Source organism: Micromonospora sp. NPDC049497 (assembly GCF_044465805.1).
GTDB lineage: Bacteria > Actinomycetota > Actinomycetes > Mycobacteriales > Micromonosporaceae > Micromonospora.
In genome coordinates, this window is sequence record NZ_JBITMC010000004.1 from 104,893 (window position 1) to 160,717 (window position 55,825).

Annotated in this window: 55 protein-coding genes and 1 pseudogene; 26 read left to right on the forward strand and 30 right to left on the reverse strand. The window is 73.6% G+C overall.

From position 1 onward, the window contains the following. Positions 1-152 precede the first annotated feature (152 nt). Entirely contained in the window at positions 153-1,073 is a 921-nt protein-coding gene (locus ACIBR0_RS08195; protein WP_396713448.1) for a DNA-3-methyladenine glycosylase family protein, read from the forward strand. Between the two features lie 48 nt (positions 1,074-1,121). Here the strand turns inward: ACIBR0_RS08195 and ACIBR0_RS08200 are convergent, their stop codons facing one another. Further along, complete coding sequence (locus ACIBR0_RS08200) at positions 1,122-1,628, reverse strand: DUF1990 family protein (RefSeq protein ID WP_396713450.1); 507 nt, start codon at positions 1,626-1,628, stop codon at positions 1,122-1,124. Positions 1,629-1,717: 89 nt separating this feature from the next. On the opposite strand from ACIBR0_RS08200, the gene ACIBR0_RS08205 reads away from it, so the two are divergent. Beyond that, positions 1,718-2,212, forward strand: coding sequence for a GNAT family N-acetyltransferase (locus ACIBR0_RS08205; RefSeq protein ID WP_357033920.1), 495 nt, complete (start codon positions 1,718-1,720; stop codon positions 2,210-2,212). 343 nt (positions 2,213-2,555) lie between these two features. Here the strand turns inward: ACIBR0_RS08205 and ACIBR0_RS08210 are convergent, their stop codons facing one another. Continuing rightward, positions 2,556-2,768 carry a hypothetical protein gene (locus tag ACIBR0_RS08210; protein ID WP_357033918.1) on the reverse strand — a complete coding sequence of 71 codons (213 nt, stop codon included), beginning with the start codon at positions 2,766-2,768 and terminating at the stop codon, positions 2,556-2,558. Between the two features lie 136 nt (positions 2,769-2,904). Here ACIBR0_RS08210 and ACIBR0_RS08215 point away from each other — a divergent pair, with 136 nt between their 5' ends. Next, a complete protein-coding gene (locus tag ACIBR0_RS08215) occupies positions 2,905-4,017 on the forward strand; it encodes an ATP-dependent DNA ligase (RefSeq protein ID WP_396713453.1) in 1,113 nt (370 codons plus the stop codon). A gap of 66 nt (positions 4,018-4,083) precedes the next feature. Continuing rightward, entirely contained in the window at positions 4,084-5,631 is a 1,548-nt protein-coding gene (locus tag ACIBR0_RS08220; RefSeq protein WP_396713807.1) for an alpha/beta hydrolase, read from the forward strand. Here ACIBR0_RS08220 and ACIBR0_RS08225 read toward each other — a convergent pair. After that, entirely contained in the window at positions 5,558-6,067 is a 510-nt protein-coding gene (locus ACIBR0_RS08225) for a potassium channel family protein (protein WP_396713455.1), read from the reverse strand. The genes ACIBR0_RS08220 and ACIBR0_RS08225 overlap by 74 nt on opposite strands. 74 nt (positions 6,068-6,141) lie before the next feature. On the opposite strand from ACIBR0_RS08225, the gene ACIBR0_RS08230 reads away from it, so the two are divergent. After that, complete coding sequence (locus ACIBR0_RS08230) at positions 6,142-6,594, forward strand: GNAT family N-acetyltransferase (RefSeq protein ID WP_396713457.1); 453 nt, start codon at positions 6,142-6,144, stop codon at positions 6,592-6,594. A 60-nt stretch (positions 6,595-6,654) separates the two neighbouring features. Here the strand turns inward: ACIBR0_RS08230 and ACIBR0_RS08235 are convergent, their stop codons facing one another. Next, positions 6,655-7,083, reverse strand: a complete 429-nt coding sequence (locus tag ACIBR0_RS08235) for a hypothetical protein (protein ID WP_396713459.1) — start codon at positions 7,081-7,083, stop codon at positions 6,655-6,657. Between the two features lie 252 nt (positions 7,084-7,335). On the opposite strand from ACIBR0_RS08235, the gene ACIBR0_RS08240 reads away from it, so the two are divergent. After that, positions 7,336-7,911: a DinB family protein gene (locus tag ACIBR0_RS08240; protein WP_396713461.1), complete on the forward strand. Its 576-nt coding sequence runs from the start codon at positions 7,336-7,338 to the stop codon at positions 7,909-7,911. A 91-nt stretch (positions 7,912-8,002) separates the two neighbouring features. On the opposite strand, the pseudogene ACIBR0_RS08245 reads toward ACIBR0_RS08240, so the two are convergent. Then, a pseudogene (locus ACIBR0_RS08245) lies at positions 8,003-8,611 on the reverse strand (IS5 family transposase); the annotation flags it as partial. Between the two features lie 50 nt (positions 8,612-8,661). After that, positions 8,662-9,405 carry a GntR family transcriptional regulator gene (locus ACIBR0_RS08250; protein WP_396713463.1) on the reverse strand — a complete coding sequence of 248 codons (744 nt, stop codon included), beginning with the start codon at positions 9,403-9,405 and terminating at the stop codon, positions 8,662-8,664. A gap of 388 nt (positions 9,406-9,793) precedes the next feature. Here ACIBR0_RS08250 and ACIBR0_RS08255 point away from each other — a divergent pair, with 388 nt between their 5' ends. Then, complete coding sequence (locus ACIBR0_RS08255) at positions 9,794-9,988, forward strand: hypothetical protein (protein WP_396713465.1); 195 nt, start codon at positions 9,794-9,796, stop codon at positions 9,986-9,988. A gap of 173 nt (positions 9,989-10,161) precedes the next feature. Here ACIBR0_RS08255 and ligD read toward each other — a convergent pair whose 3' ends face one another. Beyond that, positions 10,162-11,199 (reverse strand): non-homologous end-joining DNA ligase, encoded by a 1,038-nt coding sequence (gene ligD / locus ACIBR0_RS08260; protein ID WP_396713467.1) that lies wholly within the window; start codon positions 11,197-11,199, stop codon positions 10,162-10,164. Between the two features lie 47 nt (positions 11,200-11,246). Here ligD and msrB point away from each other — a divergent pair, with 47 nt between their 5' ends. After that, entirely contained in the window at positions 11,247-11,657 is a 411-nt protein-coding gene (gene msrB / locus ACIBR0_RS08265) for a peptide-methionine (R)-S-oxide reductase MsrB (RefSeq protein ID WP_396713469.1), read from the forward strand. A 20-nt stretch (positions 11,658-11,677) separates the two neighbouring features. Here msrB and ACIBR0_RS08270 read toward each other — a convergent pair whose 3' ends face one another. The 3 genes from ACIBR0_RS08270 to ACIBR0_RS08280 all read right to left on the reverse strand — a co-directional run bounded on the left by ACIBR0_RS08270 (position 11,678) and on the right by ACIBR0_RS08280 (position 13,426). Continuing rightward, positions 11,678-12,319: a DUF305 domain-containing protein gene (locus ACIBR0_RS08270; protein WP_396713809.1), complete on the reverse strand. Its 642-nt coding sequence runs from the start codon at positions 12,317-12,319 to the stop codon at positions 11,678-11,680. After that, a complete protein-coding gene (locus ACIBR0_RS08275; RefSeq protein WP_396713471.1) occupies positions 12,304-13,044 on the reverse strand; it encodes a lytic polysaccharide monooxygenase in 741 nt (246 codons plus the stop codon). The genes ACIBR0_RS08270 and ACIBR0_RS08275 overlap by 16 nt, the downstream gene beginning before the upstream one ends. Before the next feature lie 106 nt (positions 13,045-13,150). Then, positions 13,151-13,426 carry an isoamylase early set domain-containing protein gene (locus ACIBR0_RS08280; RefSeq protein WP_357033902.1) on the reverse strand — a complete coding sequence of 92 codons (276 nt, stop codon included), beginning with the start codon at positions 13,424-13,426 and terminating at the stop codon, positions 13,151-13,153. Positions 13,427-13,580: 154 nt separating this feature from the next. Here ACIBR0_RS08280 and ACIBR0_RS08285 point away from each other — a divergent pair, with 154 nt between their 5' ends. The 7 genes from ACIBR0_RS08285 (at position 13,581) to ACIBR0_RS08315 (ending at position 18,864) form a co-directional block, all read left to right on the forward strand. Then, complete coding sequence (locus ACIBR0_RS08285; protein WP_396713473.1) at positions 13,581-13,841, forward strand: Prokaryotic metallothionein; 261 nt, start codon at positions 13,581-13,583, stop codon at positions 13,839-13,841. 152 nt (positions 13,842-13,993) lie between these two features. Then, entirely contained in the window at positions 13,994-14,608 is a 615-nt protein-coding gene (locus ACIBR0_RS08290) for a redoxin domain-containing protein (protein ID WP_396713475.1), read from the forward strand. Positions 14,609-14,619: 11 nt separating this feature from the next. Beyond that, a complete protein-coding gene (locus ACIBR0_RS08295) occupies positions 14,620-15,519 on the forward strand; it encodes a cytochrome c biogenesis CcdA family protein (RefSeq protein WP_396713477.1) in 900 nt (299 codons plus the stop codon). 52 nt (positions 15,520-15,571) lie between these two features. Then, a complete protein-coding gene (locus ACIBR0_RS08300; RefSeq protein ID WP_396713479.1) occupies positions 15,572-16,021 on the forward strand; it encodes a GNAT family N-acetyltransferase in 450 nt (149 codons plus the stop codon). A gap of 120 nt (positions 16,022-16,141) precedes the next feature. After that, positions 16,142-17,239, forward strand: a complete 1,098-nt coding sequence (locus ACIBR0_RS08305) for a lytic polysaccharide monooxygenase (RefSeq protein WP_396713481.1) — start codon at positions 16,142-16,144, stop codon at positions 17,237-17,239. A gap of 156 nt (positions 17,240-17,395) precedes the next feature. Then, on the forward strand, positions 17,396-17,719 hold the full coding sequence (locus tag ACIBR0_RS08310) for a CU044_2847 family protein (protein WP_396713483.1): 324 nt from the start codon (positions 17,396-17,398) through the stop codon (positions 17,717-17,719). After that, entirely contained in the window at positions 17,716-18,864 is a 1,149-nt protein-coding gene (locus ACIBR0_RS08315; protein ID WP_396713485.1) for a trypsin-like serine peptidase, read from the forward strand. The genes ACIBR0_RS08310 and ACIBR0_RS08315 overlap by 4 nt, the downstream gene beginning before the upstream one ends. Here ACIBR0_RS08315 and ACIBR0_RS08320 read toward each other — a convergent pair. The 4 genes from ACIBR0_RS08320 to hemE form a co-directional block, all read right to left on the reverse strand. Beyond that, on the reverse strand, positions 18,824-19,567 hold the full coding sequence (locus tag ACIBR0_RS08320) for an HAD family hydrolase (RefSeq protein WP_396713487.1): 744 nt from the start codon (positions 19,565-19,567) through the stop codon (positions 18,824-18,826). The genes ACIBR0_RS08315 and ACIBR0_RS08320 overlap by 41 nt on opposite strands. Before the next feature lie 83 nt (positions 19,568-19,650). Continuing rightward, positions 19,651-20,352, reverse strand: a complete 702-nt coding sequence (gene hemQ / locus ACIBR0_RS08325; RefSeq protein ID WP_357040552.1) for a hydrogen peroxide-dependent heme synthase — start codon at positions 20,350-20,352, stop codon at positions 19,651-19,653. After that, positions 20,349-21,758 carry a protoporphyrinogen oxidase gene (gene hemG / locus ACIBR0_RS08330; RefSeq protein WP_396713490.1) on the reverse strand — a complete coding sequence of 470 codons (1,410 nt, stop codon included), beginning with the start codon at positions 21,756-21,758 and terminating at the stop codon, positions 20,349-20,351. Before hemG ends, hemQ begins: the two co-directional genes overlap by 4 nt. Positions 21,759-21,763: 5 nt before the next feature. Beyond that, positions 21,764-22,861: a uroporphyrinogen decarboxylase gene (gene hemE / locus ACIBR0_RS08335; RefSeq protein ID WP_396713492.1), complete on the reverse strand. Its 1,098-nt coding sequence runs from the start codon at positions 22,859-22,861 to the stop codon at positions 21,764-21,766. A gap of 209 nt (positions 22,862-23,070) precedes the next feature. Here hemE and ACIBR0_RS08340 point away from each other — a divergent pair, with 209 nt between their 5' ends. The 6 genes from ACIBR0_RS08340 (at position 23,071) to ACIBR0_RS08365 (ending at position 31,105) form a co-directional block, all read left to right on the forward strand. Then, positions 23,071-23,643, forward strand: a complete 573-nt coding sequence (locus tag ACIBR0_RS08340) for a DUF3000 domain-containing protein (RefSeq protein ID WP_396713494.1) — start codon at positions 23,071-23,073, stop codon at positions 23,641-23,643. 90 nt (positions 23,644-23,733) lie between these two features. Further along, positions 23,734-25,080, forward strand: a complete 1,347-nt coding sequence (locus ACIBR0_RS08345; RefSeq protein WP_396713496.1) for a ribonuclease D — start codon at positions 23,734-23,736, stop codon at positions 25,078-25,080. A gap of 229 nt (positions 25,081-25,309) precedes the next feature. Beyond that, complete coding sequence (locus ACIBR0_RS08350; RefSeq protein ID WP_396713498.1) at positions 25,310-26,506, forward strand: thiolase family protein; 1,197 nt, start codon at positions 25,310-25,312, stop codon at positions 26,504-26,506. Then, positions 26,503-28,569 carry a 3-hydroxyacyl-CoA dehydrogenase NAD-binding domain-containing protein gene (locus ACIBR0_RS08355; RefSeq protein WP_396713500.1) on the forward strand — a complete coding sequence of 689 codons (2,067 nt, stop codon included), beginning with the start codon at positions 26,503-26,505 and terminating at the stop codon, positions 28,567-28,569. The genes ACIBR0_RS08350 and ACIBR0_RS08355 overlap by 4 nt, the downstream gene beginning before the upstream one ends. A gap of 472 nt (positions 28,570-29,041) precedes the next feature. Then, a complete protein-coding gene (locus ACIBR0_RS08360) occupies positions 29,042-29,869 on the forward strand; it encodes a hypothetical protein (RefSeq protein ID WP_396713811.1) in 828 nt (275 codons plus the stop codon). Positions 29,870-29,944: 75 nt separating this feature from the next. Next, positions 29,945-31,105, forward strand: coding sequence for a hypothetical protein (locus ACIBR0_RS08365; RefSeq protein WP_396713502.1), 1,161 nt, complete (start codon positions 29,945-29,947; stop codon positions 31,103-31,105). A gap of 52 nt (positions 31,106-31,157) precedes the next feature. Here ACIBR0_RS08365 and ACIBR0_RS08370 read toward each other — a convergent pair whose 3' ends face one another. The 4 genes from ACIBR0_RS08370 to ACIBR0_RS08385 form a co-directional block, all read right to left on the reverse strand. Beyond that, positions 31,158-31,544: a VOC family protein gene (locus ACIBR0_RS08370; RefSeq protein ID WP_357034615.1), complete on the reverse strand. Its 387-nt coding sequence runs from the start codon at positions 31,542-31,544 to the stop codon at positions 31,158-31,160. Further along, the gene (locus ACIBR0_RS08375) at positions 31,541-31,942 is read right to left on the reverse strand and encodes a VOC family protein (RefSeq protein WP_396713504.1); all 402 of its coding nucleotides are present in this window, start codon (positions 31,940-31,942) and stop codon (positions 31,541-31,543) included. The genes ACIBR0_RS08370 and ACIBR0_RS08375 overlap by 4 nt, the downstream gene beginning before the upstream one ends. A 165-nt stretch (positions 31,943-32,107) precedes the next feature. Continuing rightward, entirely contained in the window at positions 32,108-33,280 is a 1,173-nt protein-coding gene (locus ACIBR0_RS08380; RefSeq protein ID WP_396713812.1) for a sensor histidine kinase, read from the reverse strand. A 23-nt stretch (positions 33,281-33,303) separates the two neighbouring features. After that, positions 33,304-33,972, reverse strand: a complete 669-nt coding sequence (locus tag ACIBR0_RS08385; RefSeq protein WP_396713506.1) for a response regulator transcription factor — start codon at positions 33,970-33,972, stop codon at positions 33,304-33,306. A gap of 143 nt (positions 33,973-34,115) precedes the next feature. Here ACIBR0_RS08385 and ACIBR0_RS08390 point away from each other — a divergent pair, with 143 nt between their 5' ends. After that, on the forward strand, positions 34,116-35,312 hold the full coding sequence (locus tag ACIBR0_RS08390; RefSeq protein WP_396713508.1) for a peptidase C39 family protein: 1,197 nt from the start codon (positions 34,116-34,118) through the stop codon (positions 35,310-35,312). A 9-nt stretch (positions 35,313-35,321) separates the two neighbouring features. Here ACIBR0_RS08390 and ACIBR0_RS08395 read toward each other — a convergent pair whose 3' ends face one another. Continuing rightward, the gene (locus ACIBR0_RS08395) at positions 35,322-36,605 is read right to left on the reverse strand and encodes a PQQ-binding-like beta-propeller repeat protein (protein ID WP_396713510.1); all 1,284 of its coding nucleotides are present in this window, start codon (positions 36,603-36,605) and stop codon (positions 35,322-35,324) included. Between the two features lie 15 nt (positions 36,606-36,620). After that, entirely contained in the window at positions 36,621-37,907 is a 1,287-nt protein-coding gene (locus ACIBR0_RS08400) for a PQQ-binding-like beta-propeller repeat protein (protein ID WP_396713512.1), read from the reverse strand. A gap of 75 nt (positions 37,908-37,982) precedes the next feature. On the opposite strand from ACIBR0_RS08400, the gene ACIBR0_RS08405 reads away from it, so the two are divergent. Further along, positions 37,983-39,848 (forward strand): hypothetical protein, encoded by a 1,866-nt coding sequence (locus ACIBR0_RS08405; protein WP_396713514.1) that lies wholly within the window; start codon positions 37,983-37,985, stop codon positions 39,846-39,848. Positions 39,849-39,853: 5 nt separating this feature from the next. Here the strand turns inward: ACIBR0_RS08405 and ACIBR0_RS08410 are convergent, their stop codons facing one another. Both ACIBR0_RS08410 and ACIBR0_RS08415 read right to left on the reverse strand, forming a co-directional pair. Continuing rightward, complete coding sequence (locus tag ACIBR0_RS08410; RefSeq protein ID WP_396713516.1) at positions 39,854-41,725, reverse strand: hypothetical protein; 1,872 nt, start codon at positions 41,723-41,725, stop codon at positions 39,854-39,856. Beyond that, positions 41,725-43,494 carry a hypothetical protein gene (locus tag ACIBR0_RS08415; protein ID WP_396713814.1) on the reverse strand — a complete coding sequence of 590 codons (1,770 nt, stop codon included), beginning with the start codon at positions 43,492-43,494 and terminating at the stop codon, positions 41,725-41,727. Before ACIBR0_RS08415 ends, ACIBR0_RS08410 begins: the two co-directional genes overlap by 1 nt. Positions 43,495-43,881: 387 nt before the next feature. On the opposite strand from ACIBR0_RS08415, the gene ACIBR0_RS08420 reads away from it, so the two are divergent. Continuing rightward, positions 43,882-45,072, forward strand: a complete 1,191-nt coding sequence (locus ACIBR0_RS08420; RefSeq protein WP_396713518.1) for a hypothetical protein — start codon at positions 43,882-43,884, stop codon at positions 45,070-45,072. A 152-nt stretch (positions 45,073-45,224) separates the two neighbouring features. Here ACIBR0_RS08420 and dxs read toward each other — a convergent pair whose 3' ends face one another. The 4 genes from dxs to ACIBR0_RS08440 form a co-directional block, all read right to left on the reverse strand. Beyond that, complete coding sequence (dxs, locus tag ACIBR0_RS08425; protein WP_396713520.1) at positions 45,225-47,177, reverse strand: 1-deoxy-D-xylulose-5-phosphate synthase; 1,953 nt, start codon at positions 47,175-47,177, stop codon at positions 45,225-45,227. A gap of 70 nt (positions 47,178-47,247) precedes the next feature. Continuing rightward, complete coding sequence (locus ACIBR0_RS08430) at positions 47,248-48,420, reverse strand: anhydro-N-acetylmuramic acid kinase (RefSeq protein ID WP_396713522.1); 1,173 nt, start codon at positions 48,418-48,420, stop codon at positions 47,248-47,250. A 77-nt stretch (positions 48,421-48,497) separates the two neighbouring features. Continuing rightward, positions 48,498-49,733, reverse strand: coding sequence for a class I SAM-dependent RNA methyltransferase (locus tag ACIBR0_RS08435; protein ID WP_396713524.1), 1,236 nt, complete (start codon positions 49,731-49,733; stop codon positions 48,498-48,500). Beyond that, positions 49,730-51,787 carry an APC family permease gene (locus ACIBR0_RS08440; protein ID WP_396713526.1) on the reverse strand — a complete coding sequence of 686 codons (2,058 nt, stop codon included), beginning with the start codon at positions 51,785-51,787 and terminating at the stop codon, positions 49,730-49,732. Before ACIBR0_RS08440 ends, ACIBR0_RS08435 begins: the two co-directional genes overlap by 4 nt. 160 nt (positions 51,788-51,947) lie before the next feature. Between ACIBR0_RS08440 and ACIBR0_RS08445 the strand changes: the two genes are divergently transcribed. Then, positions 51,948-52,613 (forward strand): TrkA family potassium uptake protein, encoded by a 666-nt coding sequence (locus ACIBR0_RS08445; protein ID WP_357034095.1) that lies wholly within the window; start codon positions 51,948-51,950, stop codon positions 52,611-52,613. Further along, positions 52,610-53,305 (forward strand): potassium channel family protein, encoded by a 696-nt coding sequence (locus ACIBR0_RS08450; protein WP_396713816.1) that lies wholly within the window; start codon positions 52,610-52,612, stop codon positions 53,303-53,305. Before ACIBR0_RS08445 ends, ACIBR0_RS08450 begins: the two co-directional genes overlap by 4 nt. Before the next feature lie 51 nt (positions 53,306-53,356). Here the strand turns inward: ACIBR0_RS08450 and ACIBR0_RS08455 are convergent, their stop codons facing one another. The 4 genes from ACIBR0_RS08455 to dut form a co-directional block, all read right to left on the reverse strand. Beyond that, the gene (locus tag ACIBR0_RS08455) at positions 53,357-54,034 is read right to left on the reverse strand and encodes a DUF3159 domain-containing protein (RefSeq protein ID WP_396713528.1); all 678 of its coding nucleotides are present in this window, start codon (positions 54,032-54,034) and stop codon (positions 53,357-53,359) included. 32 nt (positions 54,035-54,066) lie between these two features. Further along, positions 54,067-54,447 carry an OB-fold nucleic acid binding domain-containing protein gene (locus ACIBR0_RS08460; RefSeq protein ID WP_396713530.1) on the reverse strand — a complete coding sequence of 127 codons (381 nt, stop codon included), beginning with the start codon at positions 54,445-54,447 and terminating at the stop codon, positions 54,067-54,069. 130 nt (positions 54,448-54,577) lie between these two features. Next, positions 54,578-55,234 (reverse strand): DUF3710 domain-containing protein, encoded by a 657-nt coding sequence (locus tag ACIBR0_RS08465; protein WP_396713532.1) that lies wholly within the window; start codon positions 55,232-55,234, stop codon positions 54,578-54,580. Beyond that, positions 55,231-55,776, reverse strand: coding sequence for a dUTP diphosphatase (dut, locus tag ACIBR0_RS08470; protein WP_396713534.1), 546 nt, complete (start codon positions 55,774-55,776; stop codon positions 55,231-55,233). The genes ACIBR0_RS08465 and dut overlap by 4 nt, the downstream gene beginning before the upstream one ends. Positions 55,777-55,825 lie beyond the last annotated feature (49 nt).

The window sequence follows — 55,825 nt, forward strand, 5'->3', positions numbered from 1 at the left end:
GCCGGGGGGGGGGGGGGGGGGGGGGGGGCGGGCCCCCCCCCCGGGGGGGGGGGGGGCGGGGGGGGGCCGGGGGGGGGCCCCCCCGGCCCGGGGGGCCGCCCGGCCCGGGGGCCCGGCCCCGCGACCGTTTCATCCCGTGGCAGCATGGCGGGGTGACCGGGACCGAAGCCGACGCCCGCCGGGTGCTGCGCCCACCGGCCGGCTACCGCCTGGCCGCGTCGGTGCGGTCACTGACGTTCAGCCCGTACGACCCGTGCGCGCGGGTCGCGGCGGGCACCTTCTGGTGGGCCACCCGCACCCCGGACGGGCCGGCCACCCTGGCGCTGCGCCCGTCCGCCGGTGACCTCCTCGCCGAGGGGTACGGCCCGGGAGCCGACTGGGTCGTCGAGCGCGCCGACGCGGTCGCCGGCCTCCGCGACGACCTGACCGGGTTCGCCGATCTGGCCGCCGCCCACCCGCTGGTGGCCGAGCTGGCCGCGCGGTACGTCGGGATGCGGATGCCGACCACGGGTCAGGTCTTCCCCCGGCTGCTGCGGGCGGTCTTCGAGCAGAAGGTGACCGGCAAGGAGGCCTACCGGGCGTACGCCGCCACGGTCCGGCACTTCCGCGCGGCGGCACCCGGCCCGATGCAGCCGCTCCTGCTGCCGCCGGAGGCCTCGGCGGTGGCGGCCACCCCGTACTGGGTCTTCCACCCGTTCGGCGTGGAGCAGCGGCGGGCGGAGACGCTGCGCCGGGTCGCCGCCGTGGCCGACCGGCTGGAGCGCTGCGCCGACTCGACCGAGGCGACCCGCCGGCTCACCGCGATCCCCGGCATCGGCCCCTGGACGGCGGCGGAGGTGGTCCGCGTCGCGTACGGCGACCCGGACGCGGTCAGCGTCGGCGACTACCACGTGCCGAACACGGTGGCCTGGGCCCTGGCCGGGGAGGCGCGCGGCGACGACGCGCGGATGCTGGAGCTGCTGGAGCCGTTCCGGGGGCACCGGGGCCGGGTGTGCGGGCTGCTGGAGGCCGCCGGCATCCAGGCGCCGAAGTTCGGCCCCCGGGCGCCGATCCGCTCCTTCGCCCGGTTCTGACGATCGCACCGGTCCGCCGGGGGTCGCCCCGGCGGGTGGGATCGGCGGTCAGCCCCGCCGGGCGCAGAGCCGGCGCAGGGTCCGTCCGAGCCACCACGCGTACGCGTGCTGGAAGACCCGACCGGCGGGCCCGGCGGCGCGCATGAACCAGCGGTCGGGCCGGCTGAACGCGCGTACCTCGAACCAGACCTCGCCGGATCCGTCGCGGCCGACGAGGAACGCCTCCTCGCCGCGGGCGGGGTGGCCGGGCAGGGTGCCGTAGCCGAAGCCGGCCCGGGAGCCGTCGTCGACCGCCCAGACCACCTCGCAGGGCGCGGCCAGCCGCAGCGGGCCGACACCGAGCCCGGAGACGACGCGCACGCCGGGCGCGGCCCGGTCGGCCGAGGCGTCGATCCGGATGCCCGCGGCCCGGTGCAGGTGCCACGAGAGCACGGCCTCGCCTGCCGCGTCGAACGCGCCCTCGGGCAGCCGGACCCGGTGCCGCACGTGCCGCCAGCCGGCCGGCAGGTCCCCGGCCCGGGTGGCGCCGACGTGCGGATAGGTCAGTGCCGGCACGGGAGGCACCCCTTTCGGGTCGACGGACACCGCCCAGCGTACGGGGTCGGGGGCACCGCGCCCGCGGTCGACTGTGGTTGGCTGGGCGCGTGAGAACACCCCCGTTGATCGCGCCGGCCACCCTCCTCGACGCCGGCGAGATCCTCACCGTGCAGCGCGCCGCCTACCTCACCGAGGCGCAGCGCTACGGCGACCCGTTCCTGCCGCCGCTGACCGAGACGTTGGAGGAGGTGCGCGCCGCCGTCGCCGGGGCACGCACCGTGCTGACCGCCCGGGTCGGCCCACGGCTGGTGGGTTCGGTGCGTGCCCACGTCGAGGCCGGCGTCGCCCACGTCGGGCGGCTCGCCGTCGCCCCGGACCAGCAGGGTTGCGGCATCGGCGGGCGCCTGCTGCGGGCCGTCGAGGCGATGTACGCCTCCCGGGTCGACCGGTTCGCGCTGTTCACCGGCGCGGACAGCGAGCAGAACCTCCGGTTGTACCAGCGGCACGGGTACCGGGTGGTCGGGCACCGGGCCGACGCGAACGGCGTGCGGCTCGCCCTGCTGGAGAAGCCGTCGGTCAGCGCCGTCCGCGCCGGCGCCTGAGCCACACGGATTCTCCGCCGCCCCACCGGGCTGTCGGACACCAGAGCGTCGCTCGCGCACCGTGATCCTCGCGCGGCCGGCCCCAAGACGTGCGCGCCGCTTTGCTCTGCACCCTGATACGCACCGGTTGCGCCGCGTGACCACGGCTGGGGAGAAGCCCGCCGAGAAACAGCAGGTGGGCAGGCTGGTGCGTCCCGGGGTGCAGAGCAAAGCGGCGAAGGCATCGCGTCGGCAGCCATCGGAACGTCACCAACAGTGACGAGATCCCAGCTGTGACTCACTGTGATGGCTTCGGCGCGGAGCCACGGCGCGGAAAGGCTTGACCCGCCCGACCGGCCGATGCTCAGGCGGCCTCGCGCAGATCGGCCAGGTCCAGCGGCGTACGGGCGCGGAGCAGTTCCGCCAACTCGGTGACCGAGCCGACCTCGCCGAGCACGTTCTTGCCGCCGCCGTACGACCGCGGGTAGCGGTGCACGAGCCGGTAGCGGTAGCGCCCACGGATCAGCTCGATGGTCACCCGCCACCGCCCGCAACACCCGCAGACCCACTCCGACACCCCGCGAAAGTAGCTCTGAGCTGCGGTTATCTGATTCCGGCCGGAGGGACGCCGGGGGACGCGCGGGTACACACCGCCCGCGAGCCGCCGGTGATCTGCCTCACGGCTGTCGGTGCCGTCTGATTGACTGGTCGCCGTGGAGCTGCCGATCAACCCCCCGGTCGAGCCGATGCTGGCCAAGAGCGTGCCCCGGGTGCCGACCGCCCCCGGCATGACCTACGAGCCGAAGTGGGACGGCTTCCGGTGCATCGTCTTCCGCGACGGCGACGAGGTCGAGCTGGCCAGCCGGGGCGGCAAGCTGATGACGCGCTACTTCCCGGAGGTCGTCGAGCAGGCCCGCCGCCAGCTGCCGGAGCGGTGCGCGGTCGACGGCGAGCTGATCGTCATCCGACGGGACGGGCCGGACGGCCAGCCCCGCCTCGACTTCGAGCTGCTCGCCCAGCGCATCCACCCGGCGGCCTCGCGGGTGACGATGCTGGCCGAGACCACCCCCGCCGACTTCGTCGCCTTCGACCTGCTCGCCCTCGGCGACGAGTCGCTGCTGGAGCAGCCCTACCCGCGACGGCGGGCCCGGCTGGAGGAGGCGCTGGGTGGCGTACGGCCGCCGGTGCACGTCACCCAGGTCACCACCGACCCGGAGACCGCGCACCGCTGGTTCGACGTCTTCGAGGGCGCCGGCCTGGACGGTCTCATCGCCAAGCCGGCCGACCTGCCGTACGAGCCGGGCAAGCGGCTCATGTTCAAGGTCAAGCACGCGCGCACCGCCGACGTGGTGGTGGCCGGCTTCCGGTGGCACAAGTCCGGTCCGGTGGTCGGCTCGCTCCTGCTCGGTCTCTACGACGACGACGGGGTCCTGCACCACGTCGGGGTGAGCGCGTCGTTCACCATGGCCCGTCGGCAGGAGCTGCTGGAGGAGCTGGCCCCCTACCGGGACACCGACGGCACGCACCCGTGGGTGCACGGCGACCACGAGCGCGGGCAGCGCATCCCCGGTGGGGTGAGCCGGTGGACCGGCACGAAGAACCTGGAGTGGGAGCCGCTGCGCCCCGAGCTGGTGGTCGAGGTGGGTTACGACGCGATGGAGGGCGAACGGTTCCGGCACACGGCGCGCTTCGTCCGCTGGCGGCCCGACCGTGATCCCCGCTCCTGCCGCTACGACCAGCTCGACCGGCCGGTCCGGGTCGACGTGGACCAGGTGCTGCGCGGTGACCCGACGGCGACCGTGGGGTCGCCCGACGGCCCGGCGTAGCCTGGCGCTCGACCCGATCAGGGAGGTTTCCTCGTGACCCGCACCTCCGACCGCCCCCGGTTCCGGCTGGCTCTCGCCGGTCTGGCCGCCGCCGCGCTGGTCACCGCCGGCTGCACCCTGCCTGCGTTCGCGCCCAGCACGGACGTCGAGGGTGAGGCTGCCGCACCCGGCACCGCGCCGGCCTGGCGCGCGTGCCCCGAGGTGCCTGAGGAGCTGGTCGGGCGCAGTGCGCCGGACATGCGCTACGAGTGCGCCCGCATCCGGGTTCCCCGCGACTGGGGCACCGGTTCGGGCGCCACCGCCGGTCCGGGCAGCGGTGAAACGTTCGAGATCGCCCTGCTGCGAGCCCGCTCGACCAAACAGCGTGACCGCATCGGGTCGCTGGTCATCAACCCCGGCGGTCCCGGCGGCTCGGGTGTGGACACCGCCGTCTACCTCTCCTTCGGGCCGACCTTCGGCGGGCTGCCCACCTCGGTCACCGAGCGTTTCGACATCGTCGGTTTCGACCCACGCGGGGTGGCCCGGTCCAGCCCGGTGAAGTGCATCCCGGACGCCGACCTCGACGCGACCTTCGGCTACGACCCCGACCCGGAGAGCCAGCGGTCGTTCGACGGCTTCGTCGCGCTCAGCCAGCGGATCGGTCGGGGCTGCGGCGACAAGTACGGCGACCAGCTTCCGCTCTACGGCACCGAGCAGGCCGCGCGGGACATGGACGCGGTGCGCACCGCTGTCGGCGACGAGAAGCTCACCTACCTGGGCTACTCCTACGGGACGCTGCTCGGCGCCACGTACGCGCAGCTCTACCCGCAGCGGGTCCGGGCGCTGGTGCTCGACGGCGCGGTCGATCCGCGGCAGGGGCTCGTCGCCTCCTCGGAGAGCCAGGCCAAGGGCTTCGAGCGCGCGTTCGGCAACTTCACCCGGTGGTGTGCGGCCAACGCCGGCCGGTGTCCGATCGCGCCGGACGCCCGGGCCGCGGTGACCTCGGCGATCGAGAAGGCCCAGGTCTCGCCGGTCCGGGGCGACGGCGGGCGGGAGGCGACCCCCGGCTGGGTGTTCTACGCGGTGATCTCCTCCCTCTACACCGAGGCGGGTTGGGAGGAACTGGGCGGGGCGATCGACGAGTTGGAGGGCGGCGACCCGACGGAGGTCTTCCGCCTCGCTGACGCGTACGCCGACCGTGACGAGGACGGCCGCTACTCGAACCTGTTCGACGCGAACCTGGCGGTCAACTGCGCCGACGAGGACGAGAAGCCCAGTCGGGAGCAGATCCGCCAGCTCCAGTCGCAGTGGCGGCAGAAGTACCCGCTGTTCGGCCCCGCCCTGGCCGTGGGCATGCTCTCCTGCACGGAGTGGCCGGGCGGGCGGGACCCGTACCCGACCGGCCGGGCCGACGGTGCGCCGCCGATCCTCGTGATCGGCACCACCGGCGACCCCGCCACCCCGTACGAGCAGACCCCCGCCCTGGCCTCGATGCTCGGGGTGGGCCGGGTGCTCACCTGGGAGGGCGAGGGGCACACCGCCTATCCGCAGACGGGTTGCATCACTGCTGCAGTCGACGCCTACCTGATCTCGTTGACCGTTCCCAGGGAGGGGCTGCGCTGCCCGGCCCGCTGACCGGGGGCTCCGGCTGCAGTTCGGGTATCTCGATGTCGTACCGCCGGGCGATCTCCTCCAGCAGCAGTCGCATCCGGTGCACGTCCGCCTTGAGCTGTTCCTGCTCCTCGTGCTCGAAGGCGTCGTCGTCGACGATCAGCCGGCTGGCGAAGTGCGCCGTGATCAGCGGGATGACCAGCAGGACCATGGTCGAGATGAGCAGCGCGGCAAGCGTCCGGCCGGCCCAGGTGGTCGGTGAGATGTCGCCGTAGCCGACGGTGGAGGCGGTCACCACCGCCCACCAGACCGCGTCGGCGGCGGTGCGGTTCTCCACCTGGCCGTAGATGACCCCCGCGACGACGATCATCAGCAGGTACGACGTGATCAGCGTTCGCGGCGAGTTCGCGAACCACACCAGCCCCCGGTAGATCCACCGGAACGGCGCCAGGATGTCCATGGGGCACCATGCTGCCCGGTGACCGCAACCACCGCCCGCACATCCGCCGGTGTCGCTGTGCCAGGCTCGGCGCCATGAGCGATGTGATCTTCCGCGCGGCCGTCCGTTCCGACCTGCCCGCCGTCCTGGCGCTCCTCGCCGACGACGCGCTCGGCCGGTCCCGGGAGGTCGGAGAGGTCGACGCCGCGTACGAGCGGGCGTTCGACGACATCACCGCCGACCCGCGCAACGACCTGGTGGTCACGGAGGCCGGCGGTGCGGTGGTGGGGTGTATGCAGCTCACCTACATCCCGGGGCTGAGCCGGCACGGCGCCGAGCGGCAGTTGATCGAGGCGGTCCGCGTCCGGTCCGACCAGCGGGGCCGGGGCCTGGGCCGAGAGATGATCACCTGGGCGGTCGACCGGGCGCGGGAGCGGGGATGCGGGCTGGTCCAGCTGACCACCGACAAGTCCCGCCACGACGCGCACCGCTTCTACCTGGGCCTCGGCTTCGTGGCCAGCCACGAGGGCATGAAGCTCCACCTCTGACAGTGGCCCGGCCGACCCGGTGTCACCGACGTCGGAGTGTCCCGGCCGCCGGACCCACCGTCAGGCCGTCGGTGCCGGCCGGCCCCCGTGCGACGCCGCCCAGCGCAGGCCGGCGGCGTCGACGGCGGCGTGCAGCCGTTCGGCGAACCGGGCCACGCTGCCTTCCAGCGCATCCAGATCGGCGGGACCGAGCAGCGGTACCGGGCCGTCGTCGGTCATCGCGAGCACGCACGGCGTACGCCCCTCGCTGGCGGCGCGGACCTCCGGGGAGCGCTCGTTCAGGTGCACGAGGTCGACCGGGACGGCCAGCTCGGGCACGAGATGCCGCCACTCGCGCTTGCGGCCCAACGCCCCGTGCGTGATGTCGCAGAGGGCGCACTCGGCGGTGCCCCGGACCTTGCCGACGACGTACGCCAGCTCGCCGCGCAGGCCGCCGTCGGCGTGGTAGACGCCGACCAGCCGCCGGATCACATCGCTCGGGGAGGTCATGCGGAACAGTGTGCCCCGCCCGGCTGAACGGACGCTGGACGCGGAGGAACCGCCCCCGGCGTTGTCCGGTTCTGCACCCGGCCGGCGACCTTGTTTGGCGCCTGCCTACGCAACCTGGAGCGCACCCCGGTCCACAGGATCGGCATGGCGGATGCCATGGGGATCTCGGTGGCTAGGGCGTGTCCTGCCGATCATGAGCTCTGGGGATCGTCGGAGGCAGCGTGACATCCAACCGGATGCCATAGTGCCGCCATGAAGGCAGACCTGCACAGCTACTTGAAGGGCGGCCGCGACGCGCTGCTGTGGAAGCTCGACGGGCTCAGCGAATACGACATTCGGCGTCCGTTGACCCGGACCGGCACCAACTTGCTCGGTCTGGTGAAGCACTCGGCGGCCATGGAGACCCTCTACTTCGGAGTCGTGTTCGGCCGGCCGTTCGAGCAGGAGCTGCCGTACGTCGGCGACGGAGCGGAGCCCAATGCCGACATGTGGGCGACCGCGGATGAGGCCCGCGAGGAGATCGTCGCACTGTACCGTCGCGCGATCGCCCACGCCGACACCACCATTGAAGCCCTTGCACTGGATGAGGTCGGCCGCGTGCCGTGGTGGGGCGACGCAGCGGTCACGTTGCACCACGTCCTGGTTCACGTCACCGCGGAAACACAACGGCACGCCGGTCACGCTGACATCGTGCGCGAACTCATCGACGGCGCGGCCGGGCTGCTACCCAGGAACGACAACCTGCCCCCCGCCGACGAGTCATGGTGGCTGGACTACCGCCAGCGAGTGGAGCAGGCCGCCCTCGACGCCAGCAGACGCAGCAACTAGGTCATCTGTCGATCATGGAAGCCAGATGATGGCGGCGATGTTCCACGATGTTGCGCTTGCGGTAGACAGCCTTGTCGAAGGCCGGTGGTCACCCACCGTTGCTGCCCTTGGCTGCCCGGCGGGCGACCTGGGTCCGAGCGTTCCGGGATGACGTGCCGGATGCCGCGCTGGCGCAGGGCTCGGCGGGTGGAGTCGTGGGCTTAACCCTTGTCGGCGATCAGCACGTCGGGATGTTTTGCGAGGCCCTCCGGGCCAGGCTACGCGTCCATCGACGGCGAGGTGAATCTTCGAGCTCAGTCCGCCGCGGGATCGGCCGATGGCCTCGCCATCTTGCGCACCAGGCGTCGCCGCACTTGTCGGGGAGCCCCCTCTTTGCGGGCGCCAGCGGCATGCTGGTGCACCCGCACGATCGACCAGTCGATGCTGATCCTCCACTGCACCGGTGTCCCGTCGTCATGCACCTGCGCCGCCCCGAGAATCCGATCCCAAGTCCCATCCGCGGTCCACCGGCGCAGCCGCTCGTGGCAGGTCTTCCATGGCCCATACCGTTCCGGCAGGTCACGCCACGGCGCACCCCGTACGCAGCTTCCACAAAATCCCGTTGATCACCTGCCGGTGATCCCGCCACCGCCCCCGCCAGACTCCGGTAGCAGCGGCGCGATCACCGCCACGCCTCATCGGTCAACTCACCACGACGCACCACCGGCACATCGTCAACGATCAACCGCTACAAGATCGGCAGGTCACGCCCTAGTCCACCGGCACCCGGTACACCACGTCGTAATCCGGCCCTAGGACGATGTCGGCGGTCTCGACGGCCAGGTCTCCGGCGTAGTAGGTCCGTTCGATCGTCAGGACATGCGACCCGGTCGCCTTCAGGTTCAAGGCTTGGATCTCTTCCGGGCTCGCGGGCCTGAAGGCGACCTTTTCGGTGAACGAGTCGATGCGGACGCCGATCGTGTCCATGCGGGCGACGACTCCGACCGCCGGGCCGTCTTCGGGCCACTCGATGGCGGTACCGCCGGTCACTGCCAACGGTTCGTGGCTGGCGGACAGTTGGATCGGTTCGCCGTCGGCAACGAACCGGTACCGGGTGGTCACGGTCGGGTCGCCGGGTGCGATCCCGAGTCGGGCAGCGACATCCGGGCCAGCAGTGGTGTGGGCCGACTCGTGTTCCCAGGTGCCCCATTGACCGACGGCCTCGGCGTCACGGGCGAACGGGCTTGTCGGCCCGGTGGCGGTACGCACGTCCCGGCCGTGGGCCCGGCGGGTGAGTCTGCGTCGCTGCCGGACGTAGTTGCCGGAGCCTCGCCGACCTTCGATCAAACCTTCGCGTTGCAGGATCGACAGGGCAGCTTTCACGACGGTTGTCGACACGACGTACTGCTGGCGTAGCTGCGCCTCGGTGGGCAGCTTGTCACCGGGCCCATAGGTGCCGGTGGTGATGGCGTTGCGCAACTCGTTGACGATGCGCAGGTATGCGGGTTCGGGCATGGTGAACCGCCCCCTTTCCGGTCTGCCCGGCCAGTCGACCACACCTGAGTTAGTGCGACAAATCTTGGCGGAATCGTTGCCCGCCGAATGTTAGTGCACTAACTTTCGAAGTGGCTCCGTCACCGGTTGCTTCCGGTCTGCAACCACCGCGACCGGTGACGGAGTCCCCGCCCCGTCACCGAGCCTCGGAGGCTCCCCGTGAACCTGTGGCCATTCCGTCGCCGCCGAACCCCGCCCGCCGAACCAGTCGCCAGGGCAGCCACGGCGTACCCGAACCGGTCCGGCGCTTACGGCCCTCACGTCCCGTCATGGAACCAGCGAACCGACGTCCACCCGACCACCGGGCCCCTGCTGACGCGAGGCCAGGAACACCGATCGCGGGGGCGTCGTGGCTGAACAACGCCTGACCCGAGTGCCGTTCTACGTCGAACAGGCGTCGTACTGCGTGGGCCTGCACGAACGCGCCACGTGCCCGCACTGCGTCGCCGAGGGGTGCCCGACGCTGGAAGAAGCACGGGAAGTTCTGGCCGTGTACCGGGCAGATCGGGCCCGCCGCTACGGCCTCGACAAGCGCCCCACCTAACCCGCGCAAGCAACCGCCCGGATCTATCTAAGGCTCCGGGAGTGGTTGCTTGCATCCGGGCCGGAGGTGGTCACGCCCAAGGGGCGTTCCACGCATCTGGAGAATGCGGATCAGTCCACGGGTCTGGAGGTTGTCCGGCGAGACAGCGTGGTGCTAGTCGCCAGGTTCGCCGCTCAGTCGGTGTTTCCCCTGTTCAGGTCCCGATCTCGGGAGGGCTGCACCCGCTTCGGCTCGCCGGGCATCTTCGGATGGTCCGGCGGGTACGGCATGTCGCCCTGGCCGGCCGCGGCGTCCCGGTCGGCCCACTCCAGCAGCGGGGTGATGTCCCATGCGGCGTCGTCGATCCCGGCGTGCGGGTCGCCGCGCTCCGCCAACCGGGTGGGGACGGTGCGCAGGTCGAAGTCGTCCGGGTCGACGTCGGGCAGCTCGTCCCAGGTGACCGGGGTGGAGACGGTGGCGCGGGCGTTGGCGCGCAGCGAGTACGCGCAGGCGATCGTCCGGTCACGGGCCATCTGGTTGAAGTCGACGAAGACGCGCGTGCCCCGCTCCTCCTTCCACCAGGCGGTGGTGACCAGCTCGGGCCGGCGTCGCTCCAGCTCGCGGGCCAGCGCGATGGTGGCCCGGCGGACCTCGGTGAAGGTCCATCGGGGTGCGATGCGCAGGTAGACGTGGACGCCCCGACCGCCGGAGGTCTTGGGCCAGCCGGTCGCACCCAGCTCGTCGAGGATGCCGCGCAGCTCGGCCGCCGCGGCGGCGGCGTCGGCGAAGTCGGTGCCCGGCTGCGGGTCGAGGTCGACGCGCAGCTCGTCGGGACGGTCGGTGTCGGCGGCGCGGACCGGCCAGGGGTGGAACACCACGGTGCCCATCTGGGCGGCCCAGGCCACGTGGGCGAGGTCGGCGGGGCACAGCTCGTCAGCCGTACGACCGCTCGGGAAGGCGATCCGCGCGGTCTCGACCCACGGGGGCACGCCCCGGGTCGGCACCCGCTTCTGGAAGAACATCTCCCCCTCGACGCCCTCGGGGAAGCGCTGCAGGGTGGTCGGCCGGCCGCGCAGGGCGCGCGTGATGCCGTCACCGACCGCCAGGTAGTAGTGGAACACGTCGGCCTTGGTGTAGCCGCGCTGCGGAAAGATCACCCGGTCGGGGCTGCTCAGCCGGACGGTGCGCCCGGCCACCTCGATCTCCTCGGCTGCGCTCTTCGTGCCACCCATTGCGCGACCATATGCGACGGGTGCGACGTCCGACGTACCGTTGAGGGGTGAGTCTTGACGACAGCGAACTGCCCCGCACCGAGGAAGAGTGGCGGGTCCGGCTGAGCCCCGAGGAGTTCCGGGTGCTCCGCGAGGCCGGCACCGAGCGCCCGTGGACCGGCGAGTACGTGGACACGAAGACGACGGGCGTCTACCACTGCCGGGCGTGCGGGCTGGAACTCTTCACCAGCGACACGAAGTTCGACTCGCACTGCGGGTGGCCGAGCTTCGACGACGCCATCCCCGGCCGGGTCAAGGAGATCGAGGACCGCACCCTCGGCATGACGCGCACCGAGATCCGCTGCGCCCGGTGCGACAGCCACCTCGGGCACGTCTTCCACGGTGAGGGCTTCACCCCGAAGGATACCCGGCACTGCGTCAACTCGGTCTCCATCCGTCTGGAGCCGCGCGGCGCCTGACGCTGGCTCGCCGCTCGCGATCATCGCACTCGGTCGCCGGCCGGCAGCGTCGCCAGCAACTCGACCTGGGCGTCCCGGGAACGGGCCACCCGCTCGGCGAACTCACGGACCGCCGCGCTGCCCCCGACCCTGAGGTGGGCCCGGGCGAGGTCCGCCGCCGCCGCCTGGTGCGCGCTCAGCACCGTACCGAGGACCCGATCCACCTCGGCGGGGCCGGCCCGGCGCAGCCGCTCCAGGTCGTCGGCGTCGGCGTGCCCGGTGTGGTCGTGCCGGCCCCCGGCGGTGGGGCGGCCGGCGTCCCGCAGCCAGACACGCATCGTGCCCAACTCGTCGGTCTCGGTGGCCTCGACGGCCGCGACCAGGGTCCTCAGGTGCGGATCGGTCAGCCGGCCGCGGACCGTGCGGGTCATCTCCAGGGTGCGTTCGCTGTGCGCGACGAGCGCCTCGAGGAACGGCGCGTCGACGCCCTGAAGGCTGACCGGGGTCGCGGCGGGGGCCGGTGCGGTGTCACCGTCGCCGCCAGCACAGCCGGCGACGAGGAGCAGGACGACGAGCAGGGTGTACGCGAGCCGGCGGGTCATGCCGAGCCTCCGATCGACGGTCGGCGGGTGCGGCGCGCTCTGGGTACGGGCCGCACCCGTTTCGATCAGACCTGGGTCCAGAGCGCCGGGGTGTACGGCGGCTCCCAACCGGCGAGCGCGGTGTGCGCCTGGCGGCACTGGTAGCTCGATCCGCCATAGGTGACCTGGTCTCCGACCTGGTAGGCGCGACCCGCCGTCCACGTGCCACCCGGGGCGGGCGGCGGGGTGGTGGGTGCGGCGGTCGGCGTCGGGCTGGGGCTGGTCGGTGGCGGCGTGGTCGGCGTGGGCCCGCCGCCACCGGAGACCTGAAGGTCGACGCAGGAGTAGAACGCGTTGGGGGTGTCGGCGATGTTCCACACCGCGAGGACCTTCTGCCGCCCCGCGTACCCGCCGAGGTTGACCGTGTGCGACACGGTCGCGCCCGGCTGCTGGCCCCCGCCGTTGAACACCGCGATCCGGGTGCCGCCGATGAAGTACTCCCAGTTGCTGGTGGCGTGGCGGGCGGTGTTCGTCCAGGTGAAGGTGACCGAGGTGCCGACCGAGGTGGCGGGCCACCCGCGGCCGTCGTCGTTGAGGACGGCGAACTGGGCGATGCCGGCGTGGCAACTAGGCAGCCCCTTGGGCCCCTCGACGCTCTGCGGTTCCCATCTGATCTGGCCGCAGTCGGGCACCCGGCCCTGCGCGCAGAGCGCCTGCCGGCTCGGCGGCCCGGAGACGTACCCGTGGGCCTGGGCGGGCACGGCGACCGCCAGCGAGGCGACGACCGCGCCGGTCGCCGCGAGCGGAAGGGTGAGTCGTCTTCGCATGGTGGCATCTCCTTCGGAATCCGACCTGCTGAGATGCCACCCAACATAAATTAAACCTTGTTAACAGTAAAGACTCCTGTCGATAGAAGCAGCGCTGGGCGCCAGCTCAGAGCTTCAGGAGACTCCCCCGCTCGTCCACCCGGTCGGCCGACTCGTCGTCCAGCCACACGCCGCCCGTGGCGAGGTAGCGGAAGCGGTACTCCCCCGGCCCGAGCCGCACGGTGACGGTCCGGGTACCGTCCCGGCGGGCGACGAGTTCGTGCCGGCCCGGCTCCCAGTCGTTGAAACAGCCGACGACGCTGACCGGGCCGGGCGGAGCGTCCCGGGGAAGGCAGAAGGTCACCCGGGTCTGGTTGCCGAAGAGCTTGTTGCGCTTGATCACGTGTTCCTCCGGTATCGAGGCCTGCTCCGGGTCCAACGGCCGACACGCCGGGGACGACTCGCCGCAGGCCGGATCAGGTTTGCCGGTTCCGGTTGCCGTCCTGCTGCTGTTCGTTGACGCTGAGGTGACTTGTCCATTTCACGGGGGTTTCATCATGGCGACCTGCGAGGTCTGCGGTAACGACTACTGGATGGCGTTCGAGGTGCGTACGGTCAGCGGCGACGTGCACACCTTCGACTGCTTCGAGTGCGCCATCCACAAGATGGCCCCGATCTGCGAGCACTGCCAGATCAAAATCGTCGGGCACGGCGTGGAGGTGTCCGGCCGCTTCTTCTGCTGCGCGCACTGCGCCCGCGCCGAGGAGGGCGAACAGGGAGCCCAGGTCCGCGACGCCGTCGGCTCCCGCCCCGCCTGACGAGCCGCGCGGCCCACTCGCCGCCGGGCCTTGCGGGGGGAGGCGCGGCGGGCGCGGGGCGCGGGCGGGGGCGCTCACCGAGCGAAGTGGACGGGGCGACCGTAAGCGAGCGGTAAGGACGACAGGCCGGCCCGGACGGCTAGCATCCGGACATGCCCGTCACCACCATCCGGCTGATCGCCGCCACGCTGGCCACCGCCGCCCTGGCGCTGAGCGCGTGCGGCGGCGCCGACGACCGGTCCTCCGGCGACGCGCCGGCCACCACCACCGCCGCCGCCGGCACGCCCGCCCCGGGCGGCGCCACCGCGAGCCCGGACGGTGCCAGCGGCACCCCGTCGGGCACCGACCCCACGGCCCCTGCCGTGCCGAAGACGCTCGACTTCACCGCCCGCACCGTCGACGGCGGCAGCTTCGCCGGGAGCAGCCTCGCCGGGAAGCCGGCGGTGCTGTGGTTCTGGGCGGCGTGGTGTACGCGTTGCCGGGGTGTCGCCGACTCGGTCGCCGCCGTGCAGCGGGACAACGCCGACCGCGTAAGCGTGGTCGGTGTGGCCGGCCTCGGCAGCGGCGACGACGCGATGAAGCGGTTCGCCCGGGACACCGGCATCACCGGCTTCCCGAGCCTGGCGGACGACGACGGCGTGGTCTGGCGCCGGTTCGGCGTCACCAGCCAGGAGCACTACGTGCTGCTGGACTCCGCCGGGACGGTCCGACACAACGGGCCGCTGTCCCAGGCCGACCTGCGCCGGCGCGTCGCCGAGCTGAGCTGAGCTGAGCCGACATGACCGACGCCCCCTACGGCCTCGCGCTCGGCGCCGGCCTGCTCGCCGCCGTCAACCCGTGCGGCTTCGCGCTGCTGCCCGCGTACCTCTCGATGCTCGTCCTCGGCGACGGTCCGGCGGACCGGCGCGGACCGCTCGCGCCGGTGGGCCGGGCCCTGGCCCTGACCGGCGCGATGACCCTCGGGTTCGTCGCGGTGTTCGGCGCGTTCGGGCTGCTCGCCGGCCCGGCGGCGGACGCCGTGGCCCGACGGCTGCCCTGGCTGTCGGTGGTGATCGGCGTGGCGCTGGTGGCGGCCGGCGGCTGGCTGCTCGCCGGCCGGCAGCTGCCCACGTTCACGCCGCGTCTGGCCACCGGGCCGGAGGTACGGCGGCGGTTCGGCTCGATGGTGCTGTTCGGAGCGGCGTACGCGGTCGCCTCCCTCGGCTGCACCATCGGCCCGTTCCTGGCGGTGGTGGTCGCCGGCTTCCGCGCCGGCAGCCCGGTGGCCGGGGCGGGCCTCTTCGTCGCGTACGCGATCGGGATGGGTCTGGTGGTCGGCGCGGCGGCCCTCGCGGTGGCGCTGGCCCGGGAGTCGCTGGTGCGTCGCACCCGGCGGGCCGCGCCGCTGCTCGGCCGGATCGCCGGTGCGCTGCTGGTGCTGACCGGCGGCTACGTGGCGTGGTACGGGTGGTACGAGATCCGCCTCTTCGGCGGCGGCTCCGCCGAGGACCGGGTGGTGGACACCGCCGCCGGGGCGCAGAGGGCGCTCGCCGGTTGGCTGGACGGTCTGGGCCCGTGGTGGGTCGCGGCCGTCGCCGCCGCGCTGCTCGCGATCGCCGCCGGCGTCACGGTGGTACGCCACCGGCGCGCCGCCGCGCGTCCCGCTCCCACCACCGCCGAGCAGGTCGACGTCGCCTGAGCCGACCGGACGCGGCCGCCGGGCGCCCGGCGGCGGGCCCTACCATCGCGGGGTGCCGCACACGCCCGAGGTCCGGTCCGCCTCCTTCACCGACCTGGACGCCCGCACCTTCCACGACCTGCTCCGGCTGCGCATCGACGTGTTCGTGGTGGAGCAGGCGTGCCCGTATCCGGAGCTGGACGGGCGGGACGTCGAGCCGGGTACCCGGCACCTGTGGCTGGCCGGTGACGGCGGGCCGCTGGCGTACCTGCGGATCCTCGCCGACCCGGGCGGCCTGGCCCGGATCGGCCGGGTGGTGGTGGCGCCGACGGCGCGCGGCGGCGGCCACGCCGGGCGGCTGATGGCCGCGGCCCTGGACGAGGTCGGCGACCGGCCGTGCGTGCTGGAGGCGCAGTCGCACCTGGTCGCCTTCTACGCCCGGCACGGGTTCACGGTCATCGGCCCGGAGTACGTCGAGGACGGCATCCCGCACACCCCGATGCGACGGGACGCATTGACGTAGGACGATCTGTGTGGGAGTCTGCCGGCGGAGCCAGCACGAGAGCCACGCCGCCGGCCCGGGAGGGGGCAACTCCCGGCACGTCCGGGCGTCGTCGTCCGACCTCTCTCCCGGAGGGCTCACGTGTCCCCTCAGCTCCGATCACCCCGCCTCCTGTGGCCGCTCGCCGTCGTGGCGGCCGCCATCCTCCTGTTGACCACCGCGCTGGCCAACCCCGTCTCCGCGCACGGGTCCGTGGTCGACCCGGCCTCGCGCAACTACGGCTGCTGGCAGCGCTGGGGCAGCGACTTCCAGAATCCCCGGATGGCCACCGAGGACCCGATGTGCTGGCAGGCCTGGCAGGCCAACCCGAACACGATGTGGAACTGGAACGGCCTGTTCCGGGAGGGCGTCGCCGGCAATCACCAGGGCGCCATCCCTGACGGCCAGCTGTGCAGCGGCGGCCGGACCGAGGGCGGGCGGTACAACTCCCTCGACGCGGTCGGCTCGTGGAAGACCACCCCGGTCGCCAACAGCTTCCGGGTCCGGCTCTTCGACGGCGCCAGCCACGGCGCCGACTACATCCGGGTGTACGCGACCAGGCAGGGCTTCGACGCCCTCACCGAGCCGCTGGGCTGGGACGACCTGGAGCTGGTCGGCCAGATCGGCAACACCCCGGCATCGCAGTGGAAGCCGGAGACGAACGGCGTCTCCATCGAGATCCCGGCGAACGCGCCGGGTCGCACCGGCCGGCACGTCGTCTACACGATCTGGCAGGCCAGCCACCTGGACCAGTCGTACTACCTGTGCAGCGACGTGGACTTCGGCGGTGGGTCGACCACCCCGCCGACCACTCCCCCGCCCACGACGCCGCCGCCAACCACCCCGCCGCCGACCACTCCTCCGCCCACCACTCCCCCGCCGACCACGCCGCCGCCAGCCGGTGCGTGCACGGCCACCTACCGGGTGACCGGACAGTGGGCCGGTGGCTTCCAGGGTGAGGTCACGGTGACCGCCGGAGGCGGGGCCGTCACGAACTGGTCGGTGACGTGGACCCTCGCCGGTGGGCAACAGGTCACCTCGGCCTGGAACGCCGCCGTCAGCACCAGCGGCACGAGGGTCACCGCCCGCAACATGTCGTACAACGGCGCGCTCGGGGCCGGGGCGAGCACCACGTTCGGGTTCCTCGGCTCGTGGAGCGGCACCAACCCCGTACCCACGCTGACCTGCACCGCCACCTGAGACCCGGCCGGGGTCGCGCCACCTACTCCCTCCGGCGCGGCCCCGGCCGGCCCCGGCCGGACCCGGCCGCCGTCGGGCAGCCGACAGCACGCCCCGCCCGGATGCGGTATCCCTTCATGATCCGATCGACGGATCGACGGCGTGGGGAGACGGGCGATGACGCAGTACGTGGTGGAGTTCCCCGTGGAGGCCGGTGGGACGGCCCAGTTCGAACTGGCCGACAGCGACGTGTCCGGGGAACTGCGACTGGCCTCGCCACCCGGGACGGTGATTGCCGAGCGGTCGCGGGAAACCCTGGACACCGCCCTGGAGTCGCTCCGCCCGGCGCTGCGCAGCATCCGACGGGCCCTCGCCGACGCCGCCCCCGACCACCTGGAGGTCGAGTTCGGCATCAAGGTCGGCGGGGAGAGCGGCGTCATCTTCGCCAAGGGCACGGCCGAGGTGCACTTCGTGGTGAGGATGACCTGGGGCGGCGCGTGAACCTGGCGGAGCGGGAGCGGATCATCGCCCGGATCGCCCGGAACGACGGCCCGCTCCCCGCCGGCGTGGGCTTCGTCGTCGGCCGGCGCACCATCGTCACCTGCGCCCACGTCGTCAACACCGCCCTCGGCCGGTCCCTGCTGCACCAGGACCGGCCGACCGCCGACGAGCTGGTCACCGTGCTGTTTCCGCTCCTGCCCGGCGACGCCGGCGCCCAGACCCGCCGGTTCCGGGTGGCGGCCTGGCAACCACCGCCACGGACCGGACTGATCGGCGGCGACGTCGCCGGCCTGGTCTGCGACCGGGACCTGCCGCCGGGGGTACGCCCGGCCCGCCTGGCCCGACGGGGCGACCAGTGGGGGCAGGACGTGCTGCTGTTCGGCTTCCCGGGTAACCCGCCCCGGCAGGATCGGGGCGCCTGGACCGGCGGCAGCCTGCGCGGGGTCGTCGGTCAGGGCGCGCTCCAGGTCGACCATGCGACCGAGGCGGCGCTGCGGGCCCAGCCCGGCTACAGCGGCTCGCCCCTCATCGTCCGCGTCGACGGGCAGGACCGCGTGGTCGGCATGCTCTCCGTGGCCAGCGCCGACGACCGGGTCCGCGACGCGTACGCCCAGTCGGTATTCCACCTGTCCGGGGCGTGGCCCCGGGCACGACTCTTCTCCTCCCACCCGGACGCGGAACCGGGCGGGCACGCCGCGTTCGTCGCCGCCGTGCGGTCGATCGTGTCCCGGGCCCCGGCCGACGCCCGCCTCCGGTCGACGGCCACCGTCCAGCCGGGCGAACTCCAGACCATCCGCCACAAGTTCGGCATCCCGCCGGACGAGGAGATTCTCTATCTGCGCGGCAAGATGGGCATCTTCTTCAACTACGTGGCGTTGGTCCTCACCTCGTACGGCATCCGCCTGGTCCGGGACGCCGCCGGCCTCGGTCCGGTCCTGCTGCCGTACGCCGACCTGGTCGACACGACCCGTCGGGTCCGCACGGTCCCCAGCAAGAACGCGTATCGCCGCGTCCAGGGGTTCTACCTGGACTGCCAGGCTCGCGAGTTCAGCGTCTACACCCCGGACGCCGGCGGAGCGGAGTCCTGGGAACGGCTCGGAGAGGTCATCGACCAGATCCGCTCGATGATGACCGACGACCACTGACCTCCGTCATCGGAGCCAGCCGGCCGGGCAGGTCGAAGAGGGAATCCAGCCGACGCTCGGCCGGCACCGGGTGCCGGGCCGTCGCATCGATCAGGAAGGCGCGGATCCCGACGGCCTCCGGTCCGGCGTAGTCGGCCACGAAGGTGTCGCCGACGAAGACCGCGGCCGACGCGGGCACACCCAACGTGTCCAGCGCGGCCGCGTAGATCGCCGGGTGGGGTTTGCGCCAGCCGACCTCGACCGACGTGACCACCGCGTCCACCAGGTGCGCGACGCCCATCGCGGCGAGGTGGCCGGGGACCAGGTCCGCCCGGTGCGTGTTGGTGACGACCGCCAGCCGGCGGGTGGCGGCGAGGTCGGCGAGCAGGTCCGGCATCCCGGCCGGTACGCGCACCGCGCTGTTCCACTCCCGCAGGTACGTCACCACGAACGTCTCCACGTCGGCCGGAGCGGCCGGCTCGCCGAGCACCCGGGCCAGGAACTCGGTGCCGACCTCCGTCATGGAGAACTCGGAGTCGTCGGCGTCACTGCGCCGGTCGAACTCGGCGCACACGGCCGACCAGGCGGTGAGGAAGTCGGGCCGGCTCAGGTCGGCGCCCCAGCGCCGGAGCAGGGCGTGGGACTCCGGGTAGCCCTGGTCGGTGCGGCTGGGCGAGTAGTCGACGATGGTGCCAAAGAAGTCGAGCAGCAGGTGCGTCCCCATCGCCGCATCCTGCCCGCCGGCGTGGAGCGTTGTGTTAAGAGGGGCCCCCGGTACAACGCGAGACGTTAAGCGGGGGCCCTTCCTTACACCAGGCCGTTCACGATGTCGGCGACGGAGCGGCGGCGGCCGGTGTAGAACGGGATCTCCTCGCGCACGTGCCGGCGGGCGCCGGAGGCCCGCAGGTCGCGCATCAGGTCGACGATCCGGTGCAGCTCGTCGGCCTCGAAGGCGAGCATCCACTCGTAGTCCCCGAGCGCGAACGAGGCCACCGTGTTGGCGCGCACGTCCGGGTAGCCACGGGCCATCTGGCCGTGCTCCTTCAGCAGTTCCCGGCGCTCGGCGTCGGGCAGCAGGTACCACTCGTAGGAGCGGACGAACGGGTACACGCACAGGTACGGGCGGGCCTCCTCACCGGCGAGGAACGCCGGGATGTGGCTCTTGTTGAACTCGGCCGGCCGGTGCAGCGCCATCTGCGACCAGACCGGGGTGAGCGACCGGCCCAGGGTGGTGCGGCGGAAGCGCAGGTACGCGTCCTGCAGGGCGTCGCTGGACGCCGAGTGCCACCAGATCAGCACGTCCGCGTCGGCGCGCAGGCCGGAGACGTCGTACGTGCCCCGGACCACGACGTCCTTGCCGGCGAGTTCCTCGAAGAGGGCCTCGACCTCGCCGGTGACGTTCTCGCGCAGCGACGGGAGCGGGCTGCTGGCCCGGTACACCGACCACATGGTGTAGCGGATGCTGGCGTTGAGCTCCCGAAGCCGGGCCGCGTTGGTCTGCTCGGTCATGACCCCGATCCTCCCAGTGCAGTGATGATCTCTTCGGCCGCGGTGCCGCCGGAGCGGACGCAGACCGGGATGCCGACCCCGTCGTAGCCGGCGCCGGCCAGCGCCAGGGTCGGGTGGCTGGACCGCAGGGCGGCGCGCGCGGCGGCCACCCGGTCGGCGTGACCCGGGGCGTACTGCGGCAGGGACCCGCCCCACCGCTGCACGTGCCCCGCCACCGGCGCCGGCAGCGCGGTGCCGAGCACCGCCGACAGTTCGCGGTGCACGGTGGCGGCCAGGTCGGCGTCGGGGCGCTGGAGCTGCTCCTCCTCGCCGTACCGGCCGACGGATGCGCGGACCAGGGCCAGCCCGTCCGGCCGGCGCAGGTGCCCCCACTTGGTGGTGAAGAACGTGGACGCCTTGATCAGCAGCCCCTCCGTGGACGGCACCAGGAAGCCGGACAGCTCCGGCAGGGCCGGCTCCGGCAGCGCGAGGGTGACCAGCGCGACGCTCGCGTAGTCCAGCCCACCGATGCCCGCCGCCGTCTCGTCGGCGACGCCGGCCAGCAGGCGCGCCGCCGGCCGGGCCGGCACGGCGAGGACCACCGCGTCGACGTCGACGTGTTGCGGGTCGCGGGTCGGGCCGACGGTCAGTCGCCAGCCGTCGCCGGCCGGGGTCAGCTCGCGGACCGTCGCGTTCGTGCGGACCGTCGCACCGCTGGCCGTCGCGGCGGCGTCGACCAGGGTGCTCAGGCCGCCGGCCAGGGTGCCGAAGACCGGCGTGCCGGGGGCGCGGGGCGCCACCGCCTGGGCGGCGCGGACCGCACCGACGAGGGTGTGCTCGACGCGGGCGGCCCGGGCCAGCGCCGGCATCGTGGTGACCAGGGACAGGTCGTCGGCGCGGCCCGCGTACACGCCGCCGAGCATCGGGTCAACCAGCCGGTCGACCACCTCGTCGCCGAACCGCGCGCGGACCAGGGCGCCGACCGCGACGTCATCGTCCGGGCCGAGCAACGGGCCGCCACCGTCGGTGTCGGCGTCCACTGCCGGTCGCGCGACCGTGGTCACCCGTTCCAGATCCCCCGGTACGCCCACCAGGGTGCCGCCCGGGATCGGGCGCAGCCCTCCGTCGACCACCAGCGCGGCCTGCCCGACGGTGGGGTGCACGATGCGGTCGGCCAGACCGAGCCGGCGGACCAGGGCCACCGCGGCCGACTCGCCGCCGGCCGGGTCGCGCATGAGGAACGACTCGGCGCCGAACTCCACCGCCGAGCCGGCCAGCTCGCCGGTGCGCAGCTTGCCGCCGAGGGCGCCGGACTGCTCGTACACGGCGATCTCGGTGCCGGCGGGCGCGCGGTCGCGCAACCGGACCGCGGCGGCCAACCCGGCGATCCCGCCGCCGACCACCGCCACCCGCCACGGCGTCCGCACGGTGCTCAGCCCTGGTCGGAGGGGCGGGCGGACAGCTCGTGCACCAGGGCGACCACCCGGGTCAGCACGTCGGGGTCGGTCTCCGGGAGCACGCCGTGCCCCAGGTTGAACACGTGGCCCGGCGCCGCGCGACCCTGCTCCACGATCCGCCGCACCTCGGCCTCCACCGCCGGCCAGGGTGCGAGCAGCACGCACGGGTCGAGGTTGCCCTGCACCGCCCGGTCCGGGCCGATCCGGCGGGTCGCGACGTCCAGCGGCGTACGCCAGTCGACGCCGACCACGTCGACGCCGGCCTCGCCCATCGTGGCCAGCAACTCGCCCGTGCCCACCCCGAAGTGGATGCGGGGCACACCGGCGTCGGCGAGCCCGGACAGCACGGCGGCGGAGTGCGGCAGCACGAAGCGGCGGTAGTCGGCCTCGGAGAGCGCGCCGGCCCAGGAGTCGAAGAGCTGCACCGCGGACACCCCGGCGTCGATCTGCACCCGCAGGAACGCCAGCGTCACCTCGGCCAGCCGGCCGGCCAGGGCGTGCCACAGCTCCGGCTGCCCGTACATGAGGGCCTTGGTCTTCGCGTGCGTCCGCGACGGCCCGCCCTCGACGAGGTAGCTGGCCAGGGTGAACGGCGCCCCGGCGAAGCCGATCAGCGGGGTGTCGCCCAGCTCCGCGACGAGCAGCCGGACCGCCTCGTCCACGTACGAGACGTCCTCGCGGGTGATCGGGCGGATCTTCTCGACGTCGTCGAGGGTGCGCACCGGCTCGGCGACGACCGGCCCGGTGCCGGGCACGATGTCCAGGTCGACACCGGCGGCGGCGACCGGCACCACGATGTCGCTGAACAGGATCGCGGCGTCCACCCCGTGCCGGCGGACCGGCTGGAGGGTGATCTCGGTGACCAGGTCCGGGCGGCGGCAGGACTCCAGCATCGCGACGTTGGCCCGGATCTCCCGGTACTCCGGCAGCGAGCGACCCGCCTGGCGCATGAACCAGACCGGGGTGTGCGAGCGGGGCTGACGCCGGCACGCCCGGACGAAGGGAGAGTCGGCCGGTCCGCCGGGGCGGGGGTCGTCGTCTCGGGCGACGGTGCCCGTGGTGTCGGTGCTCATCGCGGCAATCGTGCCACGCGGCCCACCCGCGCCCACGCCCACCATCACCTTTTGTGACGTGAAAGGAAGGGCCCCCCGTTAACGCCTCCGGTAGAGGAAGGGCCCCCGGTTAACACCCCGGCGTGCACGTGCGGAGAGCCACCGTCCCGGGGCCGGGACTTCGGCGCGCCGTACGGGTCGGCGGGCGGCCGGCGGCTTACGCTTCCGGCATGGCCCCCCCGATCGCGCTCCCGGAGACCTTCGCCCGCGCGGTCGCCGGGCTGCGGTCCGCGGCGCCCCGGCCGGAGATCCTGCTGGAGGAGGTGGGCGCGCCGCAGCGGCTCGCCCCGTACGCCTTCGCGCTCTCCGCGACCGTGCTGCGCGACGGCGACGAGGTGGCCACCGGGCGGCTGATCCTGCTGCACGACCCGGCGGGCCACGAGGCGTGGCAGGGCACCCTGCGGCTGGTCACGTACGTGACGGCGGAGCTGGAGGTGGACCTGGCCGCCGACCCGCTCCTGCCCGGCGTGGGCTGGACGTGGCTGACCGACGCCCTCGACGCGCAGGACGCCGGGCACCGGGCGATCGGTGGCACGATCACCCAGACCATGTCGACGCGGTTCGGTGACCTGGCCGGGCCGCCGGCCGCCGGTGACGTCGAGATCCGGGCCTCCTGGACTCCGCTCGACGACGACCTGGCCCCGCACCTGAACGCCTGGTGCGCGCTGCTCGCCTCGACGGCCGGCCTGCCGCCGCCGGGGGTCACGGCGCTGCCCGAGCGGCGTCCCGCCGGCGCCGCCTGAGCGCCCCCGGAGGACACCCGGACGTCATCCGACCGACACGCGCCGGACCGGCTGCACACACGGATTCGACTCGCGCACTAGGGTTGTCAGGTGACCGACGAACCACCCCTGCGCCGTCGGGCCGCCGAAAGCCGTACGGGACACGCACCGCACCACCCGCCGTCGGCCCTGCCGGAGCCGGAGGACGCGGGGGACGCCCCGACCGCCGGCGGGCCCGTTCCGCTGACCGCCCCCCGCGACGGCACGCCCCAGCCGGTGGCCACGCCGAGCGAGCTCGACGAGGTCGTGGCCCGTTTCGCGGCGGGCAGCGGCCCGGTCGCCCTGGACGCCGAACGCGCCTCGGGGTACCGCTACAGCCAACGCGCCTACCTCGTGCAGCTGCGCCGTGCCGGCGCCGGCACCGTGCTGATCGACCCGCTGCCGTTGCCCGACCTGACCGCGCTGGACGAGGTGATCGGCCAGGCCGAGTGGGTGCTCCACGCGGCCAGCCAGGATCTGGCGTGCCTGGCGGAGCTGGGTCTGCGCCCGCGCCGGCTCTTCGACACCGAGCTGGCCGCCCGGCTGGCCGGCTTCGAACGGGTCGGGCTGGCCGCGCTGACCGAGCAGCTGCTCGGGTTCAGCCTGGAGAAGCACCATTCGGCCGCCGACTGGTCCAGCCGGCCGCTGCCCGAGTCGTGGCTGACGTACGCGGCGCTGGACGTGGAGATGCTCGTCGACCTGCGCGACGCCCTCGACGCCGAGTTGGCCCGGCAGGGCAAGTCGGAGTGGGCCGCGGAGGAGTTCGCCGCCCTGGTCCGCAACGGCGCCCGGCCGCCCCGGGTACGCGCCGAGCCGTGGCGCCGCACGTCCGGCATCCACCGGGTCCGCGGGGCGCGGGCGCAGGCCCGGGTCCGTTCCCTGTGGTACGCCCGGGACCAGATCGCCGCCCGCCGGGACGCCGCACCGGGCCGGGTGCTGCCGGACTCGGCGATCGTCGCCGCCGCCGAACTGGACCCGAAGGACGAGAAGACCCTGCTCACGCTCCCCGGCTTCGGTGGCCGGTCGGTCCGCCGGCTGGCCCGCACCTGGCTGGCCGCGCTGGACGACGCCCGGCAGTTGCCGGACGACGCGCTGCCGGTCGCGCCGGCGGTGGAGGGTCCCCCACCGCCGCACCGCTGGGCCGAGCGGGATCCGGTGGCGGCGGCCCGGCTGGCCCGGTGCCGGGAGGTGGTGGTCCGCATCGCGGGTTCCCACGACCTGCCGGCGGAGAACCTGATCACCCCGGACTCGATCCGCCGGTTGGCCTGGGTGCCGCCGGAGGAGGTGACCGAGGAGACGGTGGCGGAGACCCTGCGGGGCTTCGGTGCCCGCGAGTGGCAGATCGGCCTGCTGAAGGCCGACCTGACCGGCGCCCTCCACGACCCTCACCCCGCCACCACCCCGACCCACCCGGGTTGATCATGAAGTTGTCGTCCCCGCCCGGCGCGTCGCGACAACAACCTCATGATCGACACGAAGGGGGGCCGTGCGGCGGCGAGAATGTGTCCCGTGCCACACGGGGCCTGCTGACGCGAGTAGTTACCCGCGAGTAGCATCCGGGGGAACACGCCCGTGCAGGCGACCTCATCCGTGCCGTGGTGCCGCCTGTCGGCGCGGTGGCCGGATGATGGTCGAAGAGGAGGCTCAAGTGCCCCGTGAAGTCCGGGATGTCGTCTTCGTCGACGGCGTCCGCACCCCGTTCGGCAAGGCGGGTGGGATGTACTCCAACACCCGCGCCGACGACCTGGTGATCCGCTGCATCCGTGAACTGCTGCGCCGTAACCCGCAGCTGCCGCCGGAGCGGGTCGAGGAGGTGGCCATCGCCGCCACCACCCAGATCGGCGACCAGGGTCTGACCATCGGTCGGACCGCCGCGCTGCTGGCCGGCCTCCCCAAGACCGTTCCCGGCTTCGCCATCGACCGGATGTGCGCCGGCGCGATGACCGCGGTGACCACGGTCGCCGGCGGCATCGCCATGGGCGCGTACGACATCGCCATCGCCGCCGGCGTCGAGCACATGGGCCGCCACCCGATGGGCGAGGGCGTCGACCCCAACCCGCGGATCATCGCGGAGAAGCTGGTCGACCCGTCCGCGCTGGTCATGGGCGCGACCGCGGAGAACCTGCACGACCGGGTCCCGCACATCACCAAGGAGCGCACCGACGCGTTCGCGCTCGCCTCGCAGCAGAAGACCGCGAAGGCGTACGCCAACGGCAAGCTCCAGGGCGACCTGGTGCCGGTCGCGATCCGCGACGAGGAGAACGGCTGGGGCCTGGCCACCACCGACGAGGCCCCCCGGGAGACCTCGCTGGAGAAGCTGGCCACCCTCAAGACCCCGTTCCGCCCGCACGGCAAGGTCACCGCGGGCAACGCGGCCGGCCTGAACGACGGCGCCACCGCCAGCCTGCTGGCGGACGAGGCCACCGCCCGCGAGCTGGGCCTGCCGGTCGCCATGCGGCTGGTGTCGTACGGCTTCGTCGGCGTGGAGCCCGAGGTCATGGGCGTCGGCCCGATCCCGTCGACGGAGAAGGCGCTGCGCATCGCGGGCCTGACCATCGACGACATCGGCCTGTTCGAGCTGAACGAGGCGTTCGCCGTGCAGGTGCTCGCCTTCCTCGACCACTTCGGCATCGCCGACGACGACCCCCGGGTCAACCCGTGGGGCGGTGCGATCGCCATCGGTCACCCGCTCGCCTCCTCGGGCGTACGGCTGATGACCCAGCTCGCCCGGCAGTTCGCCGAGCACCCCGAGGTCCGCTACGGCCTCACCGCCATGTGCATCGGCATCGGCATGGGCGGCACCGTGATCTGGGAGAACCCGCACTGGGAGGGTGGAGACAAGTGAGCCTCGCCGCACCGAACGAGGTCGTGACCCGGGCGCTGCTGCGCCAGGTACGCGTACCGGGCCTGGACCGCCCGGCCGCTCTGATCACCCTGGACAACGGCTTCGACCACACCAAGCCGAACACCTTCGGTCCGGGCGGCCTGACCAGCCTGGACGAGGCGATCACCGCTGCCCTGGCGGCGGACCCGGCGTTCATCGCGGTGACCGGCAAGCCGTACATCTTCTGTGTCGGCGCGGACATCGTCGGCCTGCCGGCCCTCGCGGACCGCGAGCAGGCGCTGGAGATCGGCCGGCTCGGTCACCGGGTCTTCGCCCGGCTCAAGGACAGCACGGTCCCCACGTTCGCCTTCGTCAACGGCGCGGCGATGGGCGGCGGCCTGGAGCTGGCCCTGCACTGCCACTACCGGACGCTGTCCGGCGGCGCGGCGGCGCTGGCGCTGCCCGAGGTCTCGCTCGGGCTGGTCCCCGGCTGGGGTGGCACGCAGCTGCTGCCGAACCTGATCGGCATCCCCGCCGCGACCCAGGTGATCATCCAGAACCCGCTGATGCAGAACAAGATGCTCAAGCCGAAGCAGGCGGCGGAGATGGGCATCGCGGACGTCCTGCTGGAGCCGGCCGACTTCCTGGAGCGGTCCCTGGAGTGGGCCGCCGGTGTCGTGCAGGGCGAGGTCACGGTGACCCGGCCCGAGGTCGACAAGGACATGTGGGCGGGCGTGCTCTACTTCGCCCGGCAGACCCTGGACCAGCGGCTGCACGGTGCGGTCCCGGCCGCGTACAAGGCGCTGGACCTGCTGGAGACGGCGAAGGACGCGGACTTCGCGACGGGCACCGCGGCGGAGGACGAGGCCCTCGCGGACCTGGTCTTCTCCGAGGAGCTGCGCAGCGGCCTGTACGCGTTCGACCTGGTGCAGCGGCGGGCCAAGCGGCCGGCCGGCGCGCCGGACAAGGGCCTCGCCCGACCGGTGACCAAGGTCGGCATCGTCGGCGCCGGCCTGATGGCCAGCCAGCTCGCCCTGCTGTTCGCGCGCCGCCTCCAGGTGCCGGTCGTCATGACCGACCTGGACCAGGCCCGGGTGGACAAGGGTGTCGGCTACGTGCACTCGCAGATCGAGAAGGCCGTCAGCAAGGGCCGGATGGACAAGGGCACCGCGGCCAAGCTGTACGGCCTGGTCAGCGGCTCGGTCGACAAGGGCGTCTTCGCCGACGCCGACTTCGTCATCGAGGCCGTGTTCGAGGACCTGACCGTCAAGAAGCAGGTCTGGGCCGAGCTGGAGAAGATCGTCAAGCCGGAGACCGTGTTGGCGACGAACACCTCGTCGCTCTCGATCACCGCGATGGCCGAGGACCTGGAGCACCCGGAGCGGGTCGTCGGGTTCCACTTCTTCAACCCGGTGGCGGTGCTGCCGCTGCTGGAGATCGTGCGCGGCGAGCGGACCGACGACGCCACCCTCGCGACGGCGTTCGCCGTGAGCAGGCAGCTGAAGAAGTCCAGCGTGCTGGTGAAGGACGCCCCCGCGTTCGTCGTCAACCGGTTGCTCACCCGCTTCCTCGGCACGGTCTTCGCCGCCGTCGACGCCGGCACCCCGCTGGAGGTGGCGAACCGCGCGCTGGACCCGCTGGGCCTGCCGATGCGTCCGCTCGCCCTGCTCCAGCTGGTCGGACCGGCCGTCGCGTACCACGTGGGCGGCACCCTGCACGCCGCCTTCCCGGACCGGTTCGGCGTCAGCGAGAACCTCAAGCGGATCGCCGACTCCGGCCAGCCCATCGTGGCCGACGACGAGATCAACGCCGAGGTGGCGAAGCTGCTCGTGGTCGGCGACCAGCCGCTCACGGAGGAGCAGGTGCGCCAGAACGCGCTCGACGCGCTGGCCCAGGAGATCCGCCTGATGCTCGACGAGGGCGTCGTCGCCGAGGCGCAGGACATCGACCTGTGCATGATCCTCGGTGCCGGCTGGCCGTTCCACCTGGGCGGCGTCACGCCGTACCTGGACCGGACCGGCACCAGCGAGCAGGTCACCGGCCAGCGGTTCCTGCCGCGCGGTGTCGCCAGCCTGCGCGGCTGACCCACCCCGTTCCGCCGCGTTCGCGGTGGTCGCCTACCGTCCCGGGTGACGGTGGCGGCCACCGCGTTCGTCTGTCTCCGGGGAAATACGGGGCAGCGAAACAGGCGGCCGGCTCGCTAGGATCGCCCGTTCGCACACGCCTGGAGCTGATGTCATGTCCTCACCGCCGGTCGACCCCTGGTCGGGGCAACCGGACCAGGGCCAACGCCCCGGTCACCCGCCGTACGGCGGCCCCTCCGGCCCGCCCGCACGCCCGTTCGACCCCGGCGCCCGGCCGCCGGCCGCCCCCTGGCCGGGCGCGCCCCGCCCGGGTGGCCAGCCCGCCCCGACGACGCCCTGGCCGGCCGCGGGGCAGCCGGGCAACCAGCCCACCTCGCCCGGCGCCTGGCCCGGTGCGACCCCGCCGGCCCCGCCGCAGCCGTGGGGCACGCCGGCCCGCCCCGAGGACCAGCCCACCGAGATCCAGCCGCGCATCTCGTCCGGCCGCACGCCCCCGGGCGCCTTCGGCCCGCCGCCGCAGTCCGGCGCGTACCCGGGCGGTCAGCCGTACGCCGGCCAGCCCGGCGCCCACCCCGCCCCTCAGCCGTTCGGTGAACCGTCGTACGACGGCGCCCCGCCGGCGAAGCGGTCCCGGCTCCCCCTGGTCCTGTCGCTGGCCCTGGCCGGGATCCTGGTGCTCTGTCTGGGCGGCGGCGGTCTGGCCTACGTCGCGCTCTCCGGCGACGACGAGCCGGCCCCGGTCGCCTCGTCCGGCGCGACCCCCGGCGCGGCTCCGAGCACCGGCCCGGACGACGCGGGCTCCGCTCCGGCGGAGACCCCGTCCGACGAGGCGAGCGCGGACCCCCGGATCCGGCTGGTCACCCCGAAGAGCCTGGGCGGCCGTCCGAAGAGCACCGACCCCGAGCTGAAGGCCCTGGCGGACCAGATGGTCCGCGACATGAAGTCGACCGTGAGCCGCGAGAGCGGGGCCGTCGGCGCCTTCTACGGCAGCCCGGAGAAGCAGAACATCGTCATGGTGGTCGGCGCGTCCGGCTTCGTCCTCGACCCCGAGAAGGAGTTGAACGACGCGGTCAAGGGGGTCACCACCGACCTGTCGGTCCGGAAGATGGCCACGGTCAGCCCGGGGCCGCTCGGCGGCCTGGCGAAGTGCGGTGACGGCGAGTCCTCCGACGTGCCGCTCGGTGTCTGCGTCTGGGCCGACCAGGGCAGCGTCGGGATGATCGTGATGTTCTTCTCCTCCGGCTCCAAGGCGAAGTCCGAGTTCGTCTCCATCCGGGGCCAGATCGAGAAGCGTTCCTGACACCGTCGCCGGCGGGTCCACGACGGACACCGCCGGCCGCACCCGTTCGCACCCCTGACCTGGAGCTGACCTGACATGACGCAGCCGCCCTACCCCTCCCAGCCGGGAAGCGGAGCGCCCTACGGCGCGTACCCGCCTCGGCAGCCGGACAGCGCCCCGCCGTCCCAGTACGGCGGGCGGCCACCCGCGCCCCAGTACGGCGGCTACCCGTCGGGCCCGCAGCAGCAGGGCGGCTACCCGTCCGGGCCACAGCAGCAGGGCGGCTACCCCTCCGGACCGCAGCAGCAGGGCGGCTACCCCTCCGGACCGCAGCAGCAGGGCGGCTACCCCTCCGGACCGCAGCAGCAGGGCGGCTACCCCTCCGGGCCACAGCAGCAGGGCGGGTACCCCTCCGGACCGCAGCAGCAGGGCGGCTACCCGTCCGGGCCGCAGTACGGCGGCTACCCGCCGGCGGGGTACCAGCAGCCGGCCGGCTATCCGCCGTCGTCATCGGGTGGTTATTCGTCCGCACCGGAGCCCGGCGGCTACCCCTCCGCACCGGAGCCCGGCGGCTACCCTTCCGCCCCGGACAGAGGGGGCTACCCGTCGGGCCCGCAGGCCGGCGGGCCCGGCCAGCCGTACGGCACCCCCGCGTTCACGCCCGCCCCGAAGAAGCGGTCCACCGGCAAGGTCCTGCTGATCGCGCTGCTGGCGGTGCTGGTGCTCTGCGGAGGCGGCGCGGCGGTGGCGGTGGCGCTCGTCGGCGGCGAGGTCAAGGACGCCGTCGACACGGCCACCAAGACCCGGGTGGTCGCGCCGGAGACCCTGGCTGGCCGGCCGAAGGTCACCGACCCGAACCTGCTGGACATCGCGAGGCAGCTCGAGACCACGCTGAACAAGTCGCTTCCAGGGGCGACCAGCACCGTGGGCGCGTTCTACGGGACCCCGGCCAAGAAGGACCTGGTGATGGTCGCGGCGGCCTCGGGGCCGAACGCGGACCCGGGGAAGACGCTGAACGACACGATCGCCGGCGCGAAGCAGAGCGCCGTCGAGGTCGGCCCGATGACCGACGTCGAGGCGGGTCCGCTCGGCGGTGAGGCCAAGTGCGGTGACGCGAAGGCGGCCGAGGTCAACATCGGCCTCTGCATCTGGAGTGACCGAGGCAGCGTCGGCATGATCATGATCTACTTCAAGTCCGGCGCGCAGGTGGCGGACGAGTTGGTGGCCATGCGCGGGCAGATCGAGCAGCAGGGCTGATCGGACCGACCGCCCGGAACGGGCCCCGTCCATCTGGACGGGGCCCGTCGCGTCAGGCGGTCTGCGCCGCCCGCTCGGCGGCGCTGCGTACGACGCAGAACTCGTTGCCCTCCGGGTCGCGGAGCACCACGAAGCCCTGGCCCTGCGGCCCGATGTGGTCGGCCACGTGGACGGCGCCGATCTCCAGGAGGCGGCGTACCTCCTCGTCGCGCGTCCGGTCGGTCGGTTGCAGGTCCAGGTGGACGCGGTTCTTCACCTGCTTGCCCTCCGGCACGGCCAGGAAGAGCACCTCCGGGCCACCGGGAGGCAGCAGCATGGCCTCCGGGTCCCCGGGGAAGTCGTCCGGCTGACGGGGGCACTCGAAGACCTGGGCCCAGAAACCGGCCAGGGCGTACGTGTCATGGCAGTCGATGCTGATGTTGTGGATGCGTGCGCTCACGCTGACTCCTTCGTCGTGGACACCCGCTCCGCCGCGCTGCGCAGGACGCAGAACTCGTTGCCCTCCGGGTCGGCGAGCACCACCCATCCGGTGCCGTCGGCGCGCCGATGATCGCTCACCACCGTGGCGCCGAGGTCGAGCACCCGCTGGACCTCCTCGTCGCGGGTCCGGCCGGCGGGCTCCAGGCAGATGTGCACCCGGTTCTTGACCGCCTTGGTCTCCGCGACCTGCTGGAAGAACACGTTCGGCGCGTCCGGGTGGGTCGTGACGAGGACGGCCTCCGGGTCACCCGGGAGGTCGTCGGCGTGGCGTTCCCGGCCGAGCACCGCCGACCAGAAGCCGGACAGGGCGTAGGTGTCGTGACAGTCGAAACTGACGTTGTGGATCCGTGGATACACGGGGTCTCCTCCTGAGGAGATCAGGGCACCCCGCGTGCGTGAGGTCAGCCTGCGAGGCGGGGTGCGGACAGCATGACGGTGAACATCGACGCACCCCCCTCCTTGATCGGGCTGACGCGATGATCCTCACACCGTCGGGGCGCCCGCCGCAACCCCGTCGCGCGGTCAGCGGGCCGGATCCGGACCCGGCCTGGCGTCGGCGGCCGGCAGCGTCACGGTGACCTCCAGGCCGCCGCCGGGCTGGGCGACGGCGCTGACCGTGCCGCCGTGGGCGTCGCAGACCGCACGCACGATGGAGAGCCCCAGGCCGGAACCCCGGGCACCGGTACGCTCCCGGCCACCGCGCCGGAACGGCTCGAACAGCCCCGGCACGTCGGCCTGGTCCACCTCGAACCCGGTGTTGCCCACCACCAGCCAGGACCGCTGCCCGTCGGAGCCGGTCCGCACCCACAGCCGACCATGCAGGTGGTTGTAGCGGACGGCGTTCTCGACGAGGTTGCCGGCGAGCCGGTCCAGCAGCCCCGGGTCGCCGACGACCGGCGCGCACTCCAGCGAGGTCTGCACGTGCAGCCCGATCCGCTCCACCTCCCGGCGCACGGCGGACAGGGCGTTCGCGGTGCCCTCGGCGAGGTCGAACTCAATGCGCCGGCCCAGCCGACGGCCCGCCTGGGCCTCGCTGCGGGCGAGGATCAGCAGGGCGTCCACGAGGCCGTTGGCGCGTTCGGAGGCGTCCCGGACGACGGTGGCCATCCGCCGGTACTCACCGGTGTCCGCGTCGTCGTCGCTCAGCGTCACGTCGATCTCGGTACGCATCACCGCAAGCGGGGTACGCAGCTCGTGCGACGCGTTGGCGACGAACCGCCTCTGCGCCTCGAAGGCCTCCCCCAGCCGGTCCAGCATGTCGTCGAACGTCTTGGCCAGCTCGGCCACCTCGTCGTCGGCCCCGGAGTAGCCGATCCGCTGGTCCAGCGTGGTCTCCCCGAGCCGCCGGGCGGTCGCCGTCACCTGGTGCAGGGGGCGCAGGGCCCGGCCCACCACGGCGTACGCTCCGGCCACCCCGACGATCCCGACGGCGAGCAGGGCGGCGAGGCCCTTGGCCAGCAGTTCCCGGCCGGCGGCGTCGACGAGTTGCCGCTGCCACTGCGCGGCGTCCAGGGACCGCCCGTCGGCGAGCACCACGGTGGTGCCCGGCAGCAGTTCGTCGGTGGGCCGCAGCGCGTCCCGGACCAGCAGCCAGGCCAGCAGCACCAGGATCGCGCCGGCACCGACCAGCAGGACGCCGTTGAGCAGGGTCAGCCGCAGCCGCAGAGTGGGCCGTAACCGGGAACGCCGGGCCACCGGTTCGACCTCGGCCCGCGCGTTCACGACGGCGTCCCGGCCGTGCGGTAGCCCGCACCGACGACGGTCTCGATCAGCGGCGGTTCGCCGAGCTTGCGGCGCAGGGTCATCACGGTGACCCGGACGATGGTGGTGAACGGGTCGGTGTTGGCGTCCCAGACCCGTTCCAGCAGTTCCTCGCTGGAGACCACCGCGCCCCGCGCCTTGAGCAGCTCGCACAGCACGCCGAACTCCTTGTTGGTCAGGTCGACCGGCTCGCCCCGGCGGGTCGCCACCCGTCGGGCGGGGTCGACCACGAGGTCGGCCAGCTCCAGCACCGGCGGGGCGGGCGGGGTGGCGCGCCGGCCGAGCGCCTGCACCCGGGCCACCAGCTCGTCGAAGGCGAAGGGCTTCGCCAGGTAGTCGTCGGCGCCGAGCTGCAACCCCTCCACCCGGTCGGCGACCGTGCCGCTGGCGGTCAGCATCAGCACCCGGGTGAGCGCGCCGGAGGCGGCCAGGTCCGCGCAGATCTGGTCGCCGTGCACGCCGGGCAGGTCGCGGTCCAGCACGACCACGTCGTACCGCGTGACGAAGGCGGCCTCGTGGCCCGCGTCGCCGTCGTAGGCGACGTCGACCGCCATCCCCCGCTTGCGCAGCCCCCGCGCGATCGCGTCGGCGAGGTTGCGCTCGTCCTCGACCACCAGCACCCGCATCCCGGCCTCCTCCGCCCCTGACCTCCCGACAACCTAGTGCGAGGCGGCAACCGGCCGTCCCCCGCCGTCCCGGCCACCGTTGCACAGAACCTTCGGCGTACGCGATGCTGCCGGCAGTCGTCACCGGCAGGAACGGACGGTCCATGATCAGCACGACGCCCACGACCGGGCGCGACATCACCTACCGGGGTTTCCGGTTCCCCGACAGCCTCGACTCCGGCGTCGCCGAGGGGCTGGAACCGAGCGGGCGGAGCCTGGTGCTCGCCGAGCCGGCCGGCCTCGTGGACCGCACCGGCCCCGACGGCCGGTTGCGCCGCCACGTCGCAGGCCGCTGGACGTCCGCGCCGGTGGAGGCGGGTTTCGCCGTACGCGAGGTGGTGCCCTCGTGGACCGCGGACACCCCCGGCGACAGCTGGCTGCGGGTCGAGGCCCGCGGGTGGGGCGACGACGGGGCCGCCACCGGGTGGTACGTGCTCGCCGACTGGGCCGCCGCCGACCACGCCGTACGCCGCACCTCGGTGCCCGGGCAGCGCGACGGGGTCGCCCGGGTGGACACCGACACGCTCGTGCTGGCCGGCGCGGCGGTCACCGGCTGGCAGCTGCGGGTGACGCTGCTGCGCCCGGAGGACGCCACCGACGGCCCGCTGCTGCACACCGTCGGTGCCGTCGCCTCCGGCACTCATCCCGGCCCCACCGGTCCGACACCGGGTCCGGCCGGTGCTCCGGTCGCCTGGGGCACCGTGCTGGACGTGCCGCGCTACTCGCAGCGGCTGCACGCCGGGGTGCAGGGCTGGGGTGGCGGGGGCGACTCCTGGTGCAGCCCCACCTGCATCTCGATGGTGCTGGCCTACTGGGGCGCCGTCCCGCCCGGGGACCGGTACGCCTGGGTGGACCCGCCCGGTCCCCGCCCGGTGGTGGTGCACGCCGCGCGGCACTGCTTCGACCACGCGTACGGCGGCGCGGGCAACTGGCCGTTCAACACCGCGTACGCCGGCCTGCACGGGGTGGACGCCTTCGTCACGCGGTTGCGCTCGCTCGCCGAGGCGGAGGCGTTCGTCGCGGCCGGCATCCCGTTGGTCGTCTCGGCGGCGTTCCGCGCCGGGCAGGTGCCGGGGCTGGACTACGACACGGCCGGGCACCTGATGGTGCTGGTCGGGTTCACGTCGACCGGCGACCCGGTGCTCAACGACCCGTACGCCCCGGACGACGACGGTGTCCGCCGTACCGTGCCCCGGGGGCCGTTCGAGGCGGCCTGGCAGGCCGGCAGCGGCGGGGTGGCGTACGTGCTCCGCCCGCCCGGGTTTCCCCTGCCCCCGCCGCCGGCCCAGCCGAACTGGTAGCGCGTCGCGTCAGCGGGGCAGTCGCCACAGGCCGACCGTGCCGTCGATCCGGCGGCACACCAGCCGGTCGCGGGCCACCTGGCACTCACCGGCCGCCTCGCGCAGCACGTCGAGGGGGCGCGCCCGGTGCGTCGTCGTGTCCAGCTCCGCGACGAGGAGGCCGCCACCGGGGTACAGCCGGGTCCCCACGAGCCGGCCGCCCGGGCCGTCGGGTCCGGTGATCTCCCACTGTCCCCAGCTGCCGAGGACCCGCCCGGTGGCGGGGTCGAGCAGGACGTACTCCGCGCTCGGACCAGCGGGCCGGTCGAGATCGGTGACCAGCACCCCGCCGAGCTGCCAGAAGCCGTCCCACCGGTCCTCCGTCCACCTCGGAGTGCCGGTCGTCGGGTCGAGCGCCCGCAGCCGCCCCCCTTCGGACTGGACGCAGACCAGCGGGCCGCACGGCGTCGCGTACCGGGCGTCGCCGATCGGCACCCGCCAGCGCCGGTCCAGCCGGTCCAGGCCGTAGGCGGTCACCGTCGGCGGGGTGCCGCCCACGGTGACCAGGAGGTCCCCGACCACCTGAGTGGACCCGTACGGCTGGTCCTCGGGCGACCAGAGGTCGGCGGCGGCCAGCACCGCGCCGGAAGCGGCGTCGCGCACCTCGACCCGTCCCCCGGGGTCGCTGAACACCACCCGGTCCACGTCCTCGTCCGTCGACCGGAAGGAGACCTCCCCGGCCGGTGTGGCGACCCGCCAGCGCAGGGTTCCGCAGCAGGGGTCGACCACCTGCACCGTCCCCCGGTCGGCGCCGCTGCCGAACGTCTGCACCAGCAGACCGTCGCCCGCCCGGGCCACCGCACCGGCGGGGATCCGCCACCGCAACGCGCCCGTCGCCGGGTCGAGGGCCATCGTGCTGGTGCCTGGCCCGTCGGTCTCCTGGCCGGTCAACACCACCGCGTCCGATCCCATCGGGACGGACCAGAGCCGGCCGGCGTCGATCGGCAGCGGCACCCGCCACAGCGGCTCGCCACCGTCCAGCCGGTACGCGGTCACGGTTCGCGCCGTCGGCCGTTCGCCGATCGGGTCGACGACGAGGAGCAGGTCGCCGGCCACGAGCAGGCCGGCGCCGGGTGGGGCCGGTACGGCGGCGGCGACGCGCTCGGCCGGCAGTGTCGCGGCGGTGAGTGTGGCCAGGGCGAACGCCAGGACCGCGAGACACGGCAGCAGCCGGCCGGGCGGGCGGCGGGGAGGACGGCGGGACGGCTCGGGTGGCGGAACGTCGCGCACCTCACCGAGGTCGATCAGCGTCATGCGGCACCACCTTCCTCAGTCGGGCAGCTGCCACACGCCGAACCCACCGCCACGCCGCCGGCACGCCACGGTGGCGTCCACGATCTGGCAGTCACCCGCCGCCTCGCGCAGCGGTTCCCGGCGGATCACGGCCGTCCGCGGGTCCAGTGCGGCCACCAGCACCCCGCCGTCCGGCAACGGCCGCGTAACGGCCAGCGACCCGTCGTCGTGCCAGTTCGCCGTCACCCAGTGCCCGAGGTCGGCGACCTCCCGACCGGAGGTCACGTCGAGTACCAGGGCCTGGAGGGTTCCGGAGGCATGCGGCGGCCCGAGGGCGAGCGCCTGCCGTCCGCGGGTCGGCACGATCCCGGATACGTCCTGCGCCTCCCAGCGCACGTCGCCCGTGGTCGGGTCGAGCGCCCGCACCCCTCCGGTATGCCCCATCGCACAGATCAGGTCCCCGCACGGGACGACACCGTCGGTGAACGACAGCGGTGCCCGCCACCGCGGGCCGAGGTCGTCCAAGCCGTACGCGACGACGACGCCGGTCCCGGCCCCCACCAGCAGGTCACCGACCACCTGGTACCGAAGCTCGCCGAGGGACGCCCCCCGGGGCAGGTCGGCGGAGGCGACGACCGCGCCGCTGCGCGGATCGAGCACCTCGATCGGCCCCTTCTCCCGGACCAGCACGACCGCCTCGATCACCCCGTCGCGCCAGTGGACCTCGAACCCCTCCAGCGGCGACGCCGACCGTGACCACCGCACCGCTCCCGACGACAGGTCGACGCGTCTCAGGACCGACCCGCCCTCCCCGCCGAGGACCTGGACCAGCGCCTGACCGGTGGCGTCATGGAACACGAACCCCGGCTGTCGCCACCGGACCCGCCCGGTCGCGCCGTCCAGGGCGACCGTCTCGATCCCGCTGCCGCCCCCGGCCTCGAGACCGACCAGGACCATGCCGCCCGGGGCGCTCTGCACCCGCCACACCGGGCCGGGAGACGGCATCCGCATGCGCCATCGCGGTTCCGGCCGCTGCGGGCGGCCGGTGGCCCGGTCCGGTAGCGGGTAGGCGATCAGCTCGCCGCCACCCGCCGGTGGCTCGGCGACGAAGAGTGTGTCCTCGCTCAGGAACGCCTGCGCGCCGGCGGTGCCGGGCACGACGGCGTGGACCCGACCGGGTGGCGGCGCGGCGGCGGCGAGCACGGCCAACAGCAGGACGAGCACCAGCCCGACACGCACCGGCCGGCCCACCCCGTGGGGCCGCCGCGACGGCGCCGACGGCTCCACCTCGTCCCGGAGGTCACCGAGGTCGATCAGGGTCATGCGTCCTCCGGCCGGGAGCGACATGGATCACTGCCCGGCAAATCCCACTTATTCCCGCCTGTACGATGACGCGTCGTGGCCGTGCCGGTGATACACCCCTCGCTGACAACCGACTCCGAGCCCGTCGAGGCGCAGCCGACGCGACGGCCCCGTCGACGGCCCGCCCGTGCCGACGTCCTGGCCATCGGAGCGTACGTGCTTCTGGGCGTCCTCGTGTGCCTGCACTACTGGGGGGACGTGCAGAACCGGGTGTCGTCGCACCTGCCCACCGACCACAGCTGGTTCGAATGGCTGTTCGCGCACGGCGCGTACTCGGTGTCGCACCTGGAGAACCCGCTCTTCACCGCCCGTCAGAACGCCCCGGACGGGGTGAACATGATGGCGAACACCTCGCTGCTCGGCGTGACGCTGCCGCTGGCACCGCTGACCCTCCTGCTCGGCCCGCAGGTGATGTACGCGCTCTACCTGGGCGGCGCCCTCGGGGCCACGGCCGGCACCTCGTACTGGGTGCTGTCCCGGCACCTGGTCCGGTCCCGGGCGGCGGCGTTCGTCGGCGGCGCGTTCCTCGGGTTCGCGCCCGGCATCGTGCACCACGCCAACGGCCAGCCCAACTTCGTGTCCAACTTCCTGCTCCCGCTGATCGTGCTGCGGGTGTTCCGGTTGGGCGAGCCGGGACGCTGGCGGCGCAACGGCGTCGTGCTCGGCCTGCTGGTGGCGTACCAGATCTTCATCAACGAGGAGATGCTGCTGCTGACCGCGCTGGCCTGCCTGGTCGCCGTGGTCGCGTACGCCGTGCTCCGCCCGCGTGCGGCGTGGCGGCAGGCCGGCGCCTACGCCGCGGCGCTCGGTCTCGGCGGCGGCCTGGCGCTGCTGCTCACCGCCTACCCCATCTGGTTCCAGTTCAACGGCCCGCAGTCCTACCGGGGCCTGCAGGGCGGCGTGTTCCACAACTGGGGCGAGGACCTGGTGGCGTTCGTGACCTTCCCCCGGGACACCATCGCCGGCGACGAGGCGGTGGAGAAGACCATCGGCCTGACCGAGCAGAACACCTGGTTCGGGTGGCCGCTGGTCGTGGTGTCGATCGTCGCCCTGGTGCTGCTGGTCCGCCGCTCCCTCGTCGCCCGGATCCTCGCCGTGCTGACCGTGGTCTTCACCGTCGCCTCGCTCGGCCCGGTGATCCGCCTGAACGGGGTGGAGACGGAGACCGCCGGCCCGTGGTCGTACATCCCGGACGACCTGCCGCTGGTCGAGATGATGATGCCGACCCGACTGGCCCTGGTGGTGGCGGCCGCCGTCGGCGTGCTGCTCGCCCTGGCGTGGGACGCGGTCGCGGGCGACGGCCGCCCGCCGGTGCCGGCGCCGCGCCGCCCCGGGGACGACGGCCCGGCCCGGGCGAGACGTCCCGACCGCCGGTGGCTCCGCCCGGTCGGGTACGCGGCCATCGCGCTCGCCGTGTTGCCACTGCTTCCGCGCCCGCTGCCGGCGCAGCCCGTCGACCCGCCGCCGCGCTTCATCACCTCGGGCGGCTGGCGCCCGTACGTCCCCGAGGGCCGGACGCTGGTGCCGGTGCCGATCCCCAGTAACGTGCACGGCCTGCCCACGCTGCGCTGGAGCGCGCTGACCCGACAGGAGTTCCCGGTCCCGGGCGGCTACTTCATCGGCCCGAACGAGTTGGGCGAGGGCGTGTTCGGCGCGCCCAACCGGCCGACCAGCACCCTGATCTACTCCACGATGGACCGGAACGCCACGCCGATGGCGATCACCGACTCCAACCGCCGCCAGGCCGTCGAGGACCTGCGGTTCTGGAAGGCGTCCGTGGTGGTCCTCGGCGCCCACCCGCGCGAGGTGGTGCTGCGCGAGCTGATGACCGCCCTGCTCGGCTCCCCGCCCCAGCGCGTCGACGACGTCTGGCTCTGGGACGTACGCCCCCTGGTCGGCTGAGGTGGTCAGTCCACCAGCGGGCGGACGTCCCACACCCACGCGCCGTCGACCGGTCGGCCCGGCCCGAGGAGCGCGTCGACCGTACGCCGGACCGGATCGCCGAGGTGCAGTCCACCCTGGACGACGACTGCGGCGCGCCAGTGCCGCAGGTCCTCGACGGCGGCCCGGCGGTCGGTGTCGGTGACGACCGGCACCTCACCGGTCTCCGCCACCCGGCGCAGCAGCACGGCGGTGGGCCGGTCGGGTGCACCCCACCGGGCGGTCGGATCGTCCGGGGCGCTCGGCCCGATGAAGTAGCCGCCGGGGGCGCGGAACGCCAGCCCGGTCCGCGCCGACCAGAACATCGCCGGGCTCTCCCCCGCCCCGGTCACCGGTGGGACCGCGACGACCGTCCGGCCCGGCGGGACGTACTCCCGCCAGCGGCCGTCGGCGACGGGCGCCGGCACCGGCCACACCGGCACGGTCCGGATCGGCGTGGGCGTCAGCGGGAGCAGCGCGGCCGCGACCGCCCCACCCCACAGCAACCGCACCGGTACGCCGGAGCGCGCGCCGGCGGTGGTGGTGGTGTCGGCGGTGGTGGCCGACCGGACCCGATCCAGCGACAGCGCCACCAGGATGCCCAGCACCGGAATGCACACCAGCGCCAGTCGTGCCGGGACCGCGAGGTCGAGCAGCGGCAGCTCCCCCACCAGCCGGTACGGGCCGGGCACCGACGTGGGAGCGCCGTCGAGGCGTACCCGCGCACCGAGCGAGAGCAGCGCGAAGAGCGCGCCGCAGACGGCGAGCGCGCGGACCAGCGGCCGGCGCCACAGCCAGATCACGACCACCACGGCGAGGATCAGCAGCCCCGGACCGAAGAACGAGTTCTCCTCGGTGGCGTTCGGGGCGAGCAGGCCGGGCAGGTAGCCGTCGCCCAGCACCGTCTGCCGGGCCGAGGCGGTGAACGACGCCAGGTCCAGCTGGTAGCCGTAGGCGTGGAACGGCATCCCCCGGTAGTGGCCGGGGCCGAGGAACTGGAACCAGAGCGGGTACGCCAGCAGCGGCGCCGCCACCGCCGCGCCGACGCCGATGCGGCCGAGCAGGGCGGGTGCCCGCCGACGGGCGGTCCGCGGGTCGGCCACGGCGTACGCCAGGACGAACACGCCCGCGGCGAGGGCCATGAAGAGCAGCACCTCCTCGCCGAGGAACACCTGGTACGTCACCAGAAGGCCGAGCAGCACCCCGTGCCGCAGCACCCGGCCGCTGTCGGGGCGGAACACCAGCGCCAGGATCGGCGGCACCAGGAACTGCGCGGACATGTGCAGGTGCGCACCGGCCTGGGCCACCATCCCGGGTGCGAAGCCGCAGACGAGACCGCCGACGGCCGCCGCTACCCGGGAGTCGACGAGCCGGCTGCGCAGCAGGACGTACCAGGCGGTGGCGGTGCCGGCGAGGCAGGCGACGACGGCCACCAGGAAGGCCACCTGGGAGCCGAGGAGCAGGGTCACCGGGGTGAGCGGCACGCCGAGGCCGAGCACCGAGGTGTTGGCCATCAGGTTCACCCCGTCCGGGGCGTTCAGCGCCGCGCTGTACAGGGGGTTGTCGAGGTCGACCACCGCGCGGGCCGCGCGGGCCAGCATCCACTCGAAGAGGATCTGGTCCCCGGCCTGGTGGAACATCCGGTCCGCACGGCCCCACTGGCCGGAGGCGAGCAGCACCGCCAGGCCGACGTAACCGGCCACCACCAGCGCGTCCGGGGTGTACGTCCGGGCCCGGCCGAGACGGCGGGCCGGCTCGCGGTCCGGAGTGGGCGGCCCGTCGGAGGCGGGGGGCGCGTCGGAGGCGGGGGGCGCGTCGGAGGCGGACGGCGTGGCGGGGGCGGGCGTGGCGGCGGCCATCAGGCCGGTGGGTCGGTCAGCGCCCGGACGTCCCAGACCCAGACGTCCAGCTCCCGGCGGCCGGGACCGACCAACTGGTCGACGGTACGCCGCAGCGGCTCGACCTGGTGCTGGCCGACCGGCAGCACCAGGATCGCCGCCCGCCAATGCCGCAGCTCGTCCAGGGAACGCCGGCGCTGCCGGTCGTCCAGTCGGGGGGTACGCCCCGTCGTGGCGACCTCCTCCAGCAACTGCCCCATCCCGCTGGGCCGCCCACCGAAGCGGCCCGGGTCGCCGGTGTTGCCGTTGCGCGGGGCGAGGAAGTAGCCCCCGGGGATCTTGAAGTCGAGGTTGGCCGAGGCGGCCCAGCGCATTCCGTGCGTGTTGCCCATGCTCGGCACCGGGATCGGCACCAGCGTCTGGTCCGGACCGACGTAGCCGCGCCAGCGGTCGGCGGTGATGAAGGCCGGCACCGCCGGGCGGGACGTCACCGCGAGGGGCATCGGCGCGATCGGCAGCAGCACGAGGACCAGCCCGGCGATGGTGAGCGACCGCAGGGTGGCCGGCGGCACGGGCAGCGTCCGGGACCGCTCGACCGCGTACGCCAGCAGCAGCCCGATGACCACCGTGGTGATCAGCCCGAAGCGGGTCGGCACCACCGCGTCGAGCAGCGGCAGTCGCACCATCCACTCCCACGGCCCGGTGAGCAGATCCCGGTCCCACCAGGAGATCCGTTCGCCGAGTGAGAGCACGGCGAAGAACGCCCCGGTCGCGGCCAGCGCGCGGACCAGGGGTTCCCGGCGCAGCCAGACCACGATGCCCACGGCGACCAGGGAGAGGCTCCAGCCGAAGAAGGCGTTCTCCTCGGAGTAGTTCGGTGCCAGGTTGACGTTGGCCCGCTCGTTGCCGCCCAGCGTCGGCGAGCCGGGGGCGACGAAGGCGGCGATGTCGTTGCCGTAGTTGCGGACCGCGTCGCTGAGCCCGTGGTACGCCATGGGCCCGGCGAACTGGATGTAGAGCGGGTACGCCAGCAGCGCTCCGGCGATCAGCGTGCAGGTGGCCAACGCCTTGCCGAGCGGGCGCCAGGCGGCCGACCACAACGCCGGCCGCTGGACGACGACGGCGATCAGGAAGACCCCGCAGGCCAACGCGGTGAAGAGCAGGATCTCCTCGTTGATGAACGCCTGGACGGTCACCAGCAGGGCCAGCAGCGCACCGTCGGCGTACGGCCGGCGGGACCGGGTGATCACGAGCACGCGCCACACGATGAACGGCAGCAGGAACTGGGAGATGATGTTCGGGTGCCAGTTGGCGTGCGCGAGCATCGCCGGTGAGAATCCGCAGAACCAGCCACCCACGGCCGCCGCGAGCGGACTGCGCACCACGTGCCGGGACAGGACGACGTACCAGGCCGCGGCGGTGCCGGCCAGTGCCAGCGTCACCAGCAGCACGAAGGTCACCGCCGGGCCGAAGAGCAGCGTCACCGGCACCATCGGGATGCCCAGCGCCAGGATGGCCGTGTTGGCCATCAGGTTGACCCCGTCGGGGTAGTTGAACTGGTCGGTGAAGAACGGGAACTCGCCGTGCAGCACGACCCGCACCGAGTGGGCGAGGAAGAACTGCACCTGCGCCGGGTCGCTGCTGTAGAGCGACGCCACCCGGCCGGACGGGTCGGCCCAGTGCTGGCTGGTCACCCAGACCGCGGCGAGCAGGAAGACGCCGAGGACCGTGAGGTCCTGCCGCCGGCGGGTCCCCCGCACGAACCGGCGGAGCCGTGCGCCGATCGGCAGGGTGCCGGGGCCGCCGGGCGTGCGCTGCGCCGTTCCGGCATCGGCCGTGGCGATGGCCGGGCGGCCGTCGAGGGCGGGCGCCGCCGGCGCGGCGGTGGAGGCCGGGCCCGCCGAGGGCGTACGTCCCGGCGCCGTTGCGCCGTCGCTCCCGGCACCGGTGGCCGGGGCGGACGCGGAGTCCGTGGCGGCGGCGGAATCCGGAGAGGATTCGGCGCGGGTCTCGGCAGGCGTCACAGTCGGCGGAGTCTACCCGAGGGGCCAAAAGGCACCAAAGCCCCCGGGACGTCCGGTGTGGACGGCGTGCCGCCTGAATGTCGACGGTCACCCGGCGTTGCGTATCATGGCGCTTTCGTCAACGACGCCGAGGCGATCGAGGGGACGTACCAGGTGGTTCCAGCCCGCCGGCCTGGCACAACGGCCATCGCTCTGCTGGCCCTGCTGCTGACCGTGACCGCCTGCGGGCCGGTCGCCGACCGCCAGGCGCGCGACCTGCGCGTCGGCTACGACAGCCTCGACGGTTCCCTGGCGGTGTGGCCGCCGCGCGGCACGCTCGCCGACGACGGCGAGGTGACCCGGAACGTCACCGACGCGGTCCGGGAGTGGCGGTCCCCGGTCGACGACCGGGCGCACCTGCCCTCGTCGGGAATCCTCTGGTCCGGTGAAGTCGGCGGCGCCCCGCTGGCCCTGGTCGCCGCCGACGTGCCCGGCGAGAAGGCCTCCTGGCTGTTGCAGGTCACCGCGCGGGACGGCCGGTGGGCGGTCACCCACGCCACCGAGTACACCGACCCCGGCTACCTGGTCTACGCCGACGTGCTCCCCGTGTGGGCCGTCCGGGAGCGGCGCTACCTGGTCTCCGCGCGGGTGGAACGGCTGCTCGGCCCGGACGGCCGGCCGGTGGCACAGACGGAGGGGCTCACCGGCCCGGTCGCCGTGCCGCCCTGCCGGGCCGTGCCGCTGACCGCGACGCTGCGGGCCACCGAGTCGTTGCCCCGGGGCCGGGCCGCGGACCGCCTGCTCGACCTCGGTACCGGCACCGCCGCACCGCGCTACCCGCTGGTGCGGGACGAGTCCGGCTCCGGTCGGCGGGCCCTCACCGATCTGGACACCTGCGCCCTGGCCGACGACGAGGGTCCGTTCGGCAGCATCCTGCGGCGCGTCGGGGACCGCGACATCGCCGGGTCGGTGCCGTCGTCCTGGCCGATGGCGAAGGTCTCGGTGCGCACCGTCGGCGAACTCGCCCTCGACGGCGGCGCACCGGCCGAGCTGGAGCAGCTGAGCTGGGAGACCGCCGACGGGACGATGACCGCGGTGGTCCACCGCCCGGCCGGCGGGGGCGCCGCGGCGGTGTCGCGGGCGGACCGCGTCGATCCCCTCCAGTCGTACCTGCTGCCGGTGGCCGGCCGGAAGCTGTTGGTGCTGAGCTGGCGGGCGACGCGGGACAGTTCGCTGTCCGTCCCGCCCGGCACCACGAAGCTGGTGGACCGCCCCGGCCTCGTGGTCGTCGAGTGGCCCGCGAAGCGCGAGACGTTCAGCCTGGCCTCCGCCGACGAAACCCACTACCGCTCCGCCGGCGGCTGACCCCCGCACCCCCTCCCCGCCCCGCCCCTCCGTCCCGCGATCTTGCACTTTGTGCCGCGGCAAAAAGGACTTTCTTCGCGACACGACGACCGAAAGTGCAAGATCGCGGGGCGGGGCGGGGCGGGCGCGGGGCGGGGACTCGGGGGGGTTGGCTAGTTCTGGGCGGGGGCGTCGTTGGTGCGGGCGATGACGGGCTCGACCGGCTCGTCGTCCAGGCCGGAGATCCAGCCGGTGACGTCGCGGGCCACGTCCTGCGCGGTCAGGCCGAGGTCGGCCAGGATCTGCGCGCGGCTGCCGTGCGGGTGCCAGTCGGCCGGTACGCCCAGGTCCTTGAGCGGCACCCGCACGTCGGCGTCGCGCATGGCCTGCGCGATGGCCGAACCGACACCACCGACCCGGACGCCGTCCTCGACGGTGACCACGAGGCGGTGCCCGGCGGCCAGCTCGACCAGCTCGGCGGGGACCGGCCGGACCCAGCGCGGGTCCACCACGGTGACCCCGTAGCCCTGCTCGGCGACCCGGGTGGCCACCTCCATGCCCAGCTGGCCGAAGGAGCCGACGGCGACCAGCAGCACGTCGGTACGCGCGGACTCGGTCAGCACGTCGACCGGGCCGACCCGGCGTACGGCGGGCAGGTCGGCGGCGACCGATCCGGTCGGGAAGCGGACGATGGTCGGGGCGTCGTCCACGGCGACCGCCTCGCGCAGCTCCTCGCGGAGGGTGGCGGCGTCGCGGGGGGCGGCGATGCGCAGGCCGGGCACCACCCCGAAGACGGACATGTCCCACATGCCGTAGTGGCTGGGCCCGTCCGGCCCGGTGATGCCGGCCCGGTCCAGCACGAACGTCACCGGCAGCTTGTGCATCGCCACGTCCAGCAGGACCTGGTCGAACGCCCGGTTGAGGAAGGTCGCGTAGACGGCCACGACGGGGTGCAGCCCGCCGAGCGCCAGGCCCGCCGCCGAGGTGGCCGCGTGCTGCTCGGCGATGCCCACGTCGTACACCCGCTCGGGGTACTTACGGGCCAGCTTGACGATGCCGGTGGGCTCGGCCATCGCGGCGGTGATGCCGACGACGTCGGGCCGCTCGTCGGCGATCGCGACCAGCTCGTCGGCGAAGACGTTGGTCCACTTGACCGACGGCGCGGCGGTGGACTTGCCGGTGGCGATGTCAAAGGCACCCGGGCCGTGGAAGCAGTCCGCCTCGTCCTCCTCGGCGGGGCGGTAGCCGTAGCCCTTGCGAGTCACCGCGTGCACTATCACCGGGCCGCCGAAGTTCTTCGCGGCGCGCAGCGCCCCCTCGACCGCGGTCACGTCGTGCCCGTCGACCGGGCCGACGTACTTGATGCCGAGGTCCTCGAACATCGCCTGCGGGGCGACCGCGTCCTTGATGCCCTTCTTGACCGCGTGCAGCACCTCGTACATCGGCTTGCCGACCAGCGGAGTCGAGCCGAGGGCCTCCTTGACGGTGTCCAGCACCTTCTCGTAGCCCGGGTTGAGCCGCAGGAAGGAGAGGTGGTCGGCGAGGCCGCCGATGGTCGGCGCGTACGACCGGCCGTTGTCGTTCACCACGATCACCAGCGGGTTGCCGGCGGTGGCGATGTTGTTCAACGCCTCCCAGCACATGCCGCCGGTCAGCGCGCCGTCACCGACCACCGCCACGACGCTGCGCTGCTCGCCGCGCAGCGCGTACGCCTTGGCCAGCCCGTCGGCGTAGGACAGGGCGGTGGAGGCGTGCGAGTTCTCGATCAGGTCGTGCTCGCTCTCGGCCTGGCTGGGGTAGCCGGACAGGCCACCGCGCTGCTTCAGCTTGTCGAAGCCGACCTGCCGCCCGGTGACGATCTTGTGCACGTACGCCTGGTGGCCGGTGTCGAACAGGAGCCGGTCCCGGGGGGAGTCGAAGACCCGGTGCAGCGCGAGGGTCAGCTCCACCACGCCCAGGTTCGGGCCGATGTGCCCTCCGGTGCGGGAAACCTTGGCGACCAGGAAGTCACGGATCTCGGCGGCGAGGATGCCGACCTGCTCGACCGACATCCGCTTGACGTCCTGCGGGCCACGGACGGTGGCCAGCAGCCCGGTGTGGTGGACCGTGTCCTCTTCAACACTCATGACGACAGAGTCTATCGGCCGCCGCACGGTCCGCAGCCCGGCCCGGATCAGCGCGGCTCTGAGCGGCTGGTCAGCTCCGCATCCGCAGGCGGCGGGGCGGCGGAACGGCGGGGCCACCCCGGTACGCCGGCCCGGCCGGGGTCCACGACCCCAGCACGGCGGCCCGGGTGGCGCCGGTCACCGACGGGAGCGCGCCGGGCAGCCCGTGCCAGGACAGCCAGCCCAGCAGGGCGAACGCGTACGCCTCCTTGGCCTGGGTGGGCACGCCCAGCTCGTCGGTGGCGCGCAGCCGCCAGCGGCCACCGGCCAGTTCGGCGAGCCGCGACATCAGTGTGGGGTTGCGCACGCCGCCTCCGGCGGCGACGACCTCGGTGACCTGGTGGCGGGCGCACTCGGCGGCCACCGTCTCGGCGGTGAGGACGGTCAGCGTGGCCAGCAGGTCCTCGACCGGCACCGGCTCACCGAGGGCGGCGAACCGGTCGTCCAGGTAGCCGCCGTGGAACAGCTCCTTTCCGGTCGACTTCGGCGGTGGCGCCGCGTAGTAGGGCTCGGCGAGCAGGAGGTCCAGCAGGCCCGGGTGCACCCGCCCGGTCGCCGCCACGGCCCCGTCGAGGTCGCAGGGCCGGTCGAGGAAGCGGCGGGCGGCGGCGTCGAGCAGGGCGTTGGCCGGGCCGACGTCGTACCCGAGCACGGGAGCGTGCGGCGCGACCACGGTGATGTTGGCGATACCGCCCAGGTTGAGCGCCGCCCGGGGTGCCGTGTCGCCGGCCTCCGGCGCCAGCAGCAGGGCGTCGAAGGCCGGCACCAACGGCGCGCCCTGGCCGCCGGCGACGACGTCCGCCGTACGCAGGTCACCGAGCACCGGTACGCCGACCCGGGCGGCCACCCGGGCCACCGACCCCAGTTGCAGGGTGCCCCGGACGACCCCGCCGTCGACCCAGTGGAAGACCGTCTGGCCGGGCGAGACCACCGCGTCGACCACGCCGCCGGCCAGCTCGACCCCGACCACCGCCGCCTCGGCGAAGACCGCGCCGAGGCGGTTGTCCAGGCGGCAGACGGCCTCGATCGTCGTGGCGGCCGGGGGCAGCACCGCGCCGATCTCCGCGCGCAGCTCCTCGTCGTGGTCCAGGCTGCGGTGCCCCAGCGGGCGCAGCCACAGCGTGTCCCCCTCGACGGTGAACTCGGCGGCCACCACGTCCACGGCGTCGTACGACGTCCCCGACATCAACCCGACGATCTTCATGAAAGGAAGGGCCCCCCGTTAACGCCTGCGGTAGAGGAAGGGTCCCTTCCTAACACCTGAGCCGCCGCCGGGCACACCTAGGCCGGTGGCAGCAGCAGCCCGACCAGCTCCACGTGCTGGGTCATCGGGAACAGGTCGAAGCCGCGCAGCGCGGCGAGCCGCCAACCCAGGCCGGTGAACGTGTGCACGTCCCGGGCGAAGGCGGCCGGGTCGCAGGCCACGTACGCGACCGCGCGCGGCCCGGCGGCGACGACGTCCCGCACCACCGGGGCGCCCGCGCCGGCGCGGGGTGGGTCGAGCACCACCACGTCGACCGGGCCGGTGATCCGTCGGCGGGCCAGCGCGGTCTCCACCCGGGCCGCGACGATCTCCACGTGCGGCAGGTCGGCCAGGTTCTCCCGGGCGGCGGTGACGCCCTGCTCGGCGGACTCGACGAGGGTGACCCGGCCGGTGTCGCCGACCCCCGCGGCGAGCGCCGCGGCGAAGAGTCCCGCCCCGCCGTAGAGGTCCCAGGCGCGCTCGCCGGGCCGCGGGGCGAGCTGCTCCAGCACCGCGCCGACGAGCGTGTCGGCGGCGGCCGGGTGCACCTGCCAGAACGACGACGTGGGCAGCGCCCACTCCCGGCCGGCGGCCCGCTCGCGGACCCGCTCCGGGCCGCTCACGGCCGTCGGCACGCCCTCGGCGTACGCGGTGACGGTCACGTCGCCCCCGGTGGAGGCGACGGTCTCGACGGCGTCCGCGTCGGGCCACCGGGCCCCGCTGGACGCGAGCACCGGCAGCTCCTGGATCGCCGGGTGGGCGATCAGGCAGCGGTCGATCGGCACCACCTCGTGCGAGCGGTGCTTGAGCAGCCCGGCCCGGCCGGCGCCGTCGACGGCGTACCGGATCCGGGAGCGCCAGCCCAGCGGACCGCCGGGCAGCGCCTCCACGCGCACGCCCAGGGCGTCGCACTCCGCCTCGGTCAGCTTCGCCAGGCGCGTCAGCTGCTCGCGGACCACCGCCGTCTTCCAGTCCAGCTGGGCGGCGGGAGCGACGTGCTGGAGGTCGCAGCCGCCGCAGCGGCCCGGCCTGGCGTACGGGCAGGGTGGCTCGACGCGGTCGGGCGCGGCCTGGAGCACGGTCACCGCGTCGGCCCGGGCGAAGCCCCTGTGCACCTCGGTGACCTCGGCGACGACCCGTTCGCCGGGCAGCGCGTGCCGGACGAAGACGACCTGCCCGTCGACCCGCGCGACGCAGTGGCCGCCCGGTGCGACGGCGTCGACGGTCAGCTCGACCCGCTCGGCCTCCTCCAGCCCACCTCCGGCGGCGCTCACGGGCGGTCCCCGTCCACACGGCGCTCCCCGGACGGAGCGGAGACGACCGGCGGCAGGGTGCTCTGCGGGACCACGCGGGGGCCCCGTGGCGGGCCCTGGCTCAGCGTGGCGTCCAGCCGGTCCAGGTTCTTACTGGCGGTGGAGGCGAGCTGCCACGGCACACTGGTCACCATCACGCCCGGTTCGAACAGCAGCCGCCCCTTGAGGCGCAACGCGCTCTGGTTGTGCAACAGGTTCTCCCACCAGCGCCCGACCACGTACTCGGGGATGAAGACGGTGACCACGTCGCGCGGCGACTCCCGGCGGACGTTGGCCACGAAGTTGAGGATCGGCCGGGTGATCTCCCGGTACGGCGAGTCGACCACGGTCAACGGGACCGGGACGTCGCGCCGCTCCCACTCGACCTGCAACTGCCGGGTGTCCTTGTCGTCCACGTTGACCGTCACCGCCGTGAGCGTGTCGGGCCGGGTGGCCTTCGCGTACGCCAGCGCCCGCAGCGTCGGCTGGTGCAGCTTGCTGACCAGCACGATCGCGTGGTTGCGGGCGGGCAGCACGGGGCGTCCCTCGTCCGGGGTCAGTTCCACGGCGACCCGGTCGTAGTGCCGCCGGATGGCCAGCATCAGCACGTAGATCATCGCCATCGCGACGATGGCGATCCAGGCACCGAGCAGGAACTTCGTCACGAGCACGATGACCAGCACGGTACCGGTCATCACCATGCCGAACGTGTTGATCGCACGGGAGCGGACCATCCGGCTGCGGGCCTGCGGGTCGCGCTCCCTCTTCAGGTGCCGGTTCCAGTGCCGGATCATCCCGGCCTGGGAGAGCGTGAACGAGACGAAGACGCCGACGATGTAGAGCTGGATGAGCTTGGTCACCTCGGCCTGGAAGCCGACGATCAGCACGATCGCGAAGACGGCCAGGAAGAGGATGCCGTTGGAGAAGGCCAGCCGGTCACCGCGGGTGTGCAGCTGCCGGGGCAGGTAGCGGTCCTGGGCCAGGATCGAGCCCAGCACCGGGAACCCGTTGAAGGCGGTGTTCGCCGCGAGGAACAGGATCAGCGCGGTCGCGCCGGCCACCACGAAGAGCAGCACCGAGCCGGACCCGAAGACGGTCTCGCCGAGCTGCGTGGTGACGGTCTTCTGCACGTACCCCTCGGGGCCGGAGACGATCTGGAGGTCCGGGTCCTCGACGAACTGGAGCCCGGTCAGCCGGGACAGCCAGATGATGCCGACCAGCATGCTGACCGCGATGGCACCCAGGAGCAGGAGGGTGGTGGCCGCGTTGCGGCTCTTCGGGGCCCGGAACGCCGGCACGCCGTTGGAGATGGCCTCCACGCCGGTCAGTGCCGCGCAGCCGGAGGAGAACGTGCGCAGCAGCAGGAAGATCAGGGCGAAGCCGGTGACGCTGTGCTCGGCCTGGATCACCAGGTCGGCGCTGGGCGCGCGCAGGTCCTGGCCGAACACGAAGATCCGGATCAGGCCGGTGAGCAGCATGCCGCCGACGACGATCACGAAGCCGTAGGTGGGAATCGCGAACAGGTTGCCCGACTCCCGCAGGCCGCGCAGGTTCAGCGCGGTGAGCGTCGCCACCGCGAGCACCGCGATCATGACCTTGTGGGTGCCCACGAAGGGCACCACCGAGCCGAGGTTGGCCACCCCGGCGGAGACCGACACCGCGACCGTCAGCACGTAGTCGACCAGCAGCGCGCTGGCCACCGCGACACCGGCCCGCGGCCCGAGGTTGACCGTGGCCACCTCGTAGTCGCCGCCGCCGGAGGGGTAGGCCCGCACGTTCTGCCGGTAGCTGGCCACCACCGTGAGCATCACCACGACGACCGCGAGCGCGATCCACGGCGAGAAGAAGTACGCCGAGGCGCCCGCGATGGACAGCGTCAGCAGGATCTCGTCCGGCGCGTACGCGACGCTGGACAGGGCGTCGGACGCGAAGACGGGAAGCGCGATGCGCTTCGGCAGGAGGGTGTGCTGGAGGCGGTCGGACCGGAACGGTCGACCGAGGAGCAGCCGCTTCAGCAGCGAGGTGGGTCTGGCCACAACGGCCAAGAGTACGACCATCACGGCCCGGACCGCCGGGGTGGCCGATCACAACCGGGTGTACGGCCGGAGTACCGTCGGGCCGCGCCCACGCGGAGAGACGTGGCAGGCTCGCAGTCGGGTGCCGCACGCGGTGCGGGGCCGGTGAGGAGGGGACGCGGTGCATGTCGTGATCATGGGCTGTGGTCGGGTGGGTTCGACGCTCGCCCAGAGCCTGGAGTCCCGGGGGCACTCGGTGGCGGTGATCGACCAGGACTCCGACGCGTTCCGGCGGCTCGGCCCCGACTTCGCGGGCATCACGGTGACCGGCGCCGGGTTCGACGGCGAGGTGCTGCGGCAGGCCGGCATCGAGCGCGCCGACGCCTTCGCGGCCGTCTCCAGCGGCGACAACTCCAACATCATCTCCGCGCGGCTGGCCCGGGAGACGTTCGGCGTCTCCCGCGTGGCCGCCCGCATCTACGACCAGCGCCGGGCCCAGGTGTACGAGCGGCTCGGCATCCCCACGGTGGCCACCGTCCGATGGACCGCCGACCGGATGCTGCGCCACCTCGTCCCCGAGGGCAACGTCGAGATCTTCCGCGACCCGACCAGCACCGTGTCGATCGTCGAGGTGCCGGTACACAAGGACTGGATCGGCCGGTCGGTGCGCGCGCTGGAGGAGTCGAGCGGCGCGCGGGTGGCGTACCTGATCCGCTTCGGCATCGGCACGCTGCCCACGGTGTCCACCGTCGTCCAGGAGGGCGACCAGATCTTCATGCTGGTCACCGACGACATCGTGGCGTCGGTCACGTCGGTGGCGGCGACGCCGCCGGAAGGAGGGCACTGAGCATGCGGATCGCCATCGCCGGCGCCGGCAACGTGGGGCGCTCGATCGCCTCGGAGCTGATCGACAACGGCCACCAGGTGATGCTGATCGAGCGGCAGCCCCGGATGCTGCGCCCGGACCGTGTCCCCGACGCCGAGTGGGTGCTCGCCGACGCGTGCGAGCTGACCAGCCTCGAGGAGGCGAACGTCGCCGGCTGCGACGTGGTCGTCGCGGCGACCGGCGACGACAAGGTCAACCTGGTGGTGTCGCTGCTGGCCAAGACCGAGTTCGCGGTGCCCCGGGTGGTGGCGCGGGTCAACCGGGCCGAGAACGAGTGGCTCTTCACCGAGCAGTGGGGCGTGGACGTCGCGGTGAGCAAACCACGGGTCATGGCGGCCCTGGTCGAGGAGGCGGTCACCGTCGGGGACCTGGTCCGGCTGATGACCTTCCGGCAGGGCGAGGCGAACCTCGTCGAGATCACCCTCCCGCCCACCGCACCGTACGTGGGTCAGGCCCTGCACCAGGTGCCCCTGCCGCGCGACTCCGCCCTGGTGGCGATCCTGCGCGGCAAGCGGGTCCTGGTGCCCAGCCCGGACGACCCGCTGGAGGCCGGCGACGAGCTGATCTTCGTCTGCACCGCCGAGGTGGAGGACCAGGTCCGCGCGGTCGTGCTCGGCCCGGACAGCGTGGAACGGACCCGCGAGTCCCGCTGACACGGGCCAGGGGGCCAGGGCCACGGACCGGCGGGGCGGCCCGGCGTCGGCTCAGGCGCCGGGGGTCGGCGCCGTCTCCCGGGTCACCCGGCGGACGGTCCAGACCGTGATCAGCAGAAGCAGCGCGTACGGCGGGTAGCCCAGCGCCAACCGGGCCACACCGAGCGCGGTGTCCTGGTGGGCGAGGTAGAGCCCCGCCTGGACGCCGACCTTGGCCAGCCACACCACGCCCCAGAGCACGGTCAACCCGGTGAAGGTCCGGACCAGACGAGGGTCGTCCCGCCACTCCGACTTGCCCTTGGCGACCAGCACCGACCAGAGCCAGCCCACCAGGGGCTGCCGGATCGCCGCCGAGATCAGCAGGGCCACCCCGTAGCCGATGCCGTAGAGGATGCCGGGGAGGTAGAAGTCGCGCTCGTTGCCGGTACGCCAGGCGATCGCGGCACCGATGGCCACGCCGAACAGACCGTTGACGGCGTGCCGGACCGGCCGACGCTGGGCCAGCCGCAGCACGGCGATCGCCAGCGCGACCGCGACCGAGGCGATGACGGCGGGGCGAAGGTCACCGAGGATGTTCGCCACCACGAAGACGACCACCGGAATGCTGGACTCCACCAGCCCCCGCCAGCCGCCCAACTGGTCGGCCATCTGCTCGGCGAGGGTGGGGAGCGGCTCCTCCTCCACCGGTCCGAGGTCCGGCTGCGCCGAGCGGTGCTGTCCCGTCGTCATGCCCTGCCTTCCGTCCGCCGCACCCGGAGGTTTCACTTCGGCGGTTCCAGCTCGTAGTACGGGTTGTAGATGACCTTGCGATCGTCCCGTACGGCCATCCGCCCCCGGGCGGTCAGGTGACGCCCGGGCTCGATGCCGGTGATGTGCCGCCGGCCCAGCCACACCAGGGTGACCACGTCACTGCCGTCGTAGAGGTCCGCCTCCAGCGTCGGCAGGTTCGTCCGGGGGGTGTAGACCACCGTGCGGAGCCGTCCGGCCACCGAGACCACCTGGCCCCGCATGCACTGCTGAGCGGGCGGGCACCCGTGCTCGGCGCTCTCCCTGCGCAGCTCCTGCGCCTCGATCTCCGCCTCGCTGGCGGTGAGCCGGCGCAGCATCCGTCGCAGTGAACTCTGGCGCTCGTCGGTCGTCATGACCTCCGCGTCACCCTCTCCACGCTGGCCGGCGCTCCGCCGGCTCTGGCTTGCGGACCCGGCGACGCCGGGACCGTCCCGCCAGCGTACGCCGACGGGACCGGTCCCGGCCGTTCGGCCGAGGAGGCGGTCAGGCCTCGCGGGCGGCGGGGGCGCCCTCCGTGGCGGCGGCCTGGTCGGCCACCTCCCGGGGCAGCCGCAGCGGCAGCGGCTCGCGGACCGGCTTCGCCTCCTGGCCACGGTCGACCACGAGGCCATCGAGGCACTCCGCGAGCGGGCCGGCGGCGGCCGGGTCGGTGGCCGCCCGCCCCTGGTAGACGCCGCGGACCATCCACCGGGGGCCGTCGATGCCGACGAAGCGCAGGTCGGTGAGACCGTCCGGGGTACGCACCCGGGCGTGCAGCTCGGGGCCGTACTCCCCCTGCACCTCCTGCGCGGCGGCGCCGTCGGCGAACAGCGACTTGCGGATCTCCTCGCGCACCTCGTCCCAGATGCCCTCGCTGCGGGGCGCCGCGAAGACGCCGAGCTGGAGGGCGTTGTCGCCGTGCACCAGGACGACCTGCTGGATCACGCCCTCCTGGTCGGCCTGGACCCGGACCTCGACGTCGGAGACCGCGGGGATCTGGAGGCTGCCCAGGTCGAGCCGCTGCACCCCCTCGGGCGCCTCGGAAGCGTCGTAGGGACCACGCGCCGGCGTCGCCTCCAGATCGGTGGAGTCGAGGACCTCCGCGGCCCCCTCGTCACGTGCGTGCCGTCCGGAACCGGCCCGCTTTCGGGAGAAGATCACTGCGCCCACCCTCCGCTGTTCACACTCACCGTGCCACCTCTTCCGTCCTCCTCGACCGCCCGGTCGTCCGGACCGGGCGGGGGCGGTACCAGACCGACGTGCCCGCCGGTGGAGCCGTGCCCGCCCGTGCCCCGGCGGGACCCGGGCAGCTCGGCCACCGGCTGGAACTCCGCCCGGGCCACCCGCTGCACAACGAGCTGTGCGATGCGGTCGCCACGGGAGATCGTCGCCGGCACCTCCCGATCATGGTTGATCAGGTTGACCAGAATCTCACCCCGGTAGCCGGCGTCGACCGTACCGGGCGCGTTGAGCACGGTCACGCCGAGCCTCGCCGCCAGCCCGGAGCGCGGGTGCACCAGCCCCACGTACCCCTCGGGCAGGGCGATCGCCACGCCGGTCGGGACCAGGGCCCGACCGCCGGGCGGCAGCTCGACGTCCGTCGCGGCCACCAGGTCGGCCCCGGCGTCGCCGGGATGGGCGTACGCCGGCAGCGGCAGCTCCGGGTCGAGCTGCCGTACGGGTACGGGTACGACGTCGGTCACGGTTCCCCTCTTCCGTCCGTTTCGCGGGGTGACCCTGCCATCCTGCCGG

Excerpts from the sequence above, each read along its gene's own strand:
- ACIBR0_RS08235 (WP_396713459.1), bottom strand. The coding sequence starts at position 7,083 with ATGACCTCCCCGAGCGATGTGATCCGGCGGCTGGTCGGCGTCTACCAC.
- ACIBR0_RS08250 (WP_396713463.1), bottom strand. The coding sequence starts at position 9,405 with ATGCCCGAACCCGCATACCTGCGCATCGTCAACGAGTTGCGCAACGCC.
- ACIBR0_RS08410 (WP_396713516.1), bottom strand. The coding sequence starts at position 41,725 with ATGGCCGCCGCCACGCCCGCCCCCGCCACGCCGTCCGCCTCCGACGCG.
- ACIBR0_RS08320 (WP_396713487.1), bottom strand. The coding sequence starts at position 19,567 with ATGGGGACGCACCTGCTGCTCGACTTCTTTGGCACCATCGTCGACTAC.
- ACIBR0_RS08390 (WP_396713508.1), top strand. The coding sequence starts at position 34,116 with ATGATCAGCACGACGCCCACGACCGGGCGCGACATCACCTACCGGGGT.
- ACIBR0_RS08225 (WP_396713455.1), bottom strand. The coding sequence starts at position 6,067 with ATGGACATCCTGGCGCCGTTCCGGTGGATCTACCGGGGGCTGGTGTGG.
- ACIBR0_RS08295 (WP_396713477.1), top strand. The coding sequence starts at position 14,620 with ATGACCGACGCCCCCTACGGCCTCGCGCTCGGCGCCGGCCTGCTCGCC.
- ACIBR0_RS08365 (WP_396713502.1), top strand. The coding sequence starts at position 29,945 with ATGACGCAGCCGCCCTACCCCTCCCAGCCGGGAAGCGGAGCGCCCTAC.
- ACIBR0_RS08395 (WP_396713510.1), bottom strand. The coding sequence starts at position 36,605 with ATGACGCTGATCGACCTCGGTGAGGTGCGCGACGTTCCGCCACCCGAG.
- ACIBR0_RS08455 (WP_396713528.1), bottom strand. The coding sequence starts at position 54,034 with ATGACGACGGGACAGCACCGCTCGGCGCAGCCGGACCTCGGACCGGTG.
- hemE (WP_396713492.1), bottom strand. The coding sequence starts at position 22,861 with ATGAGCACCGACACCACGGGCACCGTCGCCCGAGACGACGACCCCCGC.
- ACIBR0_RS08240 (WP_396713461.1), top strand. The coding sequence starts at position 7,336 with ATGAAGGCAGACCTGCACAGCTACTTGAAGGGCGGCCGCGACGCGCTG.
- ACIBR0_RS08310 (WP_396713483.1), top strand. The coding sequence starts at position 17,396 with ATGACGCAGTACGTGGTGGAGTTCCCCGTGGAGGCCGGTGGGACGGCC.
- ACIBR0_RS08340 (WP_396713494.1), top strand. The coding sequence starts at position 23,071 with ATGGCCCCCCCGATCGCGCTCCCGGAGACCTTCGCCCGCGCGGTCGCC.
- ligD (WP_396713467.1), bottom strand. The coding sequence starts at position 11,199 with ATGGGTGGCACGAAGAGCGCAGCCGAGGAGATCGAGGTGGCCGGGCGC.
- ACIBR0_RS08230 (WP_396713457.1), top strand. The coding sequence starts at position 6,142 with ATGAGCGATGTGATCTTCCGCGCGGCCGTCCGTTCCGACCTGCCCGCC.
- ACIBR0_RS08385 (WP_396713506.1), bottom strand. The coding sequence starts at position 33,972 with ATGCGGGTGCTGGTGGTCGAGGACGAGCGCAACCTCGCCGACGCGATC.
- ACIBR0_RS08285 (WP_396713473.1), top strand. The coding sequence starts at position 13,581 with ATGGCGACCTGCGAGGTCTGCGGTAACGACTACTGGATGGCGTTCGAG.
- ACIBR0_RS08430 (WP_396713522.1), bottom strand. The coding sequence starts at position 48,420 with ATGAAGATCGTCGGGTTGATGTCGGGGACGTCGTACGACGCCGTGGAC.
- ACIBR0_RS08290 (WP_396713475.1), top strand. The coding sequence starts at position 13,994 with ATGCCCGTCACCACCATCCGGCTGATCGCCGCCACGCTGGCCACCGCC.
- dxs (WP_396713520.1), bottom strand. The coding sequence starts at position 47,177 with ATGAGTGTTGAAGAGGACACGGTCCACCACACCGGGCTGCTGGCCACC.
- ACIBR0_RS08460 (WP_396713530.1), bottom strand. The coding sequence starts at position 54,447 with ATGACGACCGACGAGCGCCAGAGTTCACTGCGACGGATGCTGCGCCGG.
- hemQ (WP_357040552.1), bottom strand. The coding sequence starts at position 20,352 with ATGACCGAGCAGACCAACGCGGCCCGGCTTCGGGAGCTCAACGCCAGC.
- ACIBR0_RS08275 (WP_396713471.1), bottom strand. The coding sequence starts at position 13,044 with ATGCGAAGACGACTCACCCTTCCGCTCGCGGCGACCGGCGCGGTCGTC.
- ACIBR0_RS08400 (WP_396713512.1), bottom strand. The coding sequence starts at position 37,907 with ATGACCCTGATCGACCTCGGTGACCTCCGGGACGAGGTGGAGCCGTCG.